We start from the raw sequence: 57355 nt of genomic DNA, 5'->3' as shown, positions 1-57355 counted from the left end.
CGGACGCCTCGGGCAACCCGTACCTCGCGTTCGCCGCGCAGCTGATGGCCGGCCTGGACGGCATCCGCAACCGCATCGAGCCGGCCGAGCCGATCGACAAGGACCTCTACGAGCTGCCGGCCGAGGAGGCCGCCGACATCCAGAAGGCACCCGCCACCCTGGACGAGGCCCTGAACGCCCTCGAGGAGGACCACGAGTTCCTCCTGGCCGGCGACGTGTTCACCGAGGAGCTGATCGAGACCTGGATCGCGTACAAGCGCGAGATGGAGATCGCCCCGCTGGCCCTGCGCCCGAACCCCTACGAGTTCGAGCTGTACTACTCGGTCTGATCCGCCCGCCGCGGCCCCGACGACGGCCGTTCGTCTCCCACGCCGGAGGCGGGCGGCCGTCGTCGTGCCCGGCCGCGGAATAGTCCGGGGCCGGTGGGCGCTGGATCTGTGGAGACCTCCGCCCGGCCGGGCGGCCCGCAGACCAGGAGCACCATGACCGAGCACACCGCCCCCACCCCCCTGCCGCTGTCCCTGCTGGACCTCGCCCTCGTCCGCGACGGCGCCCCGATGGGCGAAGCCTTCGCCGAATCCGTGGAGCAGGCCCGCGTCGCCGAGGCCGCCGGCTTCCGGCGCGTCTGGTACGCGGAGCACCACAACATGCCCTCCATCGCCTCCTCCGCCACGGCCGTACTCATCGCGCACGTGGCCGCGCACACCGACTCGATCCGCCTCGGCTCCGGCGGCGTCATGCTGCCCAACCACTCGCCGCTGGTGATCGCCGAGCAGTTCGGCACCCTGGCCGAGCTGCACCCCGGCCGCATCGACCTGGGCCTGGGTCGCGCCCCCGGCACCGACCAGCGGACGCTGCAGGCGCTGCGCCGGGATCCGTCGGCGGCCGAGCGCTTCCCGCAGGACGTGCTCGAGCTGCAGGGCTACCTCACCGGCCAGAGCCTGATCCCCGGCATCGACGCCTACCCCGGCAAGGGCACCAACGTGCCGCTGTACATCCTCGGCTCCTCGGCGTTCGGCGCCCAGCTGGCCGCGCAGCTCGGCCTGGGCTACGCGTTCGCGAGCCACTTCGCACCGCAGATGCTCGAGCATGCGGCGCGCCTGTACCGGGAGCACTTCGAGCCCTCCGAGGCCCTCGCGGAGCCGCACTTCATCGCGGCGGCCAACGTGATCGCCGCGGACACCGAGGAGGTGGCCGAGCGGGAGTGGCAGGCCGCGCAGCGGGCGCGCATCCGGATGATGCTCGGCCGGGGCCGCACCCTCACCGACGACGAGGTCGAGATGCTGCTGCACTCCCCCGCCGGTCAGCAGGTGCTCGGGATGCTCGAGTGCACGGCCGTGGGCACCGGCCCGACGACGGCGGCGTGGCTGCACGACTTCGCGGCGCGGGTCCAGGCGGACGAGCTGATCATCACGACGGCGGCCCAGGACGCCGGCGTGCGGCGACGCACCCTGGAGCTGCTCGGGGAGCACGTCGTGCGCGCCTGAGCCGGCGCTCGTGACACCGGAGCACGGCCGGCCCGCCACCCCGTCGAGGTGGCGGGCCGGCGTCGTTCAGAGCCCGTAGAACCGGGTCTCGAACACCTGACGGGCCAGGCGGGTCACCCGCAGGTAGCGCTCCTCGAGCTCCCCGCCGGCCGTGCCCACCCCGCTGAGGCGGGCCACGGCCTCGAGGTCGCGCATGTTCGTGGGCAGCACGTCCGAGACCTTGCCCGTCCACAGCAGCAGGGCGGCGCGGATCCGGGTGGCCAGCAGCCACGCCTCCTCCAGCACGGCGACCTCGGCCTCGGGCAGCAGCCCGTGCCGGGCGATCGCCCGCAGGGCCGGCAGCGTGCCGGTGACCCGCAGGTCCTCGACCTCTCCCGCGTGGCGCAGCTGCAGGGACTGCACCAGCCACTCCACGTCCGAGAGCCCGCCGCGGCCGAGCTTGACGTGCCGGGAGGGGTCCGCGCCGCGGGGCAGGCGCTCGGCCTCCACACGGGCCTTGATGCGCCGGATCTCCCGCGCGTCCGCGGTGGTCAGGTCCCCGGCGTAGCGGACCCCGTCGGCCCACCGCCGGAAGTCGGTGGCGAGGTCGTCGTCGCCGGCCAGGGGCCGGGCGCGCAGCAGCGCCTGACGCTCCCACACCTCCGCCCAGCGCCCGTAGTACTCCCGGTACGAGTCCAGGGTGCGCACGAGCGGCCCCTGGCGCCCCTCGGGGCGCAGGTCGGCGTCCACCTCGAGCGGCCGCTCGCCGGGCAGCGGCGGGGTCGCGGGGCGGTGCAGCAGGGACATCAGCGTCCGCACGACCTCCTCGGCCTGCTCGCGCGCCCGCCCCTCGTCGACGCCGGGGCGTGGCCGGTGCACGAACAGGGCGTCGAGGTCCGAGCCGTAGGTGATCTCCCGGCCGCCCTGGCGGCCCATGGCCACCACGAGCACGTCGGTGAGCGGGTCGGCGTCCCCGACGACGGCGCGCGAGGCCACGCGCAGGGCGCCGACGACGGTGATCTGGTCGATGTCCGACAGGGCCCCGGTGACGGCCTCGAGGTCCAGCAGCCCCGAGATGTCCGCCAGGGCCACGCGCAGGGTCTCGCTGCGGCGCACCTGCCGCACGTGGCGGACGGCGGCCGGGGCCTCCTGCGCGGCCACGCGGCGGTCGAGCCGCGCGTCGACCTGGCGCCAGAGCTGTATGGCGCCCCGGGGGTCGAGCTCCCGGTCGTCCCCCACCCAGGCCACGGCCTCGGGCGAGTGCTCGAGCAGGTCCCCCACGAACCGGGAGCCGGACAGGACCAGGCACAGCCGCCGGGCGGCGTCCGAGGAGTCGCGGAGCATCCGCAGATACCAGGCCGTGCCGCCCAGCGACTCGGAGAGCCGGCGGAAGGCGAGCAGGCCGCCGTCGGGGTCGGCGCCCCGCGCGAACCACCCGAGCATGGCCGGCAGCAGCTGCCGCTGGACCGCGGCCCGGCGCGAGACGCCCTGCGTGAGGGCCTCGATGTGCCGCAGGGCGCCCTGCGGGTCGCGGTAGCCCAGCGCCGCCAGGCGGTCGCGGACGGCCTCCGCGGACAGCCGCACGTCCTCGGCGGACAGGGCGGCCGTCGTCGACAGCAGCGGCCGGTAGAACACGGTCTCGTGGAGACCGCGCACGGCGCGGCGCACGCGCGTGAACTCGGCCTGGAGGTCCTCGCCGGTGGCGGGGCCCCGGTCGGCGGCGCCGCGCATCGACCGGGCGACGACGCGGCGGGCCTCCTCCTTGACCGGCATCAGGTGGGTGCGCCGCAGGTGCACGAGCTGGATGCGGTGCTCGAGGGTGCGCAGCCACCGGTAGTGCTCGTCGAACGCCCGCGCGTCTCGCGTGGTGACGTAGGAGGCGGCGTGCAGCGCCCGCACCGCGTCGAGCGTGCCGCGCACCCGCAGCGACTCGTCCGCACGGCCGTGCACGAGCTGGAGCAGCTGGGCCGTGAACTCGACGTCGCGCAGACCGCCGGGCCCGAGCTTGATCTCCCGCTCGCGCTCCGCGGGGGCGAGGGTGTCCAGGACCCGGGCGCGCATGGCCCGGACGGACTCGACGAACCCGTCGCGCGCGGAGGACTCCCACACCCGGGGCCAGATTTCCGCGATGTAGCGCTCGCCGAGCTGTGGCGAGCCCGCGATCGGGCGGGCCTTGAGCAGGGCCTGGAACTCCCAGCCGTGGGCCCAGCGGCGGTAGTACTCGGCGTGGGACTCCACGGTGCGGCTCAGGGCGCCGTCCTTGCCCTCGGGACGCAGGTTGGCGTCGACTTCCCACAGTCCCGGCTCGGGGGCCGCACCCTGGATCACGCGGCCGATGCCCGCGGCCAGCTCGGCCGCGAGCGCGGCGGCGCGCGGCCCGTCCGGGACCTGGGCGTCGGGGTCCGCGCCGTCCGCGGCCTCGCGGACGGCGTGGGCGAACACGACGTCCACGTCCGAGACGTAGTTGAGCTCGCCGGCGCCGCACTTGCCCATGCCGATCACGGCGAGGTCCAGGCGGTCCACCACGGGGCCCTCCCGCTCGGTGAGGACGGCCCGTGAGACGGCGAGCGCCGCGTCCACGGCGGCGCCGGCCAGGTCCGCGAGCCAGCGGCCCACCGAGGGCATGGCCGCCGTGGGCTCGGCGGAGTCGAGGTCGCGCAGGGCGATCGCGGCCAGCTGGCGGCGGTAGGCGCGGCGCAGGGCGACGGCGGCGTCCTTGCCGGTGACGGCCGCGAGGGGGCGGTCGGCGTCCGGGTCGGCGCCCACCGAGTCCAGGAGCAGGCGGCGCAGGGCGGCGGACGCATCACCCCAGGGCTCGCCGGCGGTCGGGTCGGGCTGGGCGAGGGCGGGCGCGGTGGCGGCGGCCGCGTCCGGGTCGAGGACGAGGTCCAGGTGCTCGGGACGGCGGATGAGGAACTCGCCGAGGGCCTCGGAGGCGCCGAGCAGCCGCAGCAGGCGGGCCGTCGTCCCGGGGTCCCGGAGGGCGTGGTGGACGCGGGGCTCGCGCTCGGCCAGGCGCACCCACAGCAGCAGGGCCCGGTCGGGATCGGCGGCGTGGCCGAGGAGCTCGACGAGGGGACGCACGTCCACGCCCTCGAACTCGGGCGAGGTGAGCAGCGTCTGCACGCGGCCGGCGTCGGCGACGCCGGCGTGCGCGAGGGTGCGGCGGTCCGGGGCGTCGGCGGTCGCCGCGTCGGGCAGGGCGGACACGGCCGGCGCCTCAGAGGCCGGAGAGGTAGCGCCGCAGCTCGTACGGCGTGACCTCCACCCGGTAGTCGTCCCACTCCTGGCGCTTGTTGCGCAGCAGGGCGTCGAAGACGTGCTCGCCCAGCACGGACGCCACGAACTCGGACTCCTCGGCGGCGCGCAGGGCGTCGTGCAGGGTGCCGGGCAGGGGGACGTGGCCGAGCACGCGCCGCTCGTGGGTGGTGAGCGCGCTGACGTCCTCGGCGGCGGACTCGGGCAGCTCGTAGCCCTCCTCGATGCCCTTCAGGCCGGCGGCCAGCAGCAGCGCGTAGGCCAGGTACGGGTTGGCCGAGGCGTCGATGCCGCGGTACTCGATGCGGGCCGAGCCGGCCTTGTCCGGCTTGTACAGGGGAACGCGCACGAGGGCGGAACGGTTGTTGTGCCCCCACGAGGTGTACGACGGGGCCTCTCCCCCGCCCCAGAGACGCTTGTAGGAGTTGACGAACTGGTGGGTCACCGCGGTGATCTCCACGGAGTGGCGCAGCAGGCCCGCGATGAACCGGCGGCCCGTGACGGAGAGCCGGAACTCGTCCGCGGGGTCGTAGAACGCGTTCGCGTCGCCCTCGAAGAGGGAGAAGTGGGTGTGCATGCCGGAGCCCGGGTGGTGGGAGAACGGCTTGGGCATGAACGTGGCGTAGGTGCCCTGGGCGGCGGCGACCTCCTTGACGACGGTCCGGAACGTCATCACGTTGTCCGCCGTCGTGAGCGCGTCCGCCGCGCGCAGGTCGATCTCGTTCTGGCCGGGGCCGTTCTCGTGGTGGCTGAACTCGACGGAGATGCCCATGCCCTCGAGGAGGCTGACGGCGTCGCGGCGGAAGTCGGCCGCGTCGGAGCCGGGCACGTTGTCGAAGTAGCCCGCGCGGTCCACGGGCACCGGCTCCCCGTCCGGGCCGGGCTGGTCCGACTGCAGGAGGTAGAACTCGATCTCCGGGTGGGTGAAGCACGTGAAGCCCCGATCGGCGGCCCGGTCCAGCACGCGGCGCAGCACGTGCCGCGGGTCGGCGGGGGCGGGGCGGCCGTCCGGGGTGAGCACGTCGCAGAACATCCGGGAGCTCTGTTCCTGGTCGCCGCGCCAGGGCAGGATCTGGAAGGTCGAGGGATCGGGCTGCAGCAGCATGTCCGACTCGGAGATGCGGGTGTATCCGTCGATCGAGGAGCCGTCGAAGCCCAGGCCCTCCGTGAAGGCGTTCTCCACCTCGGCCGGAGACAGGGCCACCGACTTCAGGGTGCCGATCACGTCCGTGAACCAGAGCCGGACGAACTTGACGTCCCGGTCCTCGATGGTGCGGAGCACGTAGTCCTGCTGTCGATCCATGCCGCCACTCTAGACGCGCCGCGTAGACTCCGGCCCATGTCTGCTCCCCAGTCCCCCCGGCAGCCTGACGACACCGCCCCCTACGGTCCGCCCGCCCCGTCCCGGTACCGGACGGTCCACCTGCAGCGGGCCAAGGACGAGGGCCGGCGCTTCGCGATGCTCACCACCTACGACGCGATGACGGCGGCCCTGTTCGACGAGGCCGGCGTCGAGGTGCTGCTCGTGGGCGACTCGGTGGGCAACACCGTGCTGGGCCATCCCACCACCCTGCCGGTCACCCTGGACCAGATGATCCTGTTCACCCAGGCCGTGGTACGCGGTGCCGAGCGTGCCCTCGTGGTCGCGGACCTGCCCTTCGGCTCGTACGAGGCCTCCCCGCGGCAGGCCGTCGAGTCGGCCGTGCGCCTCGTGAAGGAGTCCGGCGCGCACGCCGTCAAGGTGGAGGGCGACGAGCGCTTCGCCGAGCACGTGGCCGCGATGACGGCCGCCGGCGTCGCGGTCATGGCCCACATCGGCTTCACCCCGCAGTCCGAGCACGTGCTCGGCGGCTACCGGGTGCAGGGCCGCGGCGCGGGGGCGGCCGAGCGGATGACGGCGTCGGCCCGGGCCCTCGAGGCCGCGGGGGCGTTCGCCGTCCTGATGGAGATGGTCCCCTCGGACGTCGCCGCCGCCGTCGACGCCGCGCTGCGGGTGCCCACCGTGGGCATCGGCGCGGGCCCGGGCACCACGGGCCAGGTGCTCGTGTGGCAGGACATGCTCGGCCTGCGCGAGGGACGGGTGCCCCGGTTCGTCCGTCAGTACGCCCGTCTGCACGAGGTCGTGGGCGACGCGGTCCGGGCCTATCGCGCGGACGTGCTCGACGGCGCGTTCCCGGCCCCGGAGCACGGCTTCGAGGGCTGAACCCGCCCCGTGAGACGACCGGGCCCCCGTCCGAGGGACGGGGGCCCGGCGTCGTCCGGCGCCGCGGTCAGGAGGCGTCGTCGACGGGACGGCTGTCCCAGTCGTCGTCGCGCTCGTCCTCCGCGTCGGCGGTCTCGTTGTTCGCCCGCACGCGGTCCATCGCGGCCTGGGCCTCCTCGCGGGTGCCGAACGGGCCCAGCAGCTGGGACCAGTCCGACTGGGCGCCCACCTCCACCTGATGCGTGTTGACGTTGTACCAGAACTCGCTCGTCTCGGTCATGGGGGCCACAGTAGCCGGGCCGATAGGCTGGAGGACATGTCCCAGCGTCAGAACCCCGTCGCCCCGTCCAGCCACAACGGTCCCCGCCCTGCGGGCCCCACCGCGCCGGAGCCCGGGTCGCTCGCCCCCGTCGGCACGCTGACGCCCGGGGCCCCGTCCCCCGCCCCGCCCGTGCCGGCCGCGATCCCGCGCCCCGAGTACGTCGGCAAGGCCACCCCGGACGAGGGCAAGGCCTCGGACGTCTACGACGCCGCCGGCGTCGCGCGGATCCGCGCCGCCGGCCGCCTGGCCGCGCAGGCCATGGAGCACACCGCCGCCCACATCCGCCCGGGCGTCACCACGGACGAGCTGGACCGGATCGCGCACGCCTTCCTCGTGGAGCGCGGCGCCTACCCGTCCTGCCTGGGCTACCGCGGCTTCCCGCGGTCCATCTGCACCTCGATCAACGAGGTCATCTGCCACGGCATCCCGGACGGCACCGTCCTGGAGGACGGGGACATCGTCAACCTGGACATCACCGCGTACCTGGACGGCGTCCACGGGGACCACAACCGCACCTACCTGGTCGGCGACGTGGACGAGGAGTCCCGGCTGCTCGTCGAGCGCACCGAGGAGGCCCTGCGCCGCGGCATCCGCGCCGTGAAGCCCGGCCGTCAGGTCAACGTGATCGGCCGCGCCATCGAGTCCTACGCCAAGCGCTTCGGCTACGGCGTGGTGCGCGACTTCATCGGCCACGGCGTGGGCGTGGACTTCCACTCCGGCCTCGTGATCCCCCACTACGACGCGGCCCCGGCCCACGACCGCCTGCTCGTGCCCGGCATGGTGTTCACCATCGAGCCGATGCTCACCCTCGGCACGATCGAGTGGGACCAGTGGGACGACGGCTGGACCGTGGTGACCCGCGACCGCCGTCGCACCGCGCAGTTCGAGCACACGATCGTGGTCACGGACGACGGCGCGGAGATTCTCACGCTGCCGTGACCCGGCACTAAGCTGGGGGCCGTGACGACGCACACCAGCACCGCCCAGCGCTCCTCCAAATACCCCACGACGATCGGCATCGACGTCGGGGGGACCGGCATGAAGGGCGGCCTGGTCCGCCTCGGGTCGGGGCCGAAGGCGGGCACCCTGCGCGGGGACCGCTTCCGCATCCCCACGCCGCAGCCGGCCATGCCCGAGCCCGTGGCGGCGACCCTGGCGGCCATCACCGCCGAGCTCGACGGGCGCGAGAAGGCGCCGAAGCCCTCCGCCCCGCTGGGCGTGTGCTTCCCCTCGATCGTCAAGGACGGGGTGTGCCTGTCCGCGAACAACATCGACCACTCGTGGATCGGCACGGACCTGCGCGGCAGGTTCGAGGAGCACCTGCGCCGCCCCGTGACCGTGGTCAACGACGCCGACGCGGCCGGCCTCGCGGAGGCCCGCTACGGGGCCGGGCGGGGCGTGCGCGGCCTGGTGCACGTGATCACCCTCGGCACCGGCATCGGCGGCGCGATGATCCACGACGGCGTGCTCGTCCCGAACTTCGAGGTCGGCTCCCTGGAGCTCGACGGCGTGATGGCCGAGTCGCGGGCCTCCGCGAAGGCCCGGGAGCGCGATCAGCTCAGCTGGGCCGAGTACGCCGAGCGACTGCAGCGCTTCTTCTCCCACGTGGAGCGGATCTTCTCGCCCGACCTGTTCATCGTCGGCGGCGGCATCTCCAAGCGGCCGGACGACTACCTGCCGCTGCTGCGCCTGCGCACCCCGATCGTCCCGGCCCAGCTGCAGAACAACGCGGGCATCGTGGGCGCCGCCCTGGCCGCGCACGGCTCGCTCGCCGACGGCAACTGAGGGCGCAGACACCGAGGGCGGTTCCGGCTTCCCCTCCGGAACCGCCCTCGGCAGTCTTGCCGGGCCGACCGAGGTCGGCCCGGGGATCACTGTAGCGTCTGGAGGCCGTGCGCACCACTGCACCGTCGATCCCGGCGGCGCCGTCGCATCGGCCCAGGTCAGCGGGTGAACAGCCGCGGCTGCACGGCGGGACGGCCGCGGTCGTCCCCGTCACCGGCCCGGAGCTCGGCGATGGCCTCCTCGAAGTCGTCGAGGGACTCGAAGTCCCGGTAGACGGAGGCGAAGCGCAGGAAGGCCACCTGGTCGAGACGGCGCAGCGGATCGAGGATGGCCAGGCCGACGTCGTGGGCGTCCACCTCGGCGTTGCCCGTGGCACGGACCGTCTCCTCGACCTCCTGGGCGAGCATGGCCAGGTCGTCGCTCGTCACCGGCCGCCCCTGGCACGCCTTCCGGACGCCGTTGATCACCTTGGAGCGGTCGAACGGCTCCGCCACCCCGGAGCGCTTGACGACGGTCAGGGCGGTGGTCTCCATGGTGGTGAACCGCTTGCCGCAGGCCTGACACTGCCGACGCCGACGGATGGCGGAGCCGTCGTCGAGGGAGCGCGAATCCACCACGCGCGAGTCCTCATGGCGGCAGAACGGGCAGTGCATCAGCTCTCTCCTCCTGGGCGGGGCACTCCCATGCTACGTCCGCTCAGCCGAGGCAGGCCGGACCCAGCAGGATCTTGAGGTCGCCGAACAGCGCCGGGTTCGGGCTCACCCGGAACTGCGGGCCCAGCTGGAACTCCTGCGTGGCACGCTGGCCCACCAGGGACAGCCGCACCTCCGAGGAGCCCTCATGGGTGCGCAGCACGTCCGCCAGCTGGCCCATGACCTGCTCCGTGGCCTTGAACGCTGGCAGCGTGATCCGCACGGGGCCGCCGGGGCCGTCCGAGAGCTCCGGGATGGTCAGCTCCATCGCCGACAGGGACACCGACCCGTCGTCCCGGCGCTGCACCCTGCCCTTGACGGCGACGACGAGGTCCTCGGCCAGCATCATCGCGATGGGCGCGTACACCTGGCCGAAGAACATGACGTCCATCGAGCCGCCGAGGTCCTCGATCTCGCAGCGCGCGTACGCGTTGCCCGAGGACTTGGCGATGCGGCGCTCGAGCGTGGTGATCAGGCCCGCGATGGTGACGATCGCGCCGTCCGCGGGCCCGTCGTCGTCGAGGACGCGGGTGATCTGGACGTCGGCGTGCTGGGCCAGGACGCCGTCGAGGCCCTGCAGCGGATGGTCGGACACGTACAGACCCAGCATCTCGCGCTCGAACGCGAGCTTCTCCTTCTTGGCCCACTCCGGCAGGTCCGGGACGGCGACGCCGTCCGCGGCGTCGGAGTCGTCCTCGTCGCCGCCGCCGAGCGCGAACAGGTCGAAGGTGAACTCGCCGTGGTCCTCCTTGCGCTTCTGCGCCACGGTGGCGTCCACGGCCTCCTCGTGCACGGCCAGCAGGGCGCGGCGGGCGTAGCCGAGGGAGTCGAAGGCGCCGGCCTTGATCATGGACTCGATGGTGCGCTTGTTGCACACCACGAGCGGCACCTTCGCCAGGAAGTCGCCGAAGCCCGTGTACGAGCCCTTCTCCTCGCGCCCCTGGACCATGCCCTTGACCACGTTGGCGCCCACGTTGCGGACGGCGCCCATGCCGAAGCGGATGTCCCGGCCGACGGGGGTGAAGGTCAGGTGGGACTCGTTCACGTCCGGGGGCAGCACGGTGATGCCCATGTGGCGGCACTCGTTGAGGTACATGGCCAGCTTGTCCTTGTCGTCGCCCACCGAGGTGAGCAGCGCGGCCATGTACTCCGCCGGGTAGTGCGCCTTGAGGTAGGCCGTCCAGTAGGAGACCAGGCCGTAGGCGGCCGAGTGCGCCTTGTTGAACGCGTAGTCCGAGAAGGGCAGCAGGATGTCCCACAGGGCCTTCACCGCGGCCTCCGAGTAGCCGCGGTCCAGCATCCCCTGGTGGAACGCCTCGTACTGCTTGTCCAGCTCCGACTTCTTCTTCTTGCCCATCGCACGGCGCAGGATGTCGGCCTGGCCGAGCGAGTAGCCCGCCACCTTCTGGGCGATCGCCATGACCTGCTCCTGATACACGATCAGGCCGTAGGTGGTGTCCAGGATCTCCCGCAGCGGCTCCTCCAGCTCCGGGTGGATCGGGGTGATCTCCTGCTGCCCGTTCTTGCGCAGCGCGTAGTTGGTGTGCGAGTTCGCGCCCATGGGGCCGGGGCGGTACAGGGCGATGGTCGCCGAGATGTCCTCGAAGTTGTCCGGGCGCATCATCTTCAGCAGCGAGCGCATGGGCCCGCCGTCGAGCTGGAACACGCCGAGGGTGTCGCCGCGGGCCAGCAGCTCGTAGGCCGCCGGGTCGTCCACGTCGAGGGTCTCCAGGTCCAGGTCCACGCCCTGGTTCGCCTTCACGTTCTCGAGCGCGTCCGAGATGATCGTGAGGTTGCGCAGCCCCAGGAAGTCCATCTTGATCAGGCCCAGGGACTCCGCCATCGGGTAGTCGAACTGCGTGATGACCTGGCCGTCCTGCAGGCGGCGCATGATCGGGATGACGTCGATCACCGGCACCGAGGACATGATCACGCCGGCCGCGTGCACGCCCCACTGCCGCTTCAGGCCCTCGAGACCCTTGGCGGTCTCGAAGACCTCCTTCGCCACCGGGTCCGTCGCGATCAGCTCGCGGAAGGGCGCGGCCTCCCCGTAGCGCGGGGCCGCGGGGTCCTCGATGTCCTTGAGCGGGATGTCCTTGGCCATCACCGCCGGCGGCAGCGCCTTGGTGAGGGACTCGCCCATCGAGAAGGGCTGGTCCATCACGCGGGCCGAGTCCTTCAGAGCCTGCTTGGTCTTGATGGTGCCGTACGTGACGATCATGGTGACGCGCTCGTCGCCGTACTTGCGGGTGACGTAGTCGATCACCTCGGAGCGACGGCGGTCGTCGAAGTCGACGTCGAAGTCGGGCATGGACACGCGGTCCGGGTTGAGGAACCGCTCGAAGATCAGCCCGTGCTTGAGCGGGTCCAGGTCCGTGATGCGCAGCGCGTACGCCACCATCGATCCGGCGCCCGAGCCGCGGCCCGGGCCCACCCGGATGCCGTTCTCCTTGGCCCAGTTGATGAAGTCGGCCACGACGAGGAAGTACCCGGGGAAGCCCATCGAGATGATGACGTCCAGCTCGTAGTCCGCCTGCTTGCGCACGTGGTCCGGCACGCCGTCCGGGTAGCGGTAGGCCAGACCGGAGGCGACCTCCTTGATGAGCCAGCTGGTCTCGTCCTCGCCCTCCGGCGTGGGGAAGACCGGCATGTAGTTGGCCTTCGTGTCGAACTCGACCTCGCACCGCTCGGCGATGAGCAGCGTGTTGTCGCAGGCCTCGGGCAGCTCCGCGAACAGCTCGCGCATCTGCCGCGGGGACTTCAGGTAGTACTCGGTGCCGGAGAACGCGAAGCGGGAGCCGCCCTGGTCGTAGCTGGGCTCGTTGAGCTTCGAGCCCGACTGCAGGGCCAGCAGCGCCTCGTGCGCCTTGGCGTCGTGCTCGTGGGTGTAGTGCAGGTCGTTCGTGGCCACGAACGGCAGGCCCAGGTCCTTGGCGAGCCGCCGCAGGTCCGTCATCACCCGGCGCTCGATGTCGAGGCCGTGGTGCATGATCTCGCAGTAGTAGTTGTCCTTGCCGAAGATGTCCCGGAAGTCCGAGGCCGCCTGCATCGCCTCCCGGTACTGGCCCAGGCGCAGGCGCGTCTGCACCTCGCCGGAGGGGCAGCCCGTGGTGGCGATCAGGCCCTTCGAGTACTGGCTCAGCAGCTCCCGGTCCAGCCGCGGCCACTTGGCGTACACCGAGTCCAGCGAGGCGATCGAGCCCATCCGGAACAGGTTGTGCATCCCCTCGGTGGTCTCGCTCAGCAGCGTCATGTGCGTGTACGCACCGCCGCCGGACACGTCGTCCCCCCGCTGGTGGGGCTCGCCCCAGCGGGTCTTCTCCTTGTCCGTGCGGTGCTGCTGCCCGGGGGCCACGTAGGCCTCGAGCCCGATGATCGGCTTGACGCCCGCCGCCGTCGCCTTGGACCAGAAGTCGTAGGCGCCGAAGAGGTAGCCGTGGTCCGTGATGGCCAGCGAGTCCATGCCCAGCCGCTGAGCCTCGGCGAACAGGTCGTCCAGCTTCGCGGCGCCGTCGAGCATGGAGTACTCGGTGTGCGTGTGCAGGTGGACGAAGCCGCCGTCCTTCACGGCGTCGGCGCGGGCGTCGGCGGACACGGTCATGCGGGGTGGGCCTTTCGACGGGGAGGACGGCGGGGCCGCACCAGCCTACTCGTGGTGCCCGGGCGGCGGGGCCGGACCGGGACGGGGGTCACGTCGACGGTGCCGGCTCAGTCCTCGTCGCCGCGCAGCGCCGCCAGGGCGTGGGCGAGGTCGTCCGGATACGGGGAGGTGATCGTCACCGGCTCCCCCGTGACCGGGTGCGGGAACGCCAGCCGGTGGGCGTGCAGCCACTGGCGGGTCAGCCCGAGCTCGGCCGCCAGTCGCGGATCCGCCCCGTACGTGAGGTCGCCGACGCACGGGTGGCGCAGCGCCGAGGTGTGCACGCGGATCTGGTGGGTGCGCCCGGTCTCCAGGTGGACCTCGAGCAGGGTGACCCGGCCGAACACCTCGAGCGTCTCGTAGTGGGTCACGGACGGCCGGCCGTCGTCGAGCACCGCGAACTTCCAGTGGTGGCCGGGATGCCGCCCGATGGGCGCGTCCACGGTGCCGCTCAGCGGGTCCGGGATGCCCTGGACCACGGCGTGGTAGACCTTCTCCGGCACGCGCTCGCGGAACTGGTCCTTCATGGCCGTGTAGGCGCGCTCGGTCTTGGCCACGACCATGACCCCGGTGGTGCCGACGTCGAGCCGGTGCACGATCCCCTGGCGCTCGGGGGCACCCGAGGTGGTGATGTGGTAGCCGAGGGCGGCCAGGGCGCCCACCACCGTGGGCCCGACCCAGCCGGGCGAGGGGTGCGCGGCCACGCCGGTGGGCTTGTCCACGGCCACCAGGTCCTCGTCCTCGTACAGGATGCTCAGCGCGTCCACGCGCTCTGCCCTCACTTCCAGGGGGTCGGGGTCGTCGGGGACGTCGACGGCGAGGGTCTCCCCCGCCACGGCCTTCGCGGACTTGGCCAGGACGCGGTCCCGGCGGCCGGAGCGCGACTCGGCCCGCACCAGGCCCCGGGAGAACCAGTCCGCCAGCAGCGAGCGGGAGACGCCGAACGCGTCGGCGAGCACCGCGTCGACCCGCCGGCCCGCCTCGGCCTCGGTGACCTCGAGCCGTTCGGTGAGTCCCGGTCTCATGCCCATGTCCTCACGCCTCCCGTGTGCCGTCCAGGCGGCGGCCGGTCATCACGAGCAGAGCGACGCCGATGACGGAGCAGACGATGAACGAGTCCGCCACGTTGAAGATCGCGAAGTGCGGCACGGAGATCATGTCGACCACGTGGCCGCGCCCGAACGCCGGGGGCCGGAACAGCCGGTCCGTGAGGTTGCCGAGCACGCCGCCGGCGAGCCCGCCCAGCGCCAGGGCCCACGGCGTCGAGCGCACGCGGGCGATCCCGACGAGGGCGGCCACCGCCACCACGGCTTGGATGACGGTGAACACCCAGGTGTGGTCCTCGCCGATGGAGAACGCCGCGCCCGGGTTCAGGATGTAGTGCCAGCGCAGCACCCCGGGGATCACCGCGACGGAGTCCCCCAGCTGCATCGTGCTCTCGACCGCGTACTTGGTCAGCTGGTCGAGGGCGTAGGCCAGCACCGCCACGATGAGGGCGGTGAGCACGGCTCGCCGGCCCGCGCGAGGGGATCGCGGGGCCGACGTGGCGTCGACGGCTCGGCTCACGCCGCGGGCGTGGGGGGCTCGACGCGCTTCTGGGCGCGGATCTCGCGCAGCTGGCCCTCGATGTAGGAGGTGAGGCGGCTGCGGTAGTCGGTCTCGAAGCTGCGCAGCTGTTCGACCTCGCCCTCCAGGCCGGCCTTCTCCTCGGCCAGGGCCTCGAGGGTGCGGGCCTTCTGCTCCTCGGCGTCGCTGACGAGCCGGGCCGCGGTGGCCTCGGCCTCGGCGACGAGCTCGGTGCTGCGCTGCTCGCCTGCGGCGACGTGCTCGTCGTGCAGCCGCTGGGCCATGGCCAGGACGCCGGCGGCGGAGGTCGCGGCCGCGTCGGCGGCCTCGGGGGCCGCGGCCGGCTCCTCGACGGAGGACGGCGTCGCGGCGGCCTCCGGGGTGTCCGCAGCGGGGGCGGCGGCCGCGGCGGCGCCGCCGGCGCGCAGCTCCGCGTTCTCGGACTCGAGCTGCTCGTTGAGGGCGATCAGGCGCTTGAACTCCGCCACGATCTCGTCGAGGAAGTCATCCACCTCGGTCTGGTCGTAGCCCTCGCGGAACTTCGTGGGCTGGAACTGCTTGTTGACCACGTCTTCCCAGGACAGCGCCATGGAACCGTCTCGCTCTCTGCTCGGTGCTCTAGGACGGCCGGGCGGCCCGGCGCGTCGGCGGTCGGCGCGCCGGTGAGGGGCGGCGCCGACCCTGCCGCGAAGACTACCACCGGGGCCGACAGCCGCCCCGGGCCGCGGGTCAGGCCACGCCGGCCAGGCTCACCACCAGGACCCGCAGCAGGACGACGCCGAGGAACACGATGAGGAAGGCCACGTCCAGGCCGATGCCGCCCAGGTTCACCGGCGGCACGGCACGACGCACGGGGCGCAGCAACGGATCGGTGGCCCCGTACACGCCGCTGGCCAGCACGAGGGCCGCCCCGGTGGGGCGCCAGTGGCGGGCGAACGACTGGGTGACGTCCAGGACGATCCGCACGGTCAGCGCCGCGAGCACCACCGTCAGGGCGAGGTAGGCGAGGGCGAGGAGCAGCTGCATGGGCGCCTCAGTCGCCGTCGAACGGGGAGTCGGCCTCGCCGGACTCGCCCTGCTCGGCGCCGACGACGTCCACGGTGGCCGGGGTCAGCAGGAACACCTTGCTGGTGATGCGGGAGATCGAGCCGTGCAGGCCGAAGACGAGGCCGGCCGCGAAGTCCACGAGGCGCTTGGCCTCGTTCTCACCGAGGTCGGTGACGTTCATGATCACGGGGACGCCGGAGCGGAAGGACTCGCCGATCGCCTTCGCGTCGTTGTAGGAGCGGGGATGGACGGTGGACAGGGTGTGCACGGAGGCTCCTTCGGCAGACGACGCTGCGGCTCGCTTGATGGGGGTCACCGGGGCCCGGTAGCCCGGGTCGACCGGCTCGGGACGCGCCGGACGCCGGGGTTCGACGGGATCGGCCGCGGTGGAGCCGGACGGGGTCACGGGCTCCGGCCGCTCGGCCGGCTCGGGATCGCGGACCGCAGCCGGGCGGACGGCCTCCATGTGGGGGTCGGTGTCCGGCTCCGCGGGGCGGCGCGCCTCGACGACCTCGTGTCGGGGCGCGGTCTCCCGCTCGGCGGCACGCGGCTGCTCGTCGTACTCGTCGCCGTCGGCCAGGCCGAGGTAGATCATCGTCTTCTTCAGGGCGCCAGCCATGAGTCTTCCTTCACCACGTCCTCCGGCCCCGGGGGCCGCCGTCGTTCGTCGTCGGTGCGCGTGCGTCCGCGCGGTCCTGTCGCGTCCCGCCGGGACGCGCGGGGTCAACGTTAGCCCACCGCGTCCCGGGCCCCCAGAACGTCGGAGCCGATGCGCACCTGTGTCGCCCCGGCGCGCACGGCCGCCTCGAGGTCCGCGCTCATCCCCATGGACAGCGTGGTGGCCTCCGGATGCGTCTGCCGCAGGCCCGCGCCGAGAGCGGCGAGCCGGCGGAACGCGTCCTCCGGGTCCAGGCCGCGCGGTGCCACGCACATCAGCCCGCCCAGCCGCAGGCCCGGCAGGCCGGCGATGACGTCCGCGAGGGCGGGGACGTCCTCGGGACGGGCGCCGCCGCGCGGGCCGATCCCCTCGGGGCGGTCCTCGTCGGCGCGGTCGTCGACGTCCACCTGCACGAGGCACTCCAGGTCGGGGATCGCGGCCTCGGGCTCGCGCTCGCGCCGCAGCAGGAGCGCTCGCGAGAGCGCCTCGGCCAGTTCGGGTCGGTCCACCGACTCCACCACGGACGCGTAGCGCACCACGTACTTGGCCTTGTTGGTCTGCAGCTGGCCCACGAAGTGCCAGCGCGGGGCGTCCGCCCCCAGGGCCGCGGCGACGGCCTCGGCCTTGGGCCGGGCCTCCTGGTCGCGGTTCTCCCCCACGTCGGTCACGCCGAGCGCGGCGAGGCGCACGACGTCCTCGGCGGGGTGGGTCTTGGTCACGACGACGAGCGCGGGCTCCGCCTCGCGCCCGGCGTCCCGCGCGGCGTCGGCGATGCGGGTGCGCACCGCGGCGAGCGCGTCGGCGATCTCCCGGGCGCGGGGGTCCGTCGGGGTCGGCCCGGCGGTGGCGGGGGCGGTCATGCCTCTCCTCTCGGGGTGGTGGCGTCGGGGTCGGTGCGCCAGACGAGGCCGGCGAACCGGCCCTCACCGGGCGCCCGGCGGTGCGAGAACAGGCGTTCGTCCTCGCGCGTGCACACGTCGATCGTCGCGGCGGCCACCCCGCGGGCACGGAGGACCTGTGCGGCGCCGGCGGGCAGGTCGAGGGCGGGGGTGCCCCAGGACGTGGTGGCCGCGGTCGCCGGGAGGCGGGCGGCGGCCTCGGCACGCATGGCGGCGGGCACCTCGTAGCAGCGGCCGCACACGCCGGGACCGATCCAGGCGCGCAGGCCGGGACCGGTCCGGTCGGTCTCCGGGCGCAGGGAGAGCAGACGATCGACGGTCGCCTCCAGGACGCCGTCCAGCAGCCCGCGCCGCCCGGCGTGGGCCACGGCGGTCGCGCCGGTCGTCTCGTCGACGAAGACCACGGGGAGGCAGTCGGCCACCATGACGGCCAGCGGCCGGGACCCGTCGCGGCTCACGGCGGCGTCGGCCACGGGGGCCGGGGCACCGCCGCGCCCGGGTCCGTCCGCCCACACGACGTCGGCCGAGTGCACCTGGTCCAAATAGAGCGTCGCGTCCTCGGGAACCCCCATCACGCGCTCCAGGGCGCGACGGGCGGCGCTGACGCGAGCGAGCCCCTCGGCCTCGTCCGGCGGGACCACGTGCAGCGCGAGGTTGCCGGCGGCCACGGACGTCCAGGCCACGTGCACGGCGCCCGTCGCGGTGCGGACGGTCTCGCGGTGCACGAAGGGGCCGGCGGGGACCCGTACGGTCCCGGCCGGCCCCTCCGCGGCCGTCACTTGAGGAAGTCCGGGACGTCCAGGTCCGAGGACCCGGCGCCGAGGTCCGGCTCCACCACGGTGGGCAGGTCCTGCTGGCGGCGCGGCTGCTGCTCCTGCGGGGCCAGCGGCACGGTGCCGCGCACGGCGGGACGCTCGGCCTGCTGCGGCTGGGCCGGGGCGGGCTGCGGCTGGGCGGGGACGGGCTGCGGCTGCGTGGGGGCCGCGGCCCGCTGCGGGGCCGCCTGCTGCTGCACGGCCTGCGGGGCGGCCGGGGCGGAGGTGACGTCCACCTTGTCGAAGCCCGCGGCGATCACGGTCACGCGCACCTCGTCGCCGAGGGCGTCGTCGATGACCGCGCCGAAGATGATGTTGGCCTCCGGGTGGGCGACCTCCTGGACCAGGCGCGCGGCCTCGTTGATCTCGAAGAGGCCGAGGTCGGAGCCGCCCTGGATGGAGAGCAGCACGCCGTACGCGCCGTCGATGGAGGCCTCGAGCAGCGGCGAGGCGATCGCCAGCTCGGCCGCCTTGACGGCGCGGTCCTCGCCCTGCGCGTGGCCGATGCCCATGAGCGCGGAGCCCGCGCCCTGCATCACGGACTTCACGTCCGCGAAGTCGAGGTTGATCAGGCCCGGGGTGGTGATCAGGTCGGTGATGCCCTGCACGCCGGAGAGGAGCACCTGGTCCGCCTGACGGAAGGCGTCCATGACCGAGACGTTGCGGTCCGAGATGGACAGCAGGCGGTCGTTCGGGATCACGATGAGGGTGTCGACCTCGTCCCGCAGGGCGTCGATGCCCGCCTCGGCGGAGCCGGCGCGACGGCGGCCCTCGAACGTGAACGGGCGGGTCACGACGCCGATGGTCAGGGCGCCGAGCGAGCGCGCAATGCGGGCCACGACGGGCGCCCCGCCGGTGCCGGTGCCGCCGCCCTCGCCCGCGGTCACGAACACCATGTCCGCGCCCCGCAGGACCTCCTCGATCTCCTCCGCGTGGTCCTCGGCGGCCTGGCGGCCCACCTCGGGGTTCGCGCCCGCGCCGAGTCCACGGGTGAGCTCGCGGCCCACGTCCAGCTTCACGTCCGCGTCCGACATCAGCAGCGCCTGGGCGTCCGTGTTGATGGCGATGAACTCCACGCCGCGGAGCCCCACCTCGATCATGCGGTTCACGGCGTTCACGCCGCCGCCGCCGATGCCGACGACCTTGATGACGGCCAGGTAGTTCTGGGGTGCAGCCACGGTGTTGGTTCCCTTTGTTCGAGATCTCGAGAGGTCAGCGCGAGGCACAACGCCCCGGTGATCGGCGGCCACCCGGGGTGGACACCTTCAAGCACAGCGTGAAGCGAGCCTCGCGCGCGTTCGGGTCCACCGTACTGGGAGGCCCGCGTCACGTGCAAAAGAAAACGGCGTGTCCACGCGGAAAAGACGGCCTCCGCATCAACCTTCACGTGAGACTCGAAGGACCAGCCGCCGCGGTGATGGCACCCGGACTCGCGCGAGGCCCCGCGCCCCGACCTTCACCTTCACGTTCTACTGGAGACTCCTGTGGCCCCGGTTCAGCGCGTGATCGGCCGCGTGGGCACGGAGACGTCGATCTCGGCGACGCCGCCCGCCGCGGATCCGTGCCGCTCGTCCGCCAGGAACGCCTCGGCCACGGACCCCTTGAGACCGGCGTCCTGCGCGTCGCCCCAGACCAGGGTCACCCCGCCCTCAAGCGCCAGACGGACCTGGCCCGGGCCCCGGGAGTCGGCCGTCTCGACACGATCCGCTACGGACTCCGGCAGGGCGGCCAGCACCTCGGCCACCTCGGCGCGCTCCTCCTGCGCCCGCTGCGGCAGCTCCTCCGAGAACGCGGGGAGGTCCTCGCCCTCGAGCCGTTCCTCCGGCACTTCCGTCAGGACGGTGCCGTCCGCGAGCAGCAGCTGCACGCCGTCGTCGCCGTCCCGCCGGGCCCGCGCCTCGTGCTCCCGGACCGCGACCTCCAGGCCGGTGGGCAGGCGGGGCACGGTCTGGACCTCGGCCACTCCGGGCAGACCACCGACCAGCTCGCCCACACGGCCGGCGCCGACGCGGGACAGCGGCACGCCGTACACGGGCTCCAGGCGCTCCTGGACGGCGGTGGCGGAGACATGGCGGGTGCCGGTGACCTCGACGCGGTCCACCGCGAGCACGGGCGAGAAGAACACGACCCAGCCCAGGACGGTCAGCACCGCGAGCACCGCGGCCGCCACACCCCAGCGCGTGGCGCGGCGCCGGCGCGCGGTGCGGCCCGGGAATCGGACCACGGTGGAGGCGTCGGCCCCGGCCGGAGCGACCGGCGGCGTCCCGCGGCCGAGCCTCACGGGTGGGCGACGCCGGGCGCCGCGTCCCGGCCGAGCTCGGCCAGCAGGTCCGGGCCCAGGGCGGTCACGTCCCCCGCGCCCATCGTCAGGACGACGTCGCCGGCCGTGGCGCCCGCCGCGAGCGAGCGCACCGCCTCGGCGCGGTCCTCGGCGACGACACGGTCCTCGGCGGCGCCCGTGGTGAGGCGGGACGCGATGAGGGACGAGTCGACGCCGTGCATCGGCTCCTCCCGAGCCGCGTACACGGGCAGCACGCGCACCGCGTCCGCCCCGGAGAGGGCGGCGGCGAACTCGGCGGCGAAGTCCCGGGTGCGGGAGAACAGGTGGGGCTGGAACAGGACGTGCACGCGGGCGTCGCCGGCCACGGCACGGCCGGCGGAGACCGCGGCGGCCACCTCCGTGGGATGGTGCGCGTAGTCGTCGAAGACCCGCACGCCGCGCGCGGCGCCGCGGAACTCGAAGCGGCGGGCCGTGCCCCGGAAGGCCTCCACGCCCCGCACGGCGGCCTCGAAGGCCATGCCCGCCCGGACGGCGGCCAGGACCACGGCGGCGGCGTTCAGCGCGTTGTGGCGGCCGGGCACCTGCAGGTGCAGGGTGCGCTCCGGGCCGTCCGCCATCCGGAACGTGGCGCGCTGGCCCACTCCGGTCTCGCCCGGCTCCACCGCGAGGTCGGTGACCAGCAGGTCCGGCGCCACGCCGTCACGGGGCGCCGAGCCGTAGGTCACGACGTCGGCGGCCGCGTGCTCCCGTGCCCACGCGGCCAGGTCCGCCGCGCCGGCGTCGTCGAGGCAGGCCACGAGGACCCCGCCCTGGGCGGCGGCCGGCAGCCCGCCCGCGAAGTCCCGGAAGACCTGGTGCACCGCCTCCTCGGTCCCGTAGTGGTCCAGGTGGTCGGCCTCCACGGTCGTGACGATCCCGACCGTGCTCGGGTAGTTCACCAGGGTGCCGTCGGACTCGTCGGCCTCCGCGATGAACCACTCGCCCTGGCCCGCCCGGGCGTTGGTGCCGAGCCCGGCGACGGCGGCGCCGACCGCGAACGTGGGGTCCCAGCCGGCGTCGGAGAAGGCCATGGCGGCCATGGAGGACGTGGTGGTCTTCCCGTGCGTGCCGGCGACGGCCAGCACCCGGTGGCCGCGCATGGCCAGGGCGAGGCCCTCGGAACGGTGCAGCACGCGCAGTCCGCGCGCCACGGCGGCGTCGTGCTCCGGGTTGCCCGGCCCGGCGATCGAGGAGGCGATCACCGTGGTGACGTCCCGGCCGAGGTGCGCGGCGTCGTAGCCGACCGTGATCCGGGCGCCGCCCGCGGCGAGCTCGCGCATCACGGGCAGGTCCTTCGCGTCGGAGCCGGACACCGCGACGCCCTGCTCCTGGAGGATGCGGGCGACCCCCGACACGCCGACGCCGCCGATCCCCAGCAGGTGGACGCGGCCCAGGTCGGCGAAGCGGCCCTCGGCCGCGGGACGGGTGCTCTCGTCTCGGCTCATCGCCGGGCTCCTTCCTGGGCGGCCGAGCGCACGAGGCCGGCCATGGTGACGTCCGCGTCCCGGACGCCGAAGCGGGCGGCCGCCTCGCCCATGCGCGCGAGACGCTCAGGGTCGGTCGCCAGCGGGATCAGCTGACGCTGCACCCACGCGCGCCCGAAGGCGTCGTCGCGGACGAGCAGCGCGCCCTCCGCCTCCACCACGGGGCGGGCGTTGAGCGCCTGCTCGCCGTTGCCGATGGGCAGGGGGACGTAGACGGCGGGCAGGCCGACCGCGGACACCTCGCAGACCGTGCCGGCGCCCGAGCGGGCGACGATCAGGTCGGCGGCGGCGTAGGCCTGCTCCATGCCCGCCAGGTACTCCCGCTGGACGTAGCCGTCCCGGACCAGCAGGCTGCCGTCGTCCTCGGTGAGGGCCTTGTCCCGACCGGTCAGGTGGAATACCTGCAGACCGGCGTCCAGGAGGTCGCCCAGCGCGGCGCGCACGGTGCGGTTCACGGCCAGCGCACCCGAGCTGCCGCCGGTCACCACGACGGTGGTCCGGTCCGGGTCGAGGCCGAGGGCCTCACGGGCGGCACGGCGGGCGGCCGCCCGGTCCAGGCCGGAGATCTCGGGGCGCATCGGCATGCCCACCCAGCGGGCGCCGCGGAGGCGGGTGTCCGGCAGGGCGGTGCCGACGTGCGCGGCCCGCAGGGCGCCGATGCGGTTGGCCAGGCCGGGGCGGGCGTTGGCCTCGTGGACCACCACGGGCACACCGGCCCGGAACGCCGCGAGGTACACGGGGGTCGCGACGTAGCCGCCCACACCCACGACGACGTCGGCGCGCCGGTCCCGCAGGATCCGGGCCGCCGTCGCGACCGCGGCGCGCATGCGGGCCGGGAAGCGGACGACGTCCATCGACGGGCGGCGCGGCATCGGGACCCGGTCGATCAGGTCGAGCTCGTAGCCCGCCTCGGGGACGAGACGCGTCTCCATGCCGGAGGCGGTGCCGACCATGGTGCACTCGACGGGACCGCCGCCGTCGCCCTCCAGGGCGCGGGCGATCGCGAGCATCGGGGAGATGTGGCCGGCGGTGCCGCCGCCGGCCAGCACCACCCGCAGGGGTCCGGAGGGATGAGAGGTCTGCGTCATCGGGGCTCCTGGAGGGCGGGGGTGGGGATCACGGGGAGGGGGTCGGTGTCCGGCTCGTCCGCCTGCGGGCGGGCGTCCGGCTGGACGGCACGGCGGCGCTCGTGCCGGGCGAAGGCCAGCACGATGCCGACCGCGCTCAAGGACAGGGTGAGCGCGGAACCACCATAGGAGATGAAGGGCAGCGGGACGCCCACCACGGGGATGATCCCGGAGACCATCGCGATGTTGACGGCCGCCTGACCCACCAGCCAGGCCAGGATCCCCCACGTCGAGAGGCGGATGAACGTGGACGTGGTCCCGGCGGCGACGCGGTAGATGCCGATCGCCAGGCCGAGGTAGGCCAGCAGCACCACCAGCGTGCCCACGAGTCCGAGCTCCTCGCCGAGGATGGTGAAGATGAAGTCGTTCTCGGCCTCCGGGATGTAGCTCCACTTCTGGCGGGACTGGCCGAGGCCCGCGCCCCACCAGCCGCCGGAGGCCAGGGCGTACATCCCGTGCGCCGGCTGGAAGCAGGGGTCGGTGGCGTCGGAGCAGTCCCCCATCCAGGCCTGCACCCGGACCATGCGGTGCGGGGCGAGGAGGGTCAGGGCCAGGATGCCCAGCACGCTCAGCGCCAGGAAGGTGAGGAAGACCCCCCAGTGGGTGCCGGCCACGTACAGCACCGTGGCCAGCACGATCGCGAGGATGATCGCGGTCCCGAGGTCGCTGCCCGCCATCACCAGGCCCAGCAGCAGCAGGCCGCCGGGCAGCACCGGGATCAGCGCGTGCCGCACCTGGGTGACGAGGCGGTGCTTGCGCTCCAGGACCGCCGCCGCCCACAGGGCCAGGGCGAGCTTGGCGGCCTCGGAGGGCTGCATCCGGAACCCCCCGATGCCCAGCCAGTTGCGATTGCCGCCCACGGTGACGCCGAGCGGGGAGAACGCGACCAGCGCGAGCAGGATCACGGCCACGCCGAACGCCGGCCAGGCCATCGCCTTGAGGACGCGCACCGGCAGGCGCGAGAACACGAGCAGGGCCGCCACGCCCGCCACCGCCCAGGCGGTCTGGCGCAGGAACAGGGCGTACGAGCCGCCGCCGGTGCCGATCGCCTCGACGGAGGACGAGGAGAGCACCATCACGAGGCCCAGCACCGTGAGCAGGGCGGTGCAGCCGCTGATGAGCAGGACCGACAGGTCGAGGGCGCGGCGACCCTCGAGGACCCGCCACATCCGGCGCAGGAGCCGTTCCCGATGCTCGGGGGCGTCGTCGTCCGCGCCGGAGCGCACCGGGCGGAGCTCGATCGGGGACATGGCCCTCCTCACGGGGGAAGCGAGACGGTCGGGTGGGCGGCGGGTCAGTCGGCGTCGGGCGCGGCGTCGTCGTGCACGTCCCAGCCGTGCTCGCGCATCAGCCCGGCGACGGCCTCGATGAACGCCTCGCCGCGGGCCGCGTAGGAGCGGAACTGGTCCATCGACGCCGCGGCGGGCGCCATGAGCACGGTGTCGCCGGGGCGGGCCAGGCCGTCGGCCACGCGCACCGCCTCGGCCATCACGGCCGCACCGTCGGCGGGGCCGGTGCCGTCGGCCGCGGCGAGGGGGGCGTGGACGGGGACCTCGGGGGCGTGCGCGGCCAGGGCCGCGCGCAGGGCCGAGGTGTCCCTGCCCAGGAGCACCACCGCGCGGAGCCGGTCGGCGTGCGCGGCCACCAGCTCGTGATAGGTCACGCCCTTGGGTAGGCCGCCGGCCAGCCACACCACGGAGCTGAACGCCGCCAGCGACGCGTCCGCGGCGTGCGGGTTCGTCGCCTTGGAGTCGTTGACCCACATGACGTCGCGGGAGGTGGCCACGAGCTGGATGCGGTGCTCGCCGCGGTCGTAGGCGCGCAGGCCCTCGGCCACGGCCGCGGGGCTCACCCCGACGGCCCGGGTCAGCGCCGCCGCGGCGGCCGCGTTGGCCATGGTGTGGCGCGGCGCCACCGGGCCCAGGTCGGCGCGCTCGGCCAGGGCGATCGCCTCGTGACGCCGGTTGTCCAGGAACGCACGGTCCACGAGGATCCCGTCCACGACGCCGATGTCGGACAGGCCCGGGGTGTCCGTGGTGAAGCCGATCGCGCGGCAGCCCTCCTGGACGTCCGCGCGTTCCACGAGGGTGCGGGTCAGCGGGTCCTGCTCGTTGAACACGCAGGCCACCCGCGTGTTCGCATACACCTTGCCCTTGGCGGCGGCGTACTCGTCCATCGAGCCGTGCCAGTCCACGTGGTCCTCGGCGAGGTTCAGCACCGCGGACGAGGCCGGGGCCAGGCCGTGCGTCCAGTGCAGCTGGAAGCTGGAGAGCTCGAGGGCGAGCACGTCGAAACCCTCCGGGTCGCGGATCGCGTCGAGCACGGGGGTGCCGACGTTGCCGCAGGCCACCGCCCGACGGCCGTCCGCCCGCAGGATGGCCTCGACCATCGTCACGGTGGTCGTCTTGCCGTTCGTGCCCGTCAGGCACACCCAGTCGGCGGTCTTCCGCCCGGCGCGCTCGCGCAGCCGCCAGGCCAGTTCGACGTCGGACCAGATCGGCAGGCCCGCCGCGTGGGCGGCCATCAGCAGCGGCTGGTCCGGCCGCCAGCCCGGGGAGGTCACGACGAGGTCCGCGGCGGCGCCGTCGACCTCGGGCAGCGCCTGCGTGGCCGCCCGGTCGAGCAGGACCTCGCGGACCCCCACGATCCGCAGGGTCTCGGCGCGCGCCCGGTTCTCCGGGCCGCCGTCGCCGTCCACCACCACGACGGCGGCGCCCAGCTCGGCCAGGGTGTCGGCCACGGAGAAGCCGGTGACGCCCAGGCCCGTGACGACGACGCGCAGGCCGGCCCACCCCGGGGCGTCCCAGGACGTGAGGTCGGCGGTGCGGGCGGTGTCGGCGCGGGGCCGGCGCACCGGTGCGGGCGCGGCGTCGGACGCGGGGCCGGTCACGGGGTCACCCCCGCGAGGCCGCCCTGGCGGATGAGCCAGTCGCCGTAGAAGATCGCGAGCCCCACGGTGACGCACATCAGGGACAGCAGCCAGAAGCGGACCACGACGGTCACCTCGGCCCAGCCCTTGAGCTCGAAGTGGTGCTGCAGCGGCGCCATGAGGAACACGCGCTTGCCGCCGGAGACCTTGAACCAGCCCACCTGGATGATGACGGAGAGGGTGATCGCGACCATGAGGCCGGCCAGCACGGCCACCAGGATCTCGGTGCGCGTGAAGATCGCGAAGCCGGCCAGGGCGCCGCCCAGGCCCAGGGAGCCGGTGTCCCCCATGAAGATCTTGGCCGGGGAGGTGTTCCACCAGAGGAACCCCAGCAGGCTGCCCGTGAGGATCGCCGCGAGCAGGGCGAGGTCCATGGGGTCGCGGACCTCGTAGCAGCCGCGGGTGCCCTCGAGCGCACAGGACTGGCTCGCCTGGAAGAGCGACATCAGGACGTAGGCGCCCGTGATCATGGCGGTGGCGCCCGTGGCGAGCCCGTCGAGGCCGTCCGTGAGGTTCACGGCGTTCGTGGTGGCGGTGGTGATGAGGTTCGACCAGATCACGAACAGGATGACGCCGATCGCAGGTCCGGCGAAGGCCAGGTCGAGCCACGGGATGTCCCGGGCGAAGGAGATCGCCGTCGAGGCGGGGGTCAGGCCCCGCTCGTCCGGGAAGTTCAGGGCGAGGACGGCGAAGGCGGTGCCGATCAGGGCCTGGAGGATGATCTTGCCGCGCGGCGTCAGGCCGAGCGAGCGCTGCTTCGTGATCTTCGTGAAGTCGTCCACGAACCCGACGAAGGCCATGCCCACGGTGAGCAGCAGCAGGATGAGGCCGGAGGCCGTGGGCCCGCCGAAGTCGACGCCGAGCAGGGCGAGCAGCCCGTGGGTGATCAGGTACGCCAGCACGAGGGACCCGATGATGACCGCGCCGCCCATCGTGGGCGTGCCGCGCTTGGTCTTGTGGGTGGTCGGGCCGTCGTCGCGGACGAACTGGCCGTACCCGCGCTTGACGAGGAACCGGATGAACAGCGGGGTGCCGGCGGCCGAGAGGACCAGGCCGAGCACGCCGCCGATGAGCAGTCCGATCACGGTCGGGACTCCTTCGGGGAGGCGGAGGGGGCGGCGACGGCGTCGGCCGTGGCGAGGCGCTCGCCGAGGGCCGCGAGCCCGACGCCGTTGGAGGACTTGACGAGGACGAGGTCGCCGGGGCGCAAGTTCTCGGCGAGGAACGCCTCGGCCTGCGCGGCGTCGTCGACGAAGTGCGCCTCCTCGCCCCAGCTGCCCTCGTTGAGGGCGCCGATGTAGAGCGGCCGGGCTCCGGCACCCACGACCAGCAGCTGGGCGATGTTCAGGCGCACCACGGACTCGCCCACGAGGGTGTGCTCACGGACGCGGGCATCGCCGAGCTCGAGCATCTCCCCCAGGACGGCCCAGGTGCGGCGGCCGCTGGAGCGGCCGAGGGTGGCCAGCGTCCGCAGCGCGGCGCGCATGGACTCGGGGTTGGCGTTGTACGCGTCGTTGATGATCGTGACGCCGTCCGCGCGGTCGGTGCGTTCCATCCGGAAGCGGCTGGCGGGCCCGAGCCCGTCGAGACCACGGGCGATCTCGGCCGGGTCCATGCCGGCGGCGTGGGCGGCCGCGGCGGCGGCCAGCACGTTGTGCACGTGGTGCAGGCCGGTCAGTCCGGAGGCGACCGGATGCCGCACGGCGGCCTCATCCGTCCCGACCTGCAGGTCGAAGACGGGGCGCTCCTGGTCGTCGGCGCGCACGTCCCGTGCGGCGACGAGTCCCGACGCGCGGCCGGCGGCCACGTCCTCGGCCGCGCGGGCGACGCCCCGCTCGTCCGCGGTGAACCAGGTGATCGGGGCGGCGGTCCGTGCCGCCATGCCGGCGACACGCTCGTCGTCGAGGTTGAGGACGGCGACGCCGTCGGGGCCGAGGGCCTCCACGAGCTCGCCCTTGGTGCGCGCGATGTTCGCCACGCCGCCGAAGCTGCCCGCATGGGCGGTGCCCACCATGAGCACGACGCCGATGTCCGGGCGCACGATGTCGCAGAGGTACGCGATGTTGCCGACGTGGTCCGCGCCCATCTCGACCACAAGGAAGCGCGTGTCCAGCTCCGCCCGGAACACCGTGAGCGGCACGCCGACCTCGCCGTTGTACGAGCCGACCGGTGCGACGGTGGGGCCCTGGGTGGCCAGCAGCGCGGCGAGCAGGTCCTTGGTGGTGGTCTTGCCGGCCGAGCCGGTGATGCCGATGACGGTGGTCGGGGAGTGCTCCCGGACGCGGCGCACGACCTCCCGGGCGAGCGCGCCCATCGCGAGCACGGCGTCCTCCACGATGATCGCCGGGTGCGCGGCGCCGTCGGGGGCGTGCGTGGCGCGCTCGGCGAGCACAGCGGCGGCGCCGGCGCCCAGCGCGGCGTCGATGAAGTCGTGGCCGTCGGCGCGCTCCCCCGGCTTCGCCACGTAGAGCGTGCCCTCGGCGGTGACCTCCCGCGAGTCGGGGGTGACGTGCACCAGCACGGTGGCGGGGTCGAGGGTGGCCGAGAGCGTGCCGGACACGGCCTCGGCGATCTGGGCTGCGGTGAGAGCGATCATGACTCGATGACCTTACCCTCGCGGACTGGGCCGGAGACCGAGGCGGAGGCCACAGCGGCACCGGCGGCCAGGGCCTCGCGCAGGGCCACCCGATCGTCCAGCGGGACGAGCTCGCCGTCGTAGTCCATCGTGGTCTCGTGCCCGCGGCCGGCCAGGAGGATGCCGTCCTGCGGCCCCGCCAGCTCCACGGCGCGGCGGATGGCCGCGGCACGGTCGGCCACCTCCTCGATCACGACCGTGCGGCCCTCCTCCCGCGCGATGCGGTCGGCCTCGGCCCGGGCGCCGGCGAGGATGTGGGCACGGATCGGGGCCGGGTCCTCCGAGTGGGGGGTGTCGTCGGTGACGATCACCACATCCGCCGCCCGGGCCGCGATCGCGCCCATCACGGGCCGCTTGTCACGGTCACGGTCACCGGCGGAGCCGAACACGATCAGGGTGCGGCCGCGCGTCCCGGCCGCCGCCCGGGCGTCGGCGAGGGAGCGCAGCGCCTGGACCATGCCGTCCGGGTTGTGCGCGAAGTCGACGACGGCGTCCGGCTCGCGGCCCACGACCTCCATCCGCCCCGGGACGGCGGCGGCCAGAGGGCCCTCGCCCGCGGGCACGTCCAGGACGGCCGCGAGCGCGTCCAGGTGCTCCTCCCCCACGGCGTGCAGCACGAGCAGGACCGCGAGGGCCGCGTTGGCCACGTTGAAGCGGCCCGGCAGACCGACGGAGGCCCGCAGCTCCCGGCCCGTGGCCGCGTGGCGCAGCGTGAAGCGGTGGCCGAGGCCGTCCGGCGCGAGCTCGGCGACCTCCCAGTCCGCCCGGACGCCGGGGTCGTGTTCGGCCAGGGCGCCCGGCGTCGGCGCGGCCGGCCCGAGGGCGAGCGTGGTGACGGGAGCGCCGGCGGCCCGGGCCATGGCGACGCCCCAGCGGGGCCCCTCGCCGCCGTCGAGCGTGATGACGGCGTGGTCGGTGCGGGCGGGGTCGAACAGACCGGCCTTGGCCGCGAAGTACTCCTGCATCGAGCCGTGCATGTCCAGGTGGTCCTGGGTCAGGTTGGTGAACCCGGCCACCGCGTAGCGCAGGCCGGCGATCCGCTGATACGCCACGGCGTGGGAGGAGACCTCCATGACGGCGGTGTCCACCTGCTCCTCGCGCATGAGCGCCATGAGGGCGTGCAGCTGGGTGGCCTCGGGCGTGGTGAGCGTGGAGGGGACCTCCCGCTCCCCCGCGCGGATCAGGATCGTGCCCACGATGCCCGACCGGCGCCCCAGGGCCTCGAGCAGGGCGGCGGCGAGGAAGCTCGTGGTGGTCTTGCCGTTGGTGCCGGTCACACCGACCAGGCGCGGGCCGGCGTCGCCCCCGCCGCCGTAGACGCGGGCCGCCACGGTGCCGGCGGCGGTGCGCACGGCGTCGGCCTCGAGCACCGGGGCGTCGGCCAGGTCCTGCTCCGCCAGGAGCGCGCGGCCCGCCGCGTCTGTCAGGACGCCGACGGCGCCAGCCTCCAGCGCCCTGGCCGCGAACGCGGCACCGTGGGCGTGCGCCCCCGGAACGGCGACGTAGAGGTCGCCCGGGCGCACGACACGCGAGTCGAGGCTGACCCCCGTGACGCCGTCGGCCGGGGCCGCGCCGTGGACGTGGGCCGCGATCCCCGCCCCGGCCAGCGACTGTGCGAGGGCGGGCCAGGGCGTGGCGGGGGTGTGGGAGGGCCGGAAGGCGGCGTCCTGCTGGGCCGGGGTCAGCGGCGCAGGGGGGTCGCTCGGGGTGGTCATGGGGGTGCTCCTGGGGTGCTCGGGGCCGGCGGCGTGGGTCACCACGGCCGGTCCTGTGGATCGTCCACGAAGACGCGGTAGTCGTTCGGCTCGGCTCCGGTGGCGGGCACGTCCGCCTGGCGGAGCATGTACTCCATGATCGTGGCGGCCGCGACGGACACGTCCCGGGAGCCCTGCTTGGACGGCGGCCGATGCATGGACACGGACACCACGAAGCGGGGGTCGTCGAGCGGGGCGACGGCGGTGAAGCCGAGGTTGTAGCCGTCGTACGTGCCGGTGTCGCTCGCAGCCTCGGCGGTGGAGGACTTGCCGCCCACGCGATACCCGGGGATCGCGGCGGCCTTGCTGGTGCCCTGCGTCACGACGGTCTCCATCATGCGGAGCATCTGCGCCGCCGTCTCCTCGGAGACCACGCGGTGGGGCTCCGCGGACGACTCCCAGCGCTTCTCCGCGCCGTCGCCGTCCACCGTGGCGTCGATCAGCCGGGCCGGGATCAGCACGCCGCCGTTGGCGAGGGCCTGATACATCTGGGCGGTGTGCAGGGTGGTCTGGGTGTAGCCCTGGCCGAAGGCCGTGGTCAGGCGCTGGCGGCCGTCCCACTGTTCGGGCGGGACGAGGACGCTGCCCGCCTGCTGCGGCAGGCCGAGGTCGATGGGCTGGCCGACCCCGAAGGAGCGCATGTACTCGTAGCGCTGCTCGTCCGTGATCTTCTCGGCGATCTGCACCGTGCCCGTGTTGTAGGAGCGCGCGTAGATGCCTGCGACGGTCATGTCGAACGTCGGGTGCGGGGAGAAGTCCCGGATGGTCTGCCCGTCGAAGTCCTGGCTGCTGGGGACGGTGAAGCCGTCCGTGGCGGTGACCTTCCCGGCGTCGACGGCGGCCGCGATCGGCAGCGCCTTGCCCGTGGAGCCCGGCTCGTACGGGGTGCTCATCACGGTGGAGGTGCGGAAGTTCCCCTCGGTGGCGTCGGGGTCGGCGGGGTCCACCGTGGTGGAGTCCGCCATGACGATCACGTCGCCCGTCTTCACGTCCATCACGACGGCGTTCGCCCACTCCGCGTCGTACTCGGCGGCGAGGGCGCCGAGGGTCTCCTGCGCGAACCACTGGGCGTCCTTGTCCACGGTCAGGCGCAGGTCGGCGCCGTCCACGGCCGGAACCTCCTCGAGCGGGGCGTTGGGGATGCGGATGCCGTCTGCGCCCACCTCGAACGTGCGGGTGCCCGGGGTGCCGGTCATGACGTCGTCCTGGCTGAGCTCGAGGCCCTCGAGGGCGGTGCCGTCACCGCCCATGAAGCCGATGATGCTGCCGGCGACCGACCCGTTCGGGTAGGTGCGGCGGTCCACCGCCTCGGAGAGCAGGCCCGGCACGTTGAGCGCCATGGCCTTGTCCCGGACCTCCGGGGTCACGGAGCGACGCACCACGGCGTACGGGCGGGAGCCGATGGTGGCCTCGCGCACCTCCTCCTCCGTCATGCCGAGCACCTCGGCCAGGCTGGCCAGGCGGGAGTCCACGTCCACGAGCACGGTCTCCCGGGCCTCGCGGTCCCATTCGTTGAAGTCCTTGACGAGGCGCTGGTCCACGACGATGTCGTAGCGGCGCACGCTGGCGGCCAGCACGTCGCCGTCGCGGTCCAGGATGGACCCGCGCTGCGGCAGGGTCTCCTGGTGGGTCAGGCGCTGGTCCATGGCCGCCGCGGCCTGCCCCGTGGGGTCGATGCCCTGCACGTAGACGAGCCGCAGTGCGAGCCCGCCGAGCAGGACGAAGACGAGCAGGAGAAGGATGCGGGTGCGCACGGCGGGGTGCCCGGGAGCGGGCCCGACCGTCGATCCGCCGCGGGGAAGGTGCGAGGCGGGACGGTCGATCAACGGTCGGCGGCGTCCTGGTCGGGGGCGGCGGAGGCGTCCTCGCCGCCGAGGGTGCGCGGTCCCTCGATCTCGTCCTGGCCGTCGCCGGCCGTCCCCTGGCGGACCGCGTCCGCGTCCGCCGGCGGCGCGACGTAGGTGGCGGAGATGTCGCCGTCCTGGGCCGCCTGGGCCTCGCCGCTGAACTGGCCCGTGCCCGCGTCCACGGAGGCGGTGCCGGCGGGGGCGACCATCCCGAGGGCGTCGGCGCGCGCGGCCAGGTTCTGCGGCGCCTCGAGGTGGCCCACCTGCTCGGCCAGCCGCTCATTGGTCTCGGTGACGGCCTGCTGCTCCTGGCGCAGGTCCAGGAGGGCGTACTGCCGGTTGGACATGGTGATGTTCATGACGAGCACCGCCGCGAGCGCGGCGAGCACCACGAGGACGCACAGCACGCTCACGCCGGAGCGGGATCGGGGCAGCGGGGCGGGCACCACCGAGAGCGGCGTGCGCTCCTGCGGAGCCGGCCGCGCGGGGGCGACGGGGGTCGACCCGGGGCGCAGCGACTCTGCGATCCGTGCGTGTGCGGCCATGCTCATCTCCTCGTGCAGCGTCATGCCGTGGTCCTGGACGTCCTGATCTTCTCAACCGCACGCACTTTCGCGGAGGAGGCGCGACGGTTCTCTGAGATTTCTTCTTCGGTGGGCTTCTCGGTGCCGCGGGTGAGCACCCGCACCACGGGTTCGTGCTCCTCCAGCACCACCGGGAACCCCGGGGGCGCCGTGGACGTGGCCCACGCGCTCAGGTGCCGCTTCGTGATCCGGTCCTCGAGGGAGTGGTAGCTCATCACCACGAGGCGGCCGCCCACGTGGAGGGCGTCGAGGATGGCGGGCACGGCGGCGTCGAGGATGTCGAGCTCCTCGTTCACGGCGATGCGCAGGGCCTGGAAGGTGCGCTTGGCCGGGTGCCCGCCGGTGGCCCCCGCGGCGACGGGGACGGCCGAGCGGATCACCTCGACGAGGCGGCCGGTGGTCTCGATGGGGGCTTCGGCGCGGGCCCGGACGATGGCCCGTGCGATGGGGCCGGCGAAGCGCTCCTCACCGTCGCGACGGATGATGCGGCGCAGCTCCTGCTCGTCCAGCTCCGCCACGAGCGTCGCGGCGGAGCGCTCGGCGGTGTCGTCCATGCGCATGTCCAGCGGAGCGTCGTAGGAGTAGGCGAAGCCGCGTTCCCGGTCGTCCAGCTGGTAGGAGGACACGCCGAGGTCGTAGAGCGCGGCGTCGACCTTCGTGACGCCCGCGGCGGCCATGGCCTCGGGCACCCGGTCGTAGGTGCCGTGGAAGGGGATCAGGCGCTCGGCGAGGGGGCCGAGGCGCTCGACGGCCATGGCCTGGGCGTGGACGTCGCGGTCGATGCCGATGACGCGCAGGTGGGGGAACCGGGTCAGCAGGGCCTCGGTGTGCCCGCCCATGCCCAGCGTGCCGTCGACGGCGACGGGCGTGCGGCCGGCCTCGAGCGCGGCCTGGACGGCGGGGGCGAGGAGGTCGACGACGCGGTCCCGCATCACGGGCAGGTGGCGGTCCTCGGGGCGCGGCTGGCCTGCGTCCACTCTCGACCTCCTGCTCACATCGCGGTCCTGGCGGACCTCGGGCGGGATCCCCATCCGTCCGCCGCCGCGCCTGGCCCAGGGGAAGACGGGTCAGGTGCGGCGGCGTCGGCTGGAGGTCTCGCTCGAGGTCGGGTGGTCATGGTCAGAAGACGCCGGGCAGGACGTCCTCGTCGGTCTCGGAGAAGGCGGCTTCCTGCTCGGCGAGGTAGGTGTTCCAGGACTCCGAGTCCCAGATCTCCACTCGCGTCCCCGCGCCGATCACGGTCACGTCCCGGTCCAGCCCCGCGTACTGTCGCAGCGGCGCCGGCACGGTCACCCGACCCTGCTTGTCCGGGACCTCGTCCGACGCCCCCGAGAGGAAGACGCGGATGTAGTCACGGGCCTGGCGGGAGGACAGTGGAGCCGACCTCATCTGCTCGTGGACCCGCTCGAACTCACGAGCGCTGAACACGTAGATGCAGCGCTCCTGACCCCGGGTCAGGACCAGCCCCTCCGCCAGCTCCTCGCGGAACTTGGCGGGGAGGATCAGCCGGGACTTCTCGTCGAGCCGGGGGGTGTACGTGCCCAAGAACACGGCAGACCCCCTGGCTCGTCAAGCGGTCCCTCCCGACCAAGGTCGGGACCCATGCTCTCTCCTTCCCTCCACATTACCCCACTTCCCTCCACCATCAACCCCGGACGCGGGTCCCGGCGCCACGGGCGTGTCGAGGCCCCCCGAGTCCGGCGCGCCATCCCGCGGGTCCCGGGGCCGGTGTCGCCGTGGAGGGACGTGGAGGACCGGTGGGCCCCGGTGGAGGGCCGCGGCGACGACGGAGCCTCGGGCAGCGGAAAGGCCCCGATCCGGAGCGGATCGGGGCCTGGAGTGGAGGATAGTGGGGGCCCGGCGGGCCAGGCGCTCAGTCGCCTCCGGCGCGCCGCTCGTCCCAGCGCCGCTCGAGGCGGCCCATGAAGTCGCCGCCTCCCTGCCGTCGCGGTGCGCCCGACCGGCGGGCCTCCGGGCCCGAGGCCCCGGAGGCGACGGCGCGGGGCCGCGTGGTCAGCAGGAAGATGCCGGCCCCGATGACGACGACGCCGAGCACGCCCAGGAGGATCGCGTGGTTGGCGACCCCGAGGACCACGACGAGCAGCCCGACCACGGCGAGGACGGCCCCGGCCACGACGCGACCCACGGGCAGCCGATGCCGCCCCGTGTCCGCCATCTGGGTGGCCAGCCGGGGGTCCTCGGTGCGCAGCTGCTGCTCCAGCTGGTCCAGCATCCGCTGCTCATGCTCTGAGAGGGGCATGGCGACTCCTTCGAACGCGGCCTCCGACACCTCCGGGACCGGGAGGGGACGCCCGCGCGTCCGACTTGCCCTCCAGGATAGGACCTGCCGCCCCACCCTAGCCAGGTGGCGACGTCGCCGGCCCCGGAACCCCTCACTCCCGGTCCGGGCCTCCGGGGCCCGGCCGCGGCGCGTCCCGGCGGGCGTCGGCGCGGGCCTCGCGTCGTCCCAGCAGCGACGCCGGCCGCACGGCCGCCGTCGGGAAGCGCCGGGCGACGGCGTCCAGGGCGGCCTCGGCACCGGCCCAGTCGCCCGCCTCCGACGCCTCGTCCTCCGTCCCCCAGGCGGGACCGCCGAAGAGCGCCTCCTGGGCCGGGGGCTGATCGGCCTCGTCCCCGAGGCGCTCGGCGCGCACGCCCACGAGCCGGATCGGATGCGGCCGTTCGGCGTGCAGCTCGTGGACGAGTCGCCGCGCCGGGCCGAGGAGGTCGTGGCCCGTGGCGGTCGGCCGGGCGAGGCGGGCGGTGCGGCTGCGGACCGACCCGTCCGGCGCCTTGAGGCGGACTGTGACCGCGCCGGCGGTGACCCCCTCCGCGCGCAGCCGGGCCGCGACCCGGTGGCACAGGCGCAGGACCTCCGGGTCGGCGCCCGCGACGTCGACGGGGTCGACGTCGAAGGTGTGGTCCGCGCCGATGCTGCGGGCCGCCGGGCGCGGGGCGACGGGGCGCGGGTCGATGCCCCGGGCGAGCGACGCCCACTCCCGGCCGGCGGCCCCGAACGACGCCTCCAGCCGCGCGGGGTCCACCCGGGCGAGGTCGCCGATGGTCGCCACCCCCCGCCGGGCGAGCCGCTCGGCCGCCTTGGGGCCCACGCCCCACAGCCGGCCCACGGGCAGCGGATGGAGGAAGTCCAGGGTGCGCTGCGGCGGCACGATCAGCAGGCCGTCGGGCTTGGCCGCGGTGGACGCCGTCTTGGCCACGAACTTCACGGCCGAGCCGCCCACGGTGCACGGCAGCCCCAGCTCGGAGCGGACGCGCTCCCGGATCAGGTGGCCGATGTGCTCGGGCGGGCCGAGCCGGCGGCGGGCGCCGGCGACGTCGAGGAACGCCTCGTCCACGCTGAGCTGCTCCATCACGGGGGTCACGTCCGCGAACACGGCCATCACCTCGGCGGAGACGGCCCGGTAGAGCTGCTGGCGCGGCGGGATGACCACGAGGGGCGGGCACAGGGCGCGGGCGTGCGCCAGGGGCATCGCCGAGCGGACCCCGTAGGCCCGCGCCGCGTACGAGGCGGAGAGCACCACGGACCGGCCGCTCGGGGCGGCGACGGCGGCGGGACGCCCCTCGAGGTCGGGCCGTTCGCGCAGCTCGACGGACAGGAAGAACGCGTCCATGTCCACGTGCAGGATCGTCGCCTCCTCGCGGGGTGCAGCGGGCGCGGTCTCGGACATGGACCGAGCCTATCCGGGACCGGCGATCCGTCGCGCGGCGCGGCTAGGGTGGGGCCATGCCCGCCGACGTCGCCGTCCCCCGCCCCCGTCCCGCCGACCAGGACCGCTTCCGCGCCGCCGTCGCCGACGCCCTCGACCGCCTGCTGGCGGAGCACCGGGACCTCGCCCGGGACGTCCACCCGCTGACGGCGCCCCTCGTGGACGCGATCGCGGACCTGACCGCGGGCGGCAAGCGCCTGCGCGCCGTCCTGGCCTGGCTCGGCTGGCGGGCGGCCGGTGGCGAGGCGGAGGACCCCCGCATCGCCGAGGCGGGCGCGGCGTTCGAGCTGTTCCAGGCCGCGGCGCTGATCCACGACGACATCCTGGACCGCTCGGACACCCGCCGCGGGATGCCCAGCGTGCACCGCCGCTTCGAGTCCCTCCACCGGGAGGCGGGCTGGCGCCACGCCGCGGAGCACTTCGGCGTCTCCGCCGCGATCCTCGCCGGCGACGTCGCCCTGGGGATGAGCGAGACGGCCTTCGCGCGTGTCCTCGCCGGCACCCCCCGGGAGGACCGGGCGCGGGCCGAGCTCGAGCGGATGCGCTTCGGGGTGATGGCGGGTCAGTACCTCGACGTGGTGGCCGAGATGGCCCCGGCGGCGCGCGGTGCCCGCGAGGCCGAGGCGGCCGCCGAGGCGGTCGTGGAGCACAAGTCGGCGCGCTATTCGGCGGTGCACCCGCTCGCCCTCGGGGGGCTGCTGGCGGGGGCGGACGACGGGCTGGTGACCGCGTTCGCCCGGGTGTCGCTGCCGTTCGGCATGGCCTTCCAGTACCGCGACGACCTGCTCGGCGTGTTCGGCGATCCGGCGACCACGGGCAAGCCCGCGGGCGACGACCTGCGGGAGGGGAAGCAGACGGTGCTCATCGCCCGCGCCGTCGAGCTGCTCGCCCCGGACGAGGCCGCCGCGCTCGACGCGGACCTCGGCGACCCGGACCTCGGCGCGGACCGGGTGGCCCACTGGCAGGCCGTCCTCGAGGCGTGCGGCGCACGCCGGGCCGTCGAAGAGCGGGTCGCGGCGCTCTCGCACGAGGCGGCCGGGGCCGTGGCGGGCCTGCTCGCGCACGGCGTCCCCGAGGACGTGAGCGCCGAGCTCACGCGGCTGATCGACGCCTACACGTCGCGCCGCCACTGAGCGGCACGGACCCCGCGGGCGGATGACCGCCCGCGGGGCCGGCTCACCAGGCCAGGGCCTGGGCGCGGCGCCGGATCTCGGTCTTCCGGCCGTCCCGGAGTGCGTCGATGGGCCGGCCGGGCAACGACTCGTCCTCGGTGAACAGCCAACGGAGGGCCTCCTCGTCGGAGAAGCCGGCGTCGGCCAGCAGCACGAGCGTGCCCTGCAGGGAGTCGAGCACGCCGGTCTCGGTGAGGAACAGGGCCGGCACGGACCGCACCGCGGGCTCGGGACGACGCACGGCCAGCAGGCGGCGATCATGCACGAGGTTGTGGACGCGGGTCACGCGCTGGTCGAGGTGTTCCGCCACGTCGGGCACGGAGAGCCACTCGCCCACGAGGGCGTCGAGCTCGGCGGGGATCGCGTCAGCGGGGACCGGGGTGTCGGAGGAAGTGGTGCTCACGGGCGCCAGCCTACGTGGCCGCCGACGGGCCCGGCCCACCGCGCCCCGGACGGCATGGATCTCGGTATGGTCACGAAGATCACATTCCGATAACATCGCCGAGGCTCCACGGCCGGGCGCCGACGTCGTCGGTCGACCGCGGGGGGCCACGGGTCCCGCCCGTCACTTCCCCGTCGTGTTCCATCCGTCCGATCCGATGCCGAGGTCTGCCGTGTCCCACACCCCGTCCGCTCCCGCCGCCTGCGCTCCGTCCTGACCGGCGGCGCGGTGCCCCTGCTGCTGCTCACCGGTCTGCCCGCCCAGGCCCACGCCCAGGAGGCTGCGGTGCACACCGTGCGCCCGGGCGACACCCTCACCCGGATCTCGGCCGCCCGCGGCGTCTCCGTCGCCGACCTGCTGCGGTTCAACGGCCTGGGCCTGGAGACCGTGCTCTACCCGGGTGACGAGCTCCGCCTGACCGGCGCGGCGGCCCCGGCCCCGGCCGTCGGGACCTACACGGTGCAGCCGAACGACGGGTGGTGGATCATCGCCCGCCGCACCGGCGTCTCCGCCGCGCAGCTGCAGCGGCTCAACGGCATGAGCGCGTCGAGCATGCTCCACCCGGGCATGGTCCTGACCACGCAGCGCACGGCCGCCGCACCGAAGACCCCCGCGTCGACCGCCCCGGCCACGACCCCGGCCTCCGCGCCGGCGTCGACGGCCCCGGCGGCGGCCGGCGGGACGGTCCGGTACACCGTGGTCTCCGGCGACTCCCTCTGGGGGATCTCCCAGCGGTTTGAGGTCTCCGTCCCCCGTCTGCGCGAGCTCAACGGCCTGACGCGGGCCTCGACGCTGCACCCCGGCGACGTGCTGGTGATCTCCGACGGCACCCTCGAGGTGGAGCCGGCCTCCGCCGTCCAGGCGGTCGGCGACACCTTCCTCGGGCGCACCTACGCGCCGCACGTCACGGCCTCGGCGAACGAGAACCTGCGCCTGCTGCGCTCCGTCCCGCAGCCCACCCCCGAGCAGATGCAGCAGATCGTCCGCGAGACCGCCGAGCGGATGGGCGTGGACCCCCGCCTGGCCCTGGGCCATGCGTACACCGAGTCCCGCTTCCGCATGGCCTCGGTCTCCCCCGGCAACGCCGTGGGGGCGATGCAGGTCATCCCGATCACGGGCGAGTTCGCCTCGGAGCTGGTGGGCCGCGAGCTGAACCTGCTGGACCCCTACGACAACGCGGTGGCCGGCGTCGCGTTCATCAAGTACGTGCAGGACCGCACCCCCACGCTCGATGAGGGCATCGGGGCCTACTACCAGGGCCTCGGCGGAGTGCTGGACAGCGGCCTGAACCCGGAGGCACGGGACTACGTGGCCAAGGTGCGTGCCGCGATGGCGATGTTCTGATCCGCCGGCGGCGGACCGCCCCGAGGGGGTCCGCCACCTGTCCTACCCTGGGACGATGAGCAGCGCACGCCGAGACCCCCTCGTGGGGGGCATCGTCGACGGCCGCTACCGGGTCGTCGAGCGGCTGGCCCGGGGCGGCATGTCCACCGTCTACCTGGCCGTGGACGAGCGTCTCGACCGCGAGGTGGCGCTCAAGGTCATGCACCCGCACCTGGCGGAGGACCCCGTCCTCGTCGGCCGATTCGAGCAGGAGGCGAAGACGGCGGCGCGGCTGTCCCATCCGCACGTCGTCGCGGTCCTGGACCAGGGCCACACCGAGGCCGAGGACGGCGACGTGCTGGCCTACCTCGTGATGGAGCACGTGCCCGGCCGCACGCTGCGCACCGTCATCCGGGACCGGGCCCCGCTCTCGCCCCGGGAGGCGCTGCGGTTCCTGCGGCCGCTCATCGACGGCCTGGCCGCCGCGCACCGCGCCGGGCTGGTGCACCGGGACGTGAAGCCCGAGAACGTGCTCGTCCGCGACGACGGCCGGGTGACGGTCGCGGACTTCGGCCTGTCCCGCGCCGCCACGGCCCACACCCTGGCCGGGCAGGCCGTCGTGGGCACGCCCGCCTACCTCGCCCCCGAGCACATCGCCGGGGCGCCCGCCGACGCCCGCTCCGACGTGTACGCCGTGGGCATCATCCTGTTCGAGCTGCTCACGGGCCGACAGCCGTACACCGCGGCGACCGCGCTGCAGGTCGCCTACCGGCATGTCCACGAGCGGGTCCCCGTGCCGTCCACGCTGCACCCCGGGCTCCCCGAGGATCTCGACGACCTCGTGCTGTGGTGCACCGAGCCGGACCCGGCCGACCGGCCCGCCGGTGCCGGCGAGCTCCTGCACCGCATCGACGCCGTGGCGGCGGGCCTGGACCCCGACGAACCGGACCGCCACCCCGCCGAGGGCCCGGATGCGGAGCCGGCGGTGGGCGCCCCCGCCGCCGATGGCCCCGAGGACGCAGCCCCGGACGGGAACCTGGAGACCCGGGCCCTCGACGCCGGCGACCACCACGCGACGCGCCTGCTCCCCGCCCTGGCCGAGTCCGACCTCGACGCGGACATGACCGACGTCATCGACACCCGTGCGGCGACGCGCGGGGCCGACCGGCGGCCCGCCGCGCATCCGGCGGAGCCGATCGGCCCGCTCGGGCTCGACCCCGCTCCGGCGGACCGGCATCCGGGGCGCGAGTCCCCGCGGCGGCTGCGTCGGGCGGCCCGCCGCCCCGCCCTCGACCTCGGCCAGGGCACCGGCCGGACCGCCGCGATCGGCGCGGCCGTGACCCTGCTGCTCACCGGCGTCGCCCTGCTGCTGGGCTGGACGCTGGGCTCCGGCGGCCTCGGAGTCGGAGGTGTGGCGGTGGTCCCCGACCTCGACGGGCTGGCCCGGGAGGCTGCGGAGGAACGGCTGACCGCCGCGGGCTTCACCGCGGCGGTCACGGCCCGGCACGACGAACTCCGCACGGAGGGCACGGTCGTCGCCAGCTCGCCCGCGGCCGGGGAGCCGGCAGGGCGCGGCACCCCCGTCGAGCTCACCGTCTCCGCCGGCCCCGCGCCGGTGCCGGTGCCGGACCTGACCGGCGTCGTGATCCGGCGGGCCCACGGCGTGGCCCGGGACGCCCGATTCACCGTGGAGGTCGCGGAGCGCCGCACCGATCCCGCGGTGCCGGCCGGGGCCGTGATCGAGCAGCACCCGGCCCCCGGCGAGCAGGCGACGCCGGGCACCGCGGTCCGCGTGGTGCTCTCCGAGGGCCGCGCCGTGCGCCCGGTGCCGGACGTGACCGGGCAGGATCCGGAGACGGCGCGCACGACGCTGGCGGACGACGGCTGGGACGCCCGCGTGCATCGCCTGCCGCTGCCGCTCGCCGGCCGGGGCGAGTCCCGGGTCCTGCACCAGTCCCCCGCCGCCGGGACCGCCCTGCCCGAGGGCACCGCGGTCCACGTCTGGGTCGGCTGAGCCGGGGCGTGCCCGGCCGCGAGGTCAGGCCCGCGGCGCGCGACGCTCGGGGTGCGAGAGGGCCTCGGTGACCTTGAACGCCATCTCCAGGGACTGCTGGTGGTTCAGCCGCGGGTCGCAGAGCGTCTCGTAGCGGGCGTCGAAGTCGGCCTCGTTGATCGGGTCGGAGCCGCCCAGGCACTCGGCGACGTCGTCGCCGGTCAGCTCGACGTGCATGCCGCCCGGATGCGTGCCGAGCTCGCGGTGCACCTCGAAGAAGCCGCTGACCTCGTCCATCACGTCCTCGAACCGGCGGGTCTTGTAGCCGTTGGCCGCGGTCACGGTGTTGCCGTGCATGGGGTCGGTGACCCACACCGGCTCCAGCCCCGCGTCCCGGACGCCCTCGACGATGCCGGGCAGCACGTCCCGGATCCGCTCCGCGCCCATGCGGGTGATGAAGGTCAGGCGGCCCGGCTCGCGCTCCGGGTCCAGCCGCTCCGCGAGCTCGAGGGCGTCCGCGGTCGTGGTGGTCGGGCCGAGCTTCACGCCGATCGGGTTGCGGACCCGGGAGAGGAAGTCGACGTGGGCGCCGTCCACCTGGCGGGTGCGCTCGCCGATCCACAGGAAGTGGGCGCTCGTGGCGTAGGGGTCGCCGCTGCGCGAGTCCACGCGGGTCAGGGCGCGCTCGTAGTCGAGCAGGAGCGCCTCGTGGGCCGAGTAGAACTCGGTGCGGCGCATGGCCTCGAAGTCCACGCCCGCGGCGTTCATGAAGCGGACCGCGCGGTCGATCTCGGCGGCCATCTCCTCGTACTGGGCGTAGGCCGGGTTGGCCATGAAGCCCTGGTTCCACTGGTGCACGCTGCGCAGATCGGCGAAGCCGCCCTGGGTGAAGGCGCGGACCAGATTCAGGGTGGAGGCGGAGGTGTGGTACGCCTGCACCATCCGCCGGGCGTCGTGCCGGCGGGCCTGCTCGGTGAACTCGTAGCCGTTCACGATCTCGCCGCGGAAGCTGGGCAGCGTGACGCCGTCGCGGGTCTCCGTGTCCGAGGACCGCGGCTTGGCGAACTGGCCGGCGATCCGGCCCATCTTCACGACCGGCATGGAGGCGCCGTAGGTCAGCACCGCGGCCATCTGCAGGATGGTCTTCACCCGGGCGCTGATCCGGTTGGCGGTGGACCCGGCGAACGTCTCGGCGCAGTCGCCGCCCTGCAGGAGGAACGCGCGGCCCTGGGCGACGTCGGCCAGACGGGCGCGCAGCAGGTCGACCTCGCCCGCGAAGACGAGCGGGGGCAGGGCGCTCAGCTCGGCGACGGCGGCGCGGTGATCGGCCTCGTCCGCCCAGGACGGCGCCTGCGCGATCGGCAGCGAGCGCCAGTGGTCCAGGCCGGGGATGTCGGCGGCGCCCTCCGAGATGGCGGTGCCGAAGGCCAGGATCTTCTCGCGGGGGTCTTCAGTCATGTGCACCAGGCTAGGGGCCGCGTGCCGCGCCCCGGTCTGAGCGTCCCCGGATGACGACGCGCGGGCCCCGCTCAGTCGCGGGCGCGTGGCGGAGCGGCCGTACGGCCCGCCTTCACGTCCGCCGCGTAGGTGTCCACGTACTCCTGGCCCGACAGGCGCCGGATGGCCTCCATGATCTCGTCCGTCACCTCCCGCAGCACCCGGGGGTCGCCGGCGGCCTCGGCACGGTCGGAGAAGTCCAGCGGCTCGCCGAAGATCATGCCCAGGCGCCGGATCCGCGGCAGCACGTGGCCGATCGGCTGCACCCGGTCCGTGCCGATCATCGCGATGGGCACCACGGGCGCGCCCGAGGCCAGCGCGAGCTTGGCCACGCCGATCTTGCCGCGGTGCAGCCGCCCGTCCGGGCTGCGGGTGCCCTCCGGGTAGATCCCGAGCAGCCGGCCCTCCCGCAGCGCCTCGAGGCCCGCGTCCAGCGAGCGCAGGGACGCCTCTCCGCCGGAGCGGTCCATGGGCAGCTGGTTCGCCGCCTCGAAGAACCGGCGGGTGACCCAGCCCTTCACGCCCGGGCCGGTGAAGTACTCGTGCTTGGCCAGGAAGTGCACCTGGCGGTCGAGCATGGCCGGCATGAACACCGAGTCCGAGACGGACAGGTGGTTGCTGGCCAGGATCGCCGGGCCCTCGGCCGGCACGTTCCCGAGGCCCTTCACCCAGGGGCGGAACAGCAGGCGGGTGGCCGGAGCCACGGCGAACGTCTTGGCGGACCAGTAGAACGTGGACACGAGGGCCTTCCGGTCGGGGCGGTCGGGTGCCTGCCCATCGTATGGTCCGCCTGCCTTACCCTGGCACCATGCCCCGCCCCGTCGCCGTCGCCCCCGAAGACCTCCCCCTGCGCCTCATGCCCGCCGCTCCCGCCCGGCGCGACCACTGCGTCGTGCTCCTGCACGGGTTCACCTCGACTCCGGCCTCCGTCCGCGCCTGGGCCGAGGGGCTCGCGGCAGGCGGCTCCCCCGTGAGCGTGCCCCTGCTGCCGGGGCACGGCACCCGGTGGGAGGACCTCGCCGCCACCGGTGCGGACGAGATCCGCGCCGCCGTCCGGGCCGTCGTGGACCTCGAGCTCGCCCGACACGGCCGCGTGGTCATGGCGGGCATCTCGATGGGCGGCGCCCTCGCGCTCGACGCCGCCGCCCACCGACCCGTGGCCGGGGTGCTCGTGGTGAACCCCGCGCTGCGCTTCGCCAGCCCGCTCGCCCCCTTCGCCCCGCTGCTGGCCCCGTTCGTCCCCACGGTCGCCCCGATCGCGGACGACATCGCGGACCCGACGGCGCGCGAGCGCGCCTACCCCCGCACGCCGGTGGCCGGCGTCGCCGCCCTCGGCCGCATCCAGCGGGCCGCCCGCCGCGCCCTGCCGCGGATCACCGCTCCCGTGACGGTCTACCGGTCCGCCCGCGACGCCGTCGTGCCCGCCTCGAGCCACCGGACCCTGGTGCGGGGCCTGCGCCAGGCCCCCGTGGAGGTGGTGGGACTGCCCCGCAGCCGCCACGTCGCCACGCTCGACTACGACCTGCCGCTGCTGATCGACCACGGCCGGAGCGCGGTCGCCGCCATGACGACGCACTGAGTCGCGCCCGAACCCTGCCGCTGCCGGTTGTAGAGTGTGCGTGACACGACTCACACATACTTCCGTTCCGCCGACCATCGGTCGGCGGGACCGACCCGACGCCCGAGGAGTCCCATGCACGAGATCAGCGAGCCGTACCACCCCCGCCTGTCCCCGGAGGCGAACATCACGGACTTCCTGGAACGCCAGGCCACGGAGCGTCCCGACCACGGCCTCTTCGCGGTGGCGGACGCGCAGGACCAGTGGACGGACGTCTCCGCCCGGGACGCCCGCGAACGCGTGCGGGCCCTGGCCAAGGGGCTCATCGCCGCCGGGATCCAGCCCGGGGAGACGGTCGGTCTCCTGGCCTCCACCCGCCTGGAGTGGACCCTGGTCGACTTCGCCATCTGGTATGCCGGCGCGGTCACCGTGCCCGTGTACGAGACCTCCTCCGTCAGCCAGGTGTCCTGGATCATCGAGGACTCGGACGTGCGCGCCGTCGTGACCGGGAACGAGGACCTCGCCAAGACGGTGCGGGACGCGGTGCAGCGCGAGGGCCTGCCGGAGCTGATCGGCCTGTGGACGATGGACCCGGCCGACGGCGCCCCCGGCTCCGGCCTCGAGGCGCTCGTCGCCCTGGGCGCGGACGTCACCGATGAGGAGCTCGAGACGCGCCGGTCCTCCGCCGGCCTGGCCGACCTGGCGACCATCATCTACACCTCCGGCACCACGGGCCGGCCCAAGGGCTGCGAGCTCACGCACGAGAACTTCGCGGAGCTCGTCAACCAGACCCTGTCCTCCTCGCTCGGCGACGTCGTCCGCGAGGACACCTCCACCGTGCTGTTCATCCCCCTGGCGCACGTGTTCGCGCGCTTCGTCTCGGTGCTCACCGTCGCCGCGGGCGCACGCTGCGGGCACGTCTCGGACATCAAGCGGCTCTCGGTCTCGCTGCAGACCTTCCAGCCGAGCTTCGTGCTGGCCGTGCCGCGCGTGTTCGAGAAGATCTACAACGCGGCGCTGCTCAACGCGCAGAGCGGCGGCAAGGAGAAGATCTTCCGCCGTGGCGCGGACGTGGCGATCCGCTGGTCCCGGGCGCTGGACTCGGGCCAGATGACGGCGCCCCTGCGGCTGCAGCGCGCGTTCTACTCCGCGCTGGTCTACCGCCGGATCCGGACGGCCATGGGCGGCCGGCTCGCGTACGCGGTCTCCGGCGGCGGCCCCCTCTCCACCGACCTGGCGCACTTCTTCCGCGGCGTGGGCGTGACCATCCTCGAGGGCTACGGCCTCACCGAGACGACGGCCCCCATCACCGTGGGCCGGCCGGACCGGCTGAAGATCGGCACGGTCGGACACCCCCTCGGCGGCAACCAGGTGCGGATCGCCGAGGACGGCGAGATCCTCACGCGCGGCACGTCGCTGATGCGCGGCTACCACAACCGGCCGGAGGCGAACGAGGAGGCCTTCGAAGACGGCTGGTTCCGCACCGGCGACCTCGGGGCCCTGGACGACGACGGCTTCCTCACGATCACCGGCCGCAAGAAGGAGCTGCTGGTGACGGCCGGCGGCAAGAACGTGGCACCGGCGATGCTCGAGGACGCGATCCGCAGCGACGCGCTCGTCTCCCAGGTGATGGTGGTCGGCGACGGCAAGCCCTTCATCGCGGCGATCGTCACCCTCGACACCGACACCCTGCCCGCGTGGCTCGCCGCGAACGGGCTGCCGAAGGACCTCGACGTCGCTGCGGCCGCACGCGAGGACGCGGTGCGCCGTCACATCCAGGAGGCCGTGGACAAGGCCAACAGCCTGGTCTCGCGCGCCGAGGGGATCCGGGAGTTCCGCATCCTCGACCGCGACTTCTCCCTGGAGGAGGGCCATGTGACCCCGTCCCTGAAGATGCGCCGGTCGGCGATCATGAAGGACTTCGCCGCGCAGATCGCGGACATCTACGGGGAGCCCGCCCCGCAGAACTGAACGCCCCTCGACGACGGCGCCCGGCCCCCGCGGCCGGGCCTCGTCGTCCCCGCGGGTCCGGTCAGAGCAGACCGGAGTCCGGCACGTCCAGGCCCAGCAGCGCGTTCTCGACGACCTCGGTGAGGGCCGGGTGGGGCCAGTACTGGCCCCGCGCGAGCCGGTGGGCGTCGATGCCGAACGCCATGCCGGTCACGAGCGGCTGGATGAGGTTCGCGGCCTCGTGCCCCAGGATGTGCCCGCCCAGGATCCGTCCGGTGGCCTTCTCCGCGACGACGGTGCACACACCCTCGGTGTCCTCCATGGCCCAGCCGTAGGCGACGTCCCCGAAGGGCTGGGTCTTCACCGTGATCGCGTCCGCGCCGTAGTCGGCGAGCGCCTGCTCCACCGTGAGCCCGACGGAGGCCGCCTGCGGGTGGGTGAACACGGCCGCCGGCACGGGGCCGAGCGTGTTGGCGCGGAGGTCGTCCGGATGCTCCAGGTTGTGCGCGACGACGCGGGCCTCGTGGTTGGCCACGTGCTTGAGCTGCCACGTGTTGGCGACGTCCCCGAGCACGTAGACCCCCTCCACCGGCGCGCCGTCGGAGAGTGCGCGCTGGTGCTCGTCGCTGGCCAGGATGCCGTCGTCGGTGACGTCCAGTCCCGCGGCGGCGGGGTCGAGGCGGTCCGTGTTCGGCGTCCGGCCGACCGCGATCAGCACCGCGTCCGCCTCGATGGCCTCCTCCACGATGCCGGTCTGCTCCTGGCCCTCCGCGCGATCCAGGCGCACCCGGACCCAGCCGTCCGCGGCCCGCTCGGCGTCCTCGACCGGTTCGATCCCGGCCGGGGTCCACCCCGTGCGCAGGTCCCACCGCCGGGCCGCGATCTTCGTGAACGTCGTGGACACGGACATGTCGTGCTGCTTGAGCAGCCGGTGGCCGCGGTTGACCTGGACGACCTCGGTGCCCAGCCCGGCGAAGACGGACGCGAACTCGCAGGCGATGAACCCGCCGCCCACCACGAGCAGCCGCCGCGGCAGCCGATCCAGTCGCATGACGGTGTCCGAGGTGTGCACCGACGGCAGGTCCAGGCCCGGGATCTCCGGGAGGGTGGGCCGCGACCCCGCGGCGACCACGACCTGGTCCGCCGTGATCTCCCGACCCGAGGCGGTGCGCACGCGGCGGGGACCGACGAAGCGCACCTCCTCCTGGATCACGCTCGTGTAGTCCAGATCATCCCGGCGGTGGCGCAGCCCGTCCCGGCTGATGCCGTCGATGCGCGTGAAGATGCGGTCCCGGATGGCCGGGAAGTCGGCGCCCGTGAACTCCAGCCCCACCCCGAGGCTCCGGGCCTCGGGCGGCAGCGCCGCCAGGCTGGCCGGGTAGGCGTACATCTTGGTGGGGATGCAGCCGACGTTCAGGCAGGTGCCGCCGAACGGGCCGGAGTCGGCGATCACGACGCTCCGGCCCTTCCAGTGTTCGCTGACCAGGGAGTTCCCCGATCCGGATCCGATGATGAGCAGGTCGTGGTGTTCCGCAGTGGTGGCCATGCCTCCCAGGATAGGCACGGGCCCGGACGCGGTGGCGTCCGGGCCCGTGGGGCGGCCCGCCGGCGGCGGGCTCACGCGGGGCTCACTCGATCACGAGCAGCAGGTCTCCGCCGTTGACGGGCGTGATGCCCTCCGTGACCACGCGGCGCACGGTGCCCGCGACCTGGGCCGTGATCGCGGCCTCCATCTTCATCGCCTCGATCGTGGCCACCGCCTGGCCGACCTCGACGGCGTCGCCCTCGGCCACCTGGACGGTGACCGAGCCCGCGAACGGGGCGGCGACGTGGCCGGGGGTGCCGGGGTCCGCCTTCTCCGCGGTCCGCACGGTGGACTCGATCGAGCGGTCGCGGACGGTCATCTGGCGCAGCTGGCCGTTCAGGGTGACCATCACGGTGCGCATGCCCTTCTCGTCCGGCTCGGAGACGGACATGAGGGTGGCGAGCAGCCGCACACCGCGTCCGAGCGAGATGACGTGCTCGCGCCCGGGGACGAGGCCGTAGAGGAAGTCGCGGGTGTGCAGGGTGACGGTGTCCCCGAACTCCTCGCGGTGCGCCTCGAACTCCTTCGTGGGGCCGGGGAAGAGCAGGCGGTTCAGCACCCCGCGGCGGGTCTGTCCGGCCTCGCCGAGGGCGCTCGAGTCCTCCGCGGAGATCTCCACCATGCCCGCGCCCTCGCGGCGACCCTGGAGGGCCTTGGTCCGGAAGGGCTCCGGCCAGCCGCCGGGCGGGTCGCCGAGCTCGCCGCGCAGGAAGCCGATCACGGAGTCCGGGATGTCGAACTCCTGCGGACGCTCCGCGAACTCCTTCGGGTCCACGCCGGAGCCGACCAGCTGCAGCGCCAGATCGCCCACCACCTTGGAGGACGGGGTGACCTTGACGAGGTGGCCGAGCAGGTCGTCGGCCGCGGCGTACATCGACTCGATGGCCTCGAACCGCTCCCCCAGGCCGAGCGCGATCGCCTGCGTGCGCAGGTTGGACAGCTGGCCGCCCGGGATCTCGTGGTGGTACACGCGGCCGGTCGGGGCGGGCAGCCCCGCCTCGAAGGGCGCGTACGCCGAGCGGACGGACTCCCAGTAGGGCTCCATCGCGGTGGCGGCCTCGAGGCCGAGACCGGTGTCCCGCTCCGTGTGCTCGAGCGCCGCCACCAGGGCGGACAGCGGCACCTGGCTGGTGGTGCCCGCCATGGACGCGGTGGCCGCGTCGACGGCGTCCACGCCGGCCTCCGCCGCTGCGAGCAGGGTGGCCAGCTGACCGCCGGCGGTGTCGTGCGTGTGCAGGTGCACGGGCAGGTCGAACTCGGCGCGCAGGGCGGTGACCAGCTCGCGCGCCGCGGCGGGCCGCAGCAGGCCCGCCATGTCCTTGATCGCCAGGACGTGGGCGCCGGCGTCGACCATCCGGCGGGCGAGGCCCAGGTAGTAGTCGAGCGTGTAGAGCGTCTCCTTCGGGTCCGTCATGTTGCCCGTGTAGCACAGGGCCGCCTCGGCCACGGCGGTGCCCGTGGCACGCACCGCCTCGATGGCCGGGGTGATCTGCTCGACGTCGTTGAGGGCGTCGAAGATGCGGAACACGTCGACGCCGGATGCCGCGGCCTCGGCCACGAACGCGTCCGTCACCTCGGTGGGGTACGGCGTGTATCCCACCGTGTTGCGGCCGCGCAGCAGCATCTGGATCGGGATGTTCGGCAGCTCCGCGCGCAGCAGCTCGAGGCGCTGCCACGGGTCCTCGTGGAGGAAGCGCAGCGCGACGTCGTACGTCGCCCCGCCCCAGGCCTCCACCGAGAGCAGCCCCGGCAGGGTGTGCGCGACGGCGGGGGCGGCGGCCAGCAGGTCGCGCGTGCGGACGCGGGTGGCCAGCAGGGACTGGTGGGCGTCGCGGAACGTGGTGTCCGTGACGGCCAGCGCGGTCTGCTCACGCAGGGTGCGGGCGAAGCCCTCGGGGCCCTGCTCCAGCAGCACCTGACGCCAGCCGCGCGGGGGCACCGCGTCCTCGTTCCGGCTCGGGCCGTCGAAGGGCGAGCGGTCCGGCTCCTGGTGCTTGTCGCCCGGGTGCTCGGGGAGGCGGTCGCGAGGGTCGATGCCCTCGACGCGCGGGCCGTGCGGCTGGTTGACGGTGACGTCCACGAGATACTGCAGGGCCTTGGATCCGCGGTCCTGGGAGCGGTTCACCGTGGCCAGCTCGGGGTGCTTGTCGATGAAGTCCGTGGCGACGTCGCCGCTGAGGAACTGCGGGTCGTCCATCACGTTCATCAGGAACGGGATGTTGGTGGCCACGCCGCGCACGCGGAACTCCGCCAGGGCGCGGCGCACGCGGCGCACCGCCGTGGCGTAGTCGCGTCCGCGGCAGGTGAGCTTGACCAGCATGGAGTCGAAGTGGGGGCTGATCTCCGCACCGGCGTAGATGGTGCCGCCGTCGAGGCGCACACCGGAGCCGCCGGCCGAGCGGTAGGCGGTGATGGTGCCGGTGTCCGGGCGGAAGCCGTTGGCCGGGTCCTCGGTGGTGATGCGGCACTGGATGGCGAAGCCGCGGACCTGGAGGGCGTCCTGGGTGATGCCCAGCTCGGGCAGGGTGGCGCCGGCGGCGATGCGCAGCTGCGCGCTCACCAGGTCCACGTCCGTGACCTCCTCAGTCACGGTGTGCTCCACCTGGATGCGGGGGTTCATCTCGATGAACACGTGCTGGCCCGCACGCTCGCCCGCCGTGTCCACGAGGAACTCGACGGTGCCCGCGTTGACGTACCCCATCTCCTTGGCGAAGGCGACGGCGTCCCGGTGCAGGGCCTGCCGGATCTCCTCGTCCAGGTTCGGGGCCGGGGCCATCTCGATGACCTTCTGGTGGCGGCGCTGGAGCGAGCAGTCCCGCTCGAAGAGGTGCACGACGTTGCCCTCGCCGTCGGCGAGGATCTGCACCTCGATGTGCCGCGGCCGCAGGACGGCCTGCTCGAGGAACACGGTGGGGTCGCCGAAGGCGGTGTCCGCCTCGCGCATCGCGGCCTCGAGGGAGCCGCGCAGGTCCTCGCGGCGCTCGACGCGGCGCATGCCGCGGCCGCCGCCGCCGGCGACGGCCTTGACGAAGATGGGGAAGCCGATCTCCTCGGCCTGCTCCAGGAGCCACTCGACGTCGGCGCTCGGGTCCGAGGAGGCCAGGGTGGGGATGCCCGCACGCTTGGCCGCGCGCAGGGCCTCGACCTTGTTGCCGGTCAGCTCGAGGACGTCGGCGGGCGGGCCGACGAAGGTGATCCCGTTCTCAGCCGCGGCACGGGCCAGGCCGGCGTTCTCCGACAGGAAGCCGTAGCCCGGGTAGATCGCGTCGGCCCCGGCGTCCTTCGCCACGCGGATGATCTCGTCCACGTCGAGGTAGGCGCGCACGGGGTGGCCCTCCTCGCCGATGCGGTAGGCCTCGTCCGCCTTCTGGCGGTGGATCGAATTGCGGTCCTCGTAGGGGAAGACGGCGACGGTGCGGGCGCCCAGCTCGTAGCAGGCGCGGAAGGCGCGGACGGCGATCTCGCCGCGGTTGGCCACCAAGACCTTGGAGAAGACGGCGCCGGCTCCGGTCGACCCGGCCGCGTCCTCTGGAGGGGTGAAGTTCTCGACAGGTGCGGTCATGGTTGGGAGTGTGTCACACCGCGCCGGAGTTCCGCCTCATGTCGCGCACAGTCACCGCTGCGAGACGAAAGATGACTGACTCGGCCCTCCGGGGCGCCCCGGGGTGGAGGGTCAGGCGGAGCGGCGGGCCCGACGCCGCCCGGCCAGCTCGTCCCCCGGCTCGGGGGCGCCGACCACGCTCTCGCGGGGCAGCTCGGCGAGGCTGCCCTCGACCTCGCGCCACACGCGGCCGACGGCGATCCCGAAGACGCCCTGGCCGCCCTGGACGAGGTCCACGACCTCGTCCGCCGAGGTGCACTCGTACACCGAGGCGCCGTCGCTCATCAGGGTGATCTGCGCCAGGTCCTCGACACCCCGCTCGCGCAGGTGGCCCACGGCGGTGCGGATCTGCTGGAGCGAGACGCCGGTGTCCAGGAGGCGCTTGACCACCTTGAGGACGAGGATGTCGCGGAACGAGTAGAGCCGCTGGGAGCCGGAGCCGGAGGCGCTGCGGACCGTGGGGGCCACGAGATCCGTGCGGGCCCAGTAGTCGAGCTGGCGATAGGTGATGCCGGCGGCCTTGCACGCGGTGGGACCGCGGAAGCCGACGTCGTCGCCCTGGGTCCTGCCCTCGTCGAAGAGCGTGCCCTGGGCGCCGAGCGCGGGGGGCCGGCCAGGACCTGCAGTGGGTGTCACGGGGAACCTCCTGGTGCGGGGCCCCCGGTGCGGGGAGGGGGACGCGACCGTCGTGTGCCGCCGGTGACCGTGGCGGCGCTCCCCGGTGACCGTGGGGAGGGCGACGGAGGCGCTCCGGGTGGCGGGGCCCTCTTCCCCTCGAAGGTACGCGCGGGTCCGGGGACGGTCAACGAAGCCGGCGGCGAGACCGCGCCGTGTCGCGCCGGCTCCGCTCAGGCGAAGTCCTCGGGGCGCACCGTGTCCAGGAAGTCGCGGAAGTCCTCGACGGCGCGCTCCTGGCCGGCGTCCTCCTCCCCCGTCCGCGCCGGCATGCCGGCGTCCGCGAGCACGGCAGGGCTGCCGAGCACGGGGGCGTCGGCGCGCAGGGCGACCACGACGGCGTCCGACGCGCGCGCGTCGACCCGGGCGCCCGTGGAGAGCACGAGCTCGGCGTGCACGACCTCGCCCCGGACCTCGGTGAGCCGCACCCGCACGACCTCGGCGCCCAGGGCGTCGACGGCGGCCAGGAGCAGCTCATGGGTGAGGGGCCGGGGCGCGCGGACGCCCTCAAGCGCGAGCGCGGCGGCGGCGGCCTCGGGCGCGCCCACCCACAGCGGGACCATCGTGCGGCCGGGCGGGTCCACCAGCAGTATCACGTGGTGCTGTTCGGGCAGCTCGACGCGCACGCCGAGCACGGAGAGCGGCACGTTGCCGGCGTCGTCGGCGGGCACGGGGCGCGGCTCAGTCATCCCACTGCTCCAGCCCCACGGCCACGAGGGCCGCATGCAGCCGCAGGCTGGCCTGCGCGATCTCGCGTGCCGAGCGGGCCACGCGGGGGCGGGTGCCGGCGTCGCGGCGGGCCTGCAGCGGGGCGACGGCGCGCTCCACCAGGCCCAGTTCGCGGTCGGCGGCGGCCCGCAGCGGGCGCAGGTGCCGGGGCTCCAGGCCGTGGCCCGCGAGCACGACGGCGGCCCGGGCCACGTCAATCGCGTGGCTCGGGTAGCCGCCGTCGGCGTCGACGGGCAGGAGCGAGTACTGGTCCAGCTCGGCCAGCAGCTGCTCGCCCGCACCGGATTCGGCGGCGAGCTCGGCGCGGGTCCACGACCGGCGGCCCCCGGCGACCTCGCGGCCGAGCCGCTCCGTGTCCGAGGACGCCGGGACCGCAGCGGTTCCAGGCAGGCCCGTGGGGCGTTCACCGCGGTCCAGCGCGGCGAGGTGGTCGGCGATGACCTTGAGCGGCAGGAAGTGGTCGCGCTGCAGCGCGAGGACGAACCGGAGCCGGTCCACGTCCTCGGGCCGGAAGCGCCGGTAGCCGGCGGGGGTCCGCTCGGGCAGCACGAGGCCGCGGTCCTCCAGGAAGCGCACCTTGGACGCGGTGACGCCGGGGAATTCGGCTTCGAGGGCGGCCACGACCTCGCCGATGCCCAGCCGGTCCGCAGGGCGGGCGGTGGGGACGGCGTCGGGGCGCGGGCGCGGATCGGTCACGAGGATGACGGCTCAGCCCCGCGCAGGCCCGGCGTAGTACGTGAGGCGGTACTTGCCGATCTGCACGTGCATCCCGGAGCGCAGCAGGGTCTCGTCCACGCGGTCGTGGTTCACGAAGGTGCCGTTGAGGGAGTTCAGGTCCACGAGCCGGTGGCCGCCGTCCTCGGCCCGGAACTCCGCGTGACGACGGGAGACGGTGACGTCGTCGAGGAAGATGTCCGCGTCCGGGTGGCGCCCCACGGAGACCACGTCCTTGTCCAGGAGGAAGCGGGCGGACTGGTCCGGGCCCTCGTGGGCCAGCAGCAGCGCGGAACCGGCCGGGAGGGCGCGGATCGCGTCCGACTCCTCGCGGGTGAGGTCCGCCGAGACCAGCGGCGCCAGCTCGGTGAGGTTGATGGCGGAGGTGGACAGGTCCGGTTCATGTCCGGGCTGGTTCATGGGGTGCTCCTGTGCGGGGGGCCGGCGCCGCGGCGCCGGAGGGAGAGACGAAGGGGACGCCGTCGCCCCGCCGGCCGGCGGCGGGGCGACGGCGGACGGGGCTCAGCTGGTGTGCGAGGCGTAGCCCTCGGCGTCCATGAGGCCCTCGAGCTGGGCCTCGTCCGCGAGGGTGATCTCGAACAGCCAGCCGCCCTCGTAGGGGGCGGAGTTGACTAGGCCGGGCTCGCCGTCGAGCTCGTCGTTGACGGCGGCCACGGTGCCGGAGACCGGGGCGTAGATGTCCGAGACGGACTTCGTGGACTCGACCTCGCCCACCGCGGTGCCCGCGGTGACCTCGGTGCCGACCTCCGGCAGGTCCACGTACACGACGTCACCCAGCGCATCCTGGGCGAAGTCGGTGATGCCCACGCGGACCGTGCCGGCGGCACCGGCCTTGGCGATCCACTCGTGCTCGGCGGAGTACTTGAGGCCTTCGGGGATGGAGCTCATGGAGTGCGCGTCCTTTGTGTGGTCGGGAGGGATGACGTCGTCTCGCAGACTACCGAGCGGCGCGTGATTCGCGCCACTGGCGCGCTCAGAGCACGCCGCGCATGCCGCGACGCACCGGCTTGGCGATGGCCAGCACGAGCAGGCCCACGCCGAGGGTGACCGCACCGATCGTGCCGAAGTAGCCCACCTCGTTCTGTTCCGAGTAGGAGCCGGCCAGGGAGCCTGCCAGGGCCGTGCCCAGGGCGACGGACAGGTTGTACAGCGAGACCATCATCACCGGGTAGCTGCGCGGGGCGACCTTGGTGGCCAGGGAGAGGCCCACCGGGGAGACGAGCAGCTCGCCCATGGTGCAGACGAAGAGGATCAGCGTCAGCCACAGCAGCGGCACGGCGACGACGTCGGCCACCGGGATGAACAGCAGGAAGGCGATGCCGATCAGGACGATGCCGATGCCGAACTTCACCGGGGTGGCGGGCTGGCGGTTGCCCAGCTTGGTCCACAGCGCGGCGAACACCGGGGCGAACACGATGATGAAGATCGGGTTGATGGAGTTGACCCACTCCATGGGCATGAGCCAGCCGAACAGGTTCCGGTCGAGGCGGTGCTCGGAGTACAGCGCGATCACGGTGAACTGCTGCTGGAAGAGGGCGAAGAACACGGACGTGCCGATGAACAGCGGGATGAACGCCTTCACGCGCGAGCGCTCCTCCTCCGAGACCTTCGTCGAGGTCAGCAGGACGGCGAAGATCGCGATGGCCGCGACGGCGGCGAGCACGACGACGGCGTCGGAGAGGTTGTCCAGGGTGATGACGTCCGTGAGGAACAGGACCACGACGACGGCGACCATCCCCAGGCCGATCAGGCCCCAGCGGCCGTACTGCGACCGCGGCAGCGGATCCGGGACCCGGTGCACGGTGCTCGGCAGGTTCTTGCGGGTCAGGGCGTACTGCGCCAGGCCGATGGCCATGCCGGCGGCGGCGAGGCCGAAGCCCACGTGGAAGCCCATCGTGTCGCGCGCCAGGCCGGTGAGCAGCGGGCCGAAGAGGGCGCCGATGTTCACGCCCATGTAGAAGATGGAGAAGCCGGCATCGCGCTTGGGGTCCTCGCGGGAGTACAGGGAGCCGACGAGGTTCGTGGCGTTGGCCTTGAGGCCGCCCGAACCGACGGCGACGAGCACGAGGCCCAGGGTCAGGCCCGGGACGCCCGGGACGAGGGCCAGCGCGATGTGGCCCAACATGATCCCGACGGCGCTGACGAACATGGTGCGCTCGGAACCGAGCAGGCGGTCGGCGACCCAGCCGCCGAGGATGCAGAACACGTACACCATGCCGCCGTAGGCGCCGACGATGCCCGTGGCCACGGCCGGGTCGATCCCGAGGCCGCCCTCCGCGGCGGTCCAGGACATGTAGTACACGAGCATCGCCTGCATGCCGTAGAAGGAGAAGCGCTCCCACAGCTCCACGGAGAACAGGTTCGCCAGCGGGCCGGGCTGGCCGAGGAACGGGCGGCCGCGCCAGTCGGGGGTGGCGTCGTCGGGACGGGTGGCCGTCGACGCCGCCACGCGGGCGGACGGCTCGACGTCGGGCACGCGGCCCGCGAGAGGATTCTGGGGATTTTCCACCGATCTACTGTCCTCCCCTGAGGGAGCCAGAGCAAACTCCCCGCCCGATGACGCCGATCACATCCGCGGCCCGGGCGGCGTCCGTCCTAGAGTGGAGGCCGTGTCCGTCACCTCCGAGATCGCCCGTGCCCGCTCGCTCATCCGTGTGGTCCCCGACCATCCCAGCCCGGGCGTGGCCTTCCAGGACATCACGCCCCTGCTCGCCGACGCCCGCGCCCTGAGGGCGTGTGTTGAGGCCCTGGTGGCGCCGTTCGAGGGGCGGTTCGACCTCGTGGCCGGCCTCGAGGCCCGCGGGTTCCTGCTCGCCGGGGCGGCCGCCGTCCTGACCGGCACCGGCCTCGTGCCGCTGCGCAAGGCCGGGCGCCTCCCGGCTCCCGCGGCCCGTGCGGACTACACGCTGGAGTACGGGAACGCGAGCATCGAGGTGTCGGAAGACCTGCGGGCCGGGTCACGGGTGCTCCTGCTCGACGACGTCCTCGCCACGGGCGGCACCCTCGCCGCCGGCCGACGGCTCATCGAGGCGCGGGGCGCGGAGGTGGTGGGCGCGGCCTGCCTGCTGGAGCTCACGGCCCTTGGCGGCCGGGCCGTCGTGCCGGACACGCACGTGCTGTTCGCGTCCTGAACCGCCCCGCCCGACCGACGGGGAGTGGCGGCAAAGGTGGCCCGGCCCCGGGTACGACGAAGCCGGAGCCCTGCGCTGCAGGACTCCGGCCTCGTGAATGTGGTCGGGCTGCTGCGAAACTACTGCCAACAAGCGCGGAGAACCGCGGAACTGGCCGAGCTCCTGGCCACGGCACGCGAGTCGACGCGGAGCCCGGGCGACCGCC

The 57355-nt window shown here is 74.1% G+C and carries 49 protein-coding genes (1 of these 49 cut by a window edge); 11 read left to right on the top strand and 38 right to left on the bottom strand.

The features are described 5' to 3' along the window. On the top strand, positions 1-329 hold the final stretch of the coding sequence (glnA, locus tag ACTSKS_RS06840) for a type I glutamate--ammonia ligase (protein WP_036314201.1). Its footprint begins 1096 nt before the window's first position; only the last 329 of its 1425 coding nucleotides appear in the window; its start codon lies beyond the left edge, outside the window; the stop codon is at positions 327-329. 153 nt (positions 330-482) lie between these two features. After that, positions 483-1487 carry an LLM class flavin-dependent oxidoreductase gene (locus ACTSKS_RS06835; protein ID WP_036314199.1) on the top strand — a complete coding sequence of 335 codons (1005 nt, stop codon included), beginning with the start codon at positions 483-485 and terminating at the stop codon, positions 1485-1487. Positions 1488-1553: 66 nt separating this feature from the next. Here the strand turns inward: ACTSKS_RS06835 and ACTSKS_RS06830 are convergent, their stop codons facing one another. Continuing rightward, positions 1554-4676, bottom strand: coding sequence for a bifunctional [glutamine synthetase] adenylyltransferase/[glutamine synthetase]-adenylyl-L-tyrosine phosphorylase (locus ACTSKS_RS06830; protein ID WP_144825528.1), 3123 nt, complete (start codon positions 4674-4676; stop codon positions 1554-1556). A gap of 10 nt (positions 4677-4686) precedes the next feature. Beyond that, positions 4687-6027 carry a type I glutamate--ammonia ligase gene (gene glnA, locus ACTSKS_RS06825; protein ID WP_144879658.1) on the bottom strand — a complete coding sequence of 447 codons (1341 nt, stop codon included), beginning with the start codon at positions 6025-6027 and terminating at the stop codon, positions 4687-4689. A 36-nt stretch (positions 6028-6063) separates the two neighbouring features. Here glnA (ACTSKS_RS06825) and panB point away from each other — a divergent pair, with 36 nt between their 5' ends. After that, positions 6064-6927 carry a 3-methyl-2-oxobutanoate hydroxymethyltransferase gene (gene panB, locus ACTSKS_RS06820; protein WP_036383056.1) on the top strand — a complete coding sequence of 288 codons (864 nt, stop codon included), beginning with the start codon at positions 6064-6066 and terminating at the stop codon, positions 6925-6927. Between the two features lie 67 nt (positions 6928-6994). Here panB and ACTSKS_RS06815 read toward each other — a convergent pair whose 3' ends face one another. Further along, positions 6995-7207: an SPOR domain-containing protein gene (locus tag ACTSKS_RS06815; protein ID WP_442927396.1), complete on the bottom strand. Its 213-nt coding sequence runs from the start codon at positions 7205-7207 to the stop codon at positions 6995-6997. A 36-nt stretch (positions 7208-7243) separates the two neighbouring features. Between ACTSKS_RS06815 and map the strand changes: the two genes are divergently transcribed. Both map and ppgK read left to right on the top strand, forming a co-directional pair. Next, positions 7244-8188 carry a type I methionyl aminopeptidase gene (gene map, locus ACTSKS_RS06810; RefSeq protein WP_144879656.1) on the top strand — a complete coding sequence of 315 codons (945 nt, stop codon included), beginning with the start codon at positions 7244-7246 and terminating at the stop codon, positions 8186-8188. Positions 8189-8209: 21 nt separating this feature from the next. After that, on the top strand, positions 8210-9034 hold the full coding sequence (gene ppgK, locus ACTSKS_RS06805; protein WP_036339941.1) for a polyphosphate--glucose phosphotransferase: 825 nt from the start codon (positions 8210-8212) through the stop codon (positions 9032-9034). 158 nt (positions 9035-9192) lie between these two features. Here the strand turns inward: ppgK and nrdR are convergent, their stop codons facing one another. The 24 genes from nrdR to dinB all read right to left on the bottom strand — a co-directional run bounded on the left by nrdR (position 9193) and on the right by dinB (position 36720). Next, complete coding sequence (nrdR, locus tag ACTSKS_RS06800) at positions 9193-9687, bottom strand: transcriptional regulator NrdR (protein ID WP_002855838.1); 495 nt, start codon at positions 9685-9687, stop codon at positions 9193-9195. A gap of 43 nt (positions 9688-9730) precedes the next feature. After that, a complete protein-coding gene (gene dnaE, locus ACTSKS_RS06795) occupies positions 9731-13327 on the bottom strand; it encodes a DNA polymerase III subunit alpha (RefSeq protein ID WP_141843994.1) in 3597 nt (1198 codons plus the stop codon). 107 nt (positions 13328-13434) lie between these two features. Further along, entirely contained in the window at positions 13435-14397 is a 963-nt protein-coding gene (locus tag ACTSKS_RS06790) for an RluA family pseudouridine synthase (protein ID WP_442927395.1), read from the bottom strand. A 4-nt stretch (positions 14398-14401) separates the two neighbouring features. Then, positions 14402-14872, bottom strand: a complete 471-nt coding sequence (gene lspA / locus ACTSKS_RS06785) for a signal peptidase II (protein WP_060774652.1) — start codon at positions 14870-14872, stop codon at positions 14402-14404. Positions 14873-14928: 56 nt separating this feature from the next. Next, positions 14929-15522 carry a DivIVA domain-containing protein gene (locus tag ACTSKS_RS06780; protein WP_136940918.1) on the bottom strand — a complete coding sequence of 198 codons (594 nt, stop codon included), beginning with the start codon at positions 15520-15522 and terminating at the stop codon, positions 14929-14931. 139 nt (positions 15523-15661) lie between these two features. Next, positions 15662-15958, bottom strand: coding sequence for a YggT family protein (locus ACTSKS_RS06775; protein WP_144879652.1), 297 nt, complete (start codon positions 15956-15958; stop codon positions 15662-15664). A 7-nt stretch (positions 15959-15965) separates the two neighbouring features. Beyond that, positions 15966-16598, bottom strand: a complete 633-nt coding sequence (gene sepF / locus ACTSKS_RS06770; RefSeq protein ID WP_060774653.1) for a cell division protein SepF — start codon at positions 16596-16598, stop codon at positions 15966-15968. A gap of 110 nt (positions 16599-16708) precedes the next feature. After that, positions 16709-17497: a YggS family pyridoxal phosphate-dependent enzyme gene (locus ACTSKS_RS06765; RefSeq protein ID WP_442927394.1), complete on the bottom strand. Its 789-nt coding sequence runs from the start codon at positions 17495-17497 to the stop codon at positions 16709-16711. Beyond that, entirely contained in the window at positions 17494-18315 is an 822-nt protein-coding gene (locus ACTSKS_RS06760; protein WP_144879650.1) for a polyphenol oxidase family protein, read from the bottom strand. The genes ACTSKS_RS06765 and ACTSKS_RS06760 overlap by 4 nt, the downstream gene beginning before the upstream one ends. Further along, positions 18312-19529, bottom strand: coding sequence for a cell division protein FtsZ (gene ftsZ / locus ACTSKS_RS06755; protein WP_060774656.1), 1218 nt, complete (start codon positions 19527-19529; stop codon positions 18312-18314). The genes ACTSKS_RS06760 and ftsZ overlap by 4 nt, the downstream gene beginning before the upstream one ends. A 317-nt stretch (positions 19530-19846) precedes the next feature. Beyond that, a complete protein-coding gene (locus ACTSKS_RS06750; RefSeq protein WP_406921871.1) occupies positions 19847-20575 on the bottom strand; it encodes a cell division protein FtsQ/DivIB in 729 nt (242 codons plus the stop codon). 53 nt (positions 20576-20628) lie between these two features. After that, entirely contained in the window at positions 20629-22116 is a 1488-nt protein-coding gene (gene murC / locus ACTSKS_RS06745) for a UDP-N-acetylmuramate--L-alanine ligase (protein WP_095694684.1), read from the bottom strand. Continuing rightward, the gene (murG, locus tag ACTSKS_RS06740; RefSeq protein ID WP_036314165.1) at positions 22113-23243 is read right to left on the bottom strand and encodes an undecaprenyldiphospho-muramoylpentapeptide beta-N-acetylglucosaminyltransferase; all 1131 of its coding nucleotides are present in this window, start codon (positions 23241-23243) and stop codon (positions 22113-22115) included. The genes murC and murG overlap by 4 nt, the downstream gene beginning before the upstream one ends. Next, positions 23240-24532, bottom strand: coding sequence for a putative lipid II flippase FtsW (gene ftsW, locus ACTSKS_RS06735; RefSeq protein WP_095694685.1), 1293 nt, complete (start codon positions 24530-24532; stop codon positions 23240-23242). Before ftsW ends, murG begins: the two co-directional genes overlap by 4 nt. Positions 24533-24576: 44 nt before the next feature. After that, on the bottom strand, positions 24577-26172 hold the full coding sequence (gene murD, locus ACTSKS_RS06730; protein ID WP_442927393.1) for a UDP-N-acetylmuramoyl-L-alanine--D-glutamate ligase: 1596 nt from the start codon (positions 26170-26172) through the stop codon (positions 24577-24579). Then, a complete protein-coding gene (gene mraY, locus ACTSKS_RS06725) occupies positions 26169-27296 on the bottom strand; it encodes a phospho-N-acetylmuramoyl-pentapeptide-transferase (RefSeq protein WP_044659502.1) in 1128 nt (375 codons plus the stop codon). Before mraY ends, murD begins: the two co-directional genes overlap by 4 nt. Continuing rightward, positions 27293-28807, bottom strand: a complete 1515-nt coding sequence (locus ACTSKS_RS06720) for a UDP-N-acetylmuramoyl-tripeptide--D-alanyl-D-alanine ligase (protein ID WP_442927392.1) — start codon at positions 28805-28807, stop codon at positions 27293-27295. Before ACTSKS_RS06720 ends, mraY begins: the two co-directional genes overlap by 4 nt. Further along, a complete protein-coding gene (locus tag ACTSKS_RS06715) occupies positions 28804-30561 on the bottom strand; it encodes a Mur ligase family protein (protein ID WP_442927391.1) in 1758 nt (585 codons plus the stop codon). Before ACTSKS_RS06715 ends, ACTSKS_RS06720 begins: the two co-directional genes overlap by 4 nt. A gap of 38 nt (positions 30562-30599) precedes the next feature. Continuing rightward, complete coding sequence (locus ACTSKS_RS06710) at positions 30600-32354, bottom strand: peptidoglycan D,D-transpeptidase FtsI family protein (RefSeq protein ID WP_235186536.1); 1755 nt, start codon at positions 32352-32354, stop codon at positions 30600-30602. Positions 32355-32422: 68 nt separating this feature from the next. Next, positions 32423-32992, bottom strand: a complete 570-nt coding sequence (locus tag ACTSKS_RS06705) for a hypothetical protein (RefSeq protein ID WP_442927390.1) — start codon at positions 32990-32992, stop codon at positions 32423-32425. 20 nt (positions 32993-33012) lie between these two features. Further along, on the bottom strand, positions 33013-34008 hold the full coding sequence (gene rsmH / locus ACTSKS_RS06700; protein ID WP_036384563.1) for a 16S rRNA (cytosine(1402)-N(4))-methyltransferase RsmH: 996 nt from the start codon (positions 34006-34008) through the stop codon (positions 33013-33015). A 142-nt stretch (positions 34009-34150) separates the two neighbouring features. After that, entirely contained in the window at positions 34151-34582 is a 432-nt protein-coding gene (gene mraZ / locus ACTSKS_RS06695; RefSeq protein ID WP_002854575.1) for a division/cell wall cluster transcriptional repressor MraZ, read from the bottom strand. 322 nt (positions 34583-34904) lie between these two features. Next, the gene (locus tag ACTSKS_RS06690; RefSeq protein WP_012750919.1) at positions 34905-35291 is read right to left on the bottom strand and encodes a DUF3040 domain-containing protein; all 387 of its coding nucleotides are present in this window, start codon (positions 35289-35291) and stop codon (positions 34905-34907) included. A 133-nt stretch (positions 35292-35424) separates the two neighbouring features. Continuing rightward, complete coding sequence (gene dinB / locus ACTSKS_RS06685; RefSeq protein WP_036384565.1) at positions 35425-36720, bottom strand: DNA polymerase IV; 1296 nt, start codon at positions 36718-36720, stop codon at positions 35425-35427. A gap of 56 nt (positions 36721-36776) precedes the next feature. On the opposite strand from dinB, the gene ACTSKS_RS06680 reads away from it, so the two are divergent. Beyond that, positions 36777-37892, top strand: a complete 1116-nt coding sequence (locus tag ACTSKS_RS06680) for a polyprenyl synthetase family protein (RefSeq protein ID WP_036384567.1) — start codon at positions 36777-36779, stop codon at positions 37890-37892. A gap of 43 nt (positions 37893-37935) precedes the next feature. Here the strand turns inward: ACTSKS_RS06680 and ACTSKS_RS06675 are convergent, their stop codons facing one another. After that, the gene (locus tag ACTSKS_RS06675; protein WP_044659490.1) at positions 37936-38334 is read right to left on the bottom strand and encodes an Rv2175c family DNA-binding protein; all 399 of its coding nucleotides are present in this window, start codon (positions 38332-38334) and stop codon (positions 37936-37938) included. 267 nt (positions 38335-38601) lie between these two features. Here ACTSKS_RS06675 and ACTSKS_RS06670 point away from each other — a divergent pair, with 267 nt between their 5' ends. Together ACTSKS_RS06670 and pknB are read left to right on the top strand one after the other, a co-directional pair. Then, positions 38602-39717: a LysM peptidoglycan-binding domain-containing protein gene (locus ACTSKS_RS06670; RefSeq protein ID WP_442927389.1), complete on the top strand. Its 1116-nt coding sequence runs from the start codon at positions 38602-38604 to the stop codon at positions 39715-39717. A gap of 55 nt (positions 39718-39772) precedes the next feature. Further along, on the top strand, positions 39773-41710 hold the full coding sequence (gene pknB / locus ACTSKS_RS06665) for a Stk1 family PASTA domain-containing Ser/Thr kinase (protein WP_442927388.1): 1938 nt from the start codon (positions 39773-39775) through the stop codon (positions 41708-41710). Positions 41711-41734: 24 nt separating this feature from the next. Here the strand turns inward: pknB and ACTSKS_RS06660 are convergent, their stop codons facing one another. Both ACTSKS_RS06660 and ACTSKS_RS06655 read right to left on the bottom strand, forming a co-directional pair. Then, the gene (locus tag ACTSKS_RS06660) at positions 41735-43147 is read right to left on the bottom strand and encodes a class II 3-deoxy-7-phosphoheptulonate synthase (RefSeq protein WP_002854593.1); all 1413 of its coding nucleotides are present in this window, start codon (positions 43145-43147) and stop codon (positions 41735-41737) included. Positions 43148-43218: 71 nt separating this feature from the next. After that, positions 43219-43926, bottom strand: coding sequence for a lysophospholipid acyltransferase family protein (locus ACTSKS_RS06655; RefSeq protein WP_036316678.1), 708 nt, complete (start codon positions 43924-43926; stop codon positions 43219-43221). Positions 43927-43994: 68 nt separating this feature from the next. Between ACTSKS_RS06655 and ACTSKS_RS06650 the strand changes: the two genes are divergently transcribed. Both ACTSKS_RS06650 and ACTSKS_RS06645 read left to right on the top strand, forming a co-directional pair. Further along, positions 43995-44765 carry an alpha/beta hydrolase gene (locus ACTSKS_RS06650; RefSeq protein ID WP_036316677.1) on the top strand — a complete coding sequence of 257 codons (771 nt, stop codon included), beginning with the start codon at positions 43995-43997 and terminating at the stop codon, positions 44763-44765. 114 nt (positions 44766-44879) lie between these two features. After that, on the top strand, positions 44880-46715 hold the full coding sequence (locus tag ACTSKS_RS06645) for an AMP-dependent synthetase/ligase (RefSeq protein ID WP_036316676.1): 1836 nt from the start codon (positions 44880-44882) through the stop codon (positions 46713-46715). A 61-nt stretch (positions 46716-46776) separates the two neighbouring features. Here the strand turns inward: ACTSKS_RS06645 and ACTSKS_RS06640 are convergent, their stop codons facing one another. The 8 genes from ACTSKS_RS06640 to ACTSKS_RS06605 form a co-directional block, all read right to left on the bottom strand. After that, positions 46777-48240: a mycothione reductase gene (locus ACTSKS_RS06640; RefSeq protein WP_036316674.1), complete on the bottom strand. Its 1464-nt coding sequence runs from the start codon at positions 48238-48240 to the stop codon at positions 46777-46779. Between the two features lie 82 nt (positions 48241-48322). Beyond that, positions 48323-51841: a pyruvate carboxylase gene (locus tag ACTSKS_RS06635; RefSeq protein WP_036316673.1), complete on the bottom strand. Its 3519-nt coding sequence runs from the start codon at positions 51839-51841 to the stop codon at positions 48323-48325. 111 nt (positions 51842-51952) lie between these two features. Then, positions 51953-52516, bottom strand: a complete 564-nt coding sequence (locus ACTSKS_RS06630) for a MerR family transcriptional regulator (protein ID WP_012750924.1) — start codon at positions 52514-52516, stop codon at positions 51953-51955. Positions 52517-52728: 212 nt separating this feature from the next. Further along, entirely contained in the window at positions 52729-53244 is a 516-nt protein-coding gene (locus tag ACTSKS_RS06625) for a bifunctional nuclease family protein (RefSeq protein ID WP_051995301.1), read from the bottom strand. Next, entirely contained in the window at positions 53237-53980 is a 744-nt protein-coding gene (ftsR, locus tag ACTSKS_RS06620; protein ID WP_442927387.1) for a transcriptional regulator FtsR, read from the bottom strand. The genes ACTSKS_RS06625 and ftsR overlap by 8 nt, the downstream gene beginning before the upstream one ends. Before the next feature lie 12 nt (positions 53981-53992). Then, entirely contained in the window at positions 53993-54418 is a 426-nt protein-coding gene (locus tag ACTSKS_RS06615; protein ID WP_442927386.1) for an FHA domain-containing protein, read from the bottom strand. Between the two features lie 102 nt (positions 54419-54520). Continuing rightward, entirely contained in the window at positions 54521-54907 is a 387-nt protein-coding gene (gcvH, locus tag ACTSKS_RS06610) for a glycine cleavage system protein GcvH (RefSeq protein ID WP_070708890.1), read from the bottom strand. 85 nt (positions 54908-54992) lie between these two features. Then, positions 54993-56528 (bottom strand): peptide MFS transporter, encoded by a 1536-nt coding sequence (locus ACTSKS_RS06605; protein WP_442927385.1) that lies wholly within the window; start codon positions 56526-56528, stop codon positions 54993-54995. Positions 56529-56628: 100 nt separating this feature from the next. Between ACTSKS_RS06605 and ACTSKS_RS06600 the strand changes: the two genes are divergently transcribed. Continuing rightward, positions 56629-57150, top strand: a complete 522-nt coding sequence (locus ACTSKS_RS06600; RefSeq protein WP_036316668.1) for an adenine phosphoribosyltransferase — start codon at positions 56629-56631, stop codon at positions 57148-57150. Positions 57151-57355 lie beyond the last annotated feature (205 nt).

The sequence above is a fragment of the Micrococcus sp. TCR-5 genome (assembly GCF_052220525.1).
In the GTDB taxonomy this organism is placed as follows: Bacteria; Actinomycetota; Actinomycetes; order Actinomycetales; family Micrococcaceae; genus Micrococcus; species Micrococcus luteus.
The sequence above is the reverse complement of the archived record's forward strand: the minus strand, read 5'-3'. Positions and strand labels throughout refer to the sequence as shown.

Bases quoted from the DNA above. Each gene is read 5' to 3' on its own strand.
- ACTSKS_RS06835 (WP_036314199.1), top strand. From the start codon at position 483: ATGACCGAGCACACCGCCCCCACCCCCCTGCCGCTGTCCCTGCTGGAC.
- glnA (WP_144879658.1), bottom strand. From the start codon at position 6,027: ATGGATCGACAGCAGGACTACGTGCTCCGCACCATCGAGGACCGGGAC.
- panB (WP_036383056.1), top strand. From the start codon at position 6,064: ATGTCTGCTCCCCAGTCCCCCCGGCAGCCTGACGACACCGCCCCCTAC.
- ACTSKS_RS06815 (WP_442927396.1), bottom strand. From the start codon at position 7,207: ATGACCGAGACGAGCGAGTTCTGGTACAACGTCAACACGCATCAGGTG.
- map (WP_144879656.1), top strand. From the start codon at position 7,244: ATGTCCCAGCGTCAGAACCCCGTCGCCCCGTCCAGCCACAACGGTCCC.
- nrdR (WP_002855838.1), bottom strand. From the start codon at position 9,687: ATGCACTGCCCGTTCTGCCGCCATGAGGACTCGCGCGTGGTGGATTCG.
- dnaE (WP_141843994.1), bottom strand. From the start codon at position 13,327: ATGACCGTGTCCGCCGACGCCCGCGCCGACGCCGTGAAGGACGGCGGC.
- ACTSKS_RS06790 (WP_442927395.1), bottom strand. From the start codon at position 14,397: ATGGGCATGAGACCGGGACTCACCGAACGGCTCGAGGTCACCGAGGCC.
- ACTSKS_RS06780 (WP_136940918.1), bottom strand. From the start codon at position 15,522: ATGGCGCTGTCCTGGGAAGACGTGGTCAACAAGCAGTTCCAGCCCACG.
- ACTSKS_RS06775 (WP_144879652.1), bottom strand. From the start codon at position 15,958: ATGCAGCTGCTCCTCGCCCTCGCCTACCTCGCCCTGACGGTGGTGCTC.
- sepF (WP_060774653.1), bottom strand. From the start codon at position 16,598: ATGGCTGGCGCCCTGAAGAAGACGATGATCTACCTCGGCCTGGCCGAC.
- ACTSKS_RS06765 (WP_442927394.1), bottom strand. From the start codon at position 17,497: ATGACCGCCCCCGCCACCGCCGGGCCGACCCCGACGGACCCCCGCGCC.
- murC (WP_095694684.1), bottom strand. From the start codon at position 22,116: ATGAGCCGAGACGAGAGCACCCGTCCCGCGGCCGAGGGCCGCTTCGCC.
- murG (WP_036314165.1), bottom strand. From the start codon at position 23,243: ATGACGCAGACCTCTCATCCCTCCGGACCCCTGCGGGTGGTGCTGGCC.
- ftsW (WP_095694685.1), bottom strand. From the start codon at position 24,532: ATGTCCCCGATCGAGCTCCGCCCGGTGCGCTCCGGCGCGGACGACGAC.
- ACTSKS_RS06720 (WP_442927392.1), bottom strand. From the start codon at position 28,807: ATGATCGCTCTCACCGCAGCCCAGATCGCCGAGGCCGTGTCCGGCACG.
- ACTSKS_RS06715 (WP_442927391.1), bottom strand. From the start codon at position 30,561: ATGACCACCCCGAGCGACCCCCCTGCGCCGCTGACCCCGGCCCAGCAG.
- ACTSKS_RS06705 (WP_442927390.1), bottom strand. From the start codon at position 32,992: ATGGCCGCACACGCACGGATCGCAGAGTCGCTGCGCCCCGGGTCGACC.
- ACTSKS_RS06690 (WP_012750919.1), bottom strand. From the start codon at position 35,291: ATGCCCCTCTCAGAGCATGAGCAGCGGATGCTGGACCAGCTGGAGCAG.
- dinB (WP_036384565.1), bottom strand. From the start codon at position 36,720: ATGTCCGAGACCGCGCCCGCTGCACCCCGCGAGGAGGCGACGATCCTG.
- ACTSKS_RS06680 (WP_036384567.1), top strand. From the start codon at position 36,777: ATGCCCGCCGACGTCGCCGTCCCCCGCCCCCGTCCCGCCGACCAGGAC.
- pknB (WP_442927388.1), top strand. From the start codon at position 39,773: ATGAGCAGCGCACGCCGAGACCCCCTCGTGGGGGGCATCGTCGACGGC.
- ACTSKS_RS06660 (WP_002854593.1), bottom strand. From the start codon at position 43,147: ATGACTGAAGACCCCCGCGAGAAGATCCTGGCCTTCGGCACCGCCATC.
- ACTSKS_RS06650 (WP_036316677.1), top strand. From the start codon at position 43,995: ATGCCCCGCCCCGTCGCCGTCGCCCCCGAAGACCTCCCCCTGCGCCTC.
- ACTSKS_RS06645 (WP_036316676.1), top strand. From the start codon at position 44,880: ATGCACGAGATCAGCGAGCCGTACCACCCCCGCCTGTCCCCGGAGGCG.
- ACTSKS_RS06640 (WP_036316674.1), bottom strand. From the start codon at position 48,240: ATGGCCACCACTGCGGAACACCACGACCTGCTCATCATCGGATCCGGA.
- ACTSKS_RS06635 (WP_036316673.1), bottom strand. From the start codon at position 51,841: ATGACCGCACCTGTCGAGAACTTCACCCCTCCAGAGGACGCGGCCGGG.
- ACTSKS_RS06625 (WP_051995301.1), bottom strand. From the start codon at position 53,244: ATGACTGAGCCGCGCCCCGTGCCCGCCGACGACGCCGGCAACGTGCCG.
- ACTSKS_RS06615 (WP_442927386.1), bottom strand. From the start codon at position 54,418: ATGAACCAGCCCGGACATGAACCGGACCTGTCCACCTCCGCCATCAAC.
- gcvH (WP_070708890.1), bottom strand. From the start codon at position 54,907: ATGAGCTCCATCCCCGAAGGCCTCAAGTACTCCGCCGAGCACGAGTGG.